Origin of the sequence: Synechococcus sp. M16.1, from assembly GCF_014279895.1 — a bacterium.
GTDB lineage: Bacteria > Cyanobacteriota > Cyanobacteriia > PCC-6307 > Cyanobiaceae > Parasynechococcus.
Window position 1 is genome coordinate 55244 of sequence record NZ_CP047954.1, and the last position, 56986, is coordinate 112229.

At 60.7% G+C, this 56986-nt stretch carries 50 protein-coding genes and 1 tRNA gene (2 of these 51 cut by a window edge); 21 read left to right on the forward strand and 30 right to left on the reverse strand.

The window, feature by feature from the left end; genetic code table 11:
• From SynM161_RS00305 to tig, 4 genes are all read right to left on the reverse strand, one after another.
• A protein-coding gene (locus SynM161_RS00305) for a lecithin retinol acyltransferase family protein (protein WP_186541628.1) crosses the window boundary here: on the reverse strand, window positions 1-355 show its 5' portion. 284 nt of this gene lie to the left of the window's left edge; 355 of the gene's 639 nt are visible here — the first part of the coding sequence; the start codon lies at window positions 353-355; its stop codon lies off the left edge, out of view.
• Window positions 356-359: 4 nt separating this feature from the next.
• Window positions 360-1709, reverse strand: coding sequence for an ATP-dependent protease ATP-binding subunit ClpX (clpX, locus tag SynM161_RS00310; protein WP_186541629.1), 1350 nt, complete (start codon window positions 1707-1709; stop codon window positions 360-362).
• A gap of 90 nt (window positions 1710-1799) precedes the next feature.
• Window positions 1800-2474 (reverse strand): ATP-dependent Clp endopeptidase proteolytic subunit ClpP, encoded by a 675-nt coding sequence (gene clpP / locus SynM161_RS00315; RefSeq protein WP_186541630.1) that lies wholly within the window; start codon window positions 2472-2474, stop codon window positions 1800-1802.
• Between the two features lie 43 nt (window positions 2475-2517).
• Window positions 2518-3927, reverse strand: a complete 1410-nt coding sequence (gene tig / locus SynM161_RS00320; RefSeq protein WP_186541631.1) for a trigger factor — start codon at window positions 3925-3927, stop codon at window positions 2518-2520.
• A gap of 157 nt (window positions 3928-4084) precedes the next feature.
• Between tig and SynM161_RS00325 the strand changes: the two genes are divergently transcribed.
• Genes SynM161_RS00325 through SynM161_RS00335 form a run of 3 tightly spaced genes read left to right on the forward strand, consistent with a single transcriptional unit; the run spans window position 4085 to window position 8107 of the window.
• Window positions 4085-5107, forward strand: a complete 1023-nt coding sequence (locus SynM161_RS00325) for an aspartate-semialdehyde dehydrogenase (RefSeq protein WP_186541632.1) — start codon at window positions 4085-4087, stop codon at window positions 5105-5107.
• Window positions 5107-6015: a 4-hydroxy-tetrahydrodipicolinate synthase gene (gene dapA / locus SynM161_RS00330; RefSeq protein WP_186541633.1), complete on the forward strand. Its 909-nt coding sequence runs from the start codon at window positions 5107-5109 to the stop codon at window positions 6013-6015. The genes SynM161_RS00325 and dapA overlap by 1 nt, the downstream gene beginning before the upstream one ends.
• Window positions 6016-6067: 52 nt before the next feature.
• Window positions 6068-8107: a ribonuclease J gene (locus SynM161_RS00335; protein ID WP_186541634.1), complete on the forward strand. Its 2040-nt coding sequence runs from the start codon at window positions 6068-6070 to the stop codon at window positions 8105-8107.
• Here SynM161_RS00335 and SynM161_RS00340 read toward each other — a convergent pair.
• The 3 genes from SynM161_RS00340 to holA all read right to left on the reverse strand — a co-directional run bounded on the left by SynM161_RS00340 (window position 8093) and on the right by holA (window position 11714).
• Window positions 8093-8704, reverse strand: a complete 612-nt coding sequence (locus tag SynM161_RS00340) for a hypothetical protein (RefSeq protein ID WP_186541635.1) — start codon at window positions 8702-8704, stop codon at window positions 8093-8095. The genes SynM161_RS00335 and SynM161_RS00340 overlap by 15 nt on opposite strands.
• Window positions 8705-8895: 191 nt before the next feature.
• On the reverse strand, window positions 8896-10701 hold the full coding sequence (locus tag SynM161_RS00345; protein ID WP_186541636.1) for an aspartate kinase: 1806 nt from the start codon (window positions 10699-10701) through the stop codon (window positions 8896-8898).
• A gap of 47 nt (window positions 10702-10748) precedes the next feature.
• On the reverse strand, window positions 10749-11714 hold the full coding sequence (gene holA / locus SynM161_RS00350; protein WP_186541637.1) for a DNA polymerase III subunit delta: 966 nt from the start codon (window positions 11712-11714) through the stop codon (window positions 10749-10751).
• Window positions 11715-11723: 9 nt separating this feature from the next.
• On the opposite strand from holA, the gene SynM161_RS00355 reads away from it, so the two are divergent.
• Window positions 11724-12371, forward strand: a complete 648-nt coding sequence (locus SynM161_RS00355) for a precorrin-8X methylmutase (RefSeq protein ID WP_186542309.1) — start codon at window positions 11724-11726, stop codon at window positions 12369-12371.
• Here the strand turns inward: SynM161_RS00355 and tilS are convergent.
• Window positions 12319-13323, reverse strand: a complete 1005-nt coding sequence (tilS, locus tag SynM161_RS00360) for a tRNA lysidine(34) synthetase TilS (RefSeq protein ID WP_255441819.1) — start codon at window positions 13321-13323, stop codon at window positions 12319-12321. The two genes, SynM161_RS00355 and tilS, sit on opposite strands and share 53 nt — an antisense overlap.
• A gap of 35 nt (window positions 13324-13358) precedes the next feature.
• Here tilS and SynM161_RS00365 point away from each other — a divergent pair, with 35 nt between their 5' ends.
• The 3 genes from SynM161_RS00365 to ribH all read left to right on the forward strand — a co-directional run bounded on the left by SynM161_RS00365 (window position 13359) and on the right by ribH (window position 14965).
• A complete protein-coding gene (locus SynM161_RS00365) occupies window positions 13359-14117 on the forward strand; it encodes a DUF561 domain-containing protein (RefSeq protein ID WP_186541638.1) in 759 nt (252 codons plus the stop codon).
• A gap of 113 nt (window positions 14118-14230) precedes the next feature.
• A complete protein-coding gene (gene psbZ / locus SynM161_RS00370) occupies window positions 14231-14419 on the forward strand; it encodes a photosystem II reaction center protein PsbZ (RefSeq protein ID WP_006850156.1) in 189 nt (62 codons plus the stop codon).
• A gap of 63 nt (window positions 14420-14482) precedes the next feature.
• Window positions 14483-14965, forward strand: a complete 483-nt coding sequence (gene ribH / locus SynM161_RS00375; RefSeq protein WP_115009674.1) for a 6,7-dimethyl-8-ribityllumazine synthase — start codon at window positions 14483-14485, stop codon at window positions 14963-14965.
• A gap of 4 nt (window positions 14966-14969) precedes the next feature.
• On the opposite strand, the gene mutS is transcribed toward ribH, so the two are convergent.
• Both mutS and SynM161_RS00385 read right to left on the reverse strand, forming a co-directional pair.
• Complete coding sequence (gene mutS, locus SynM161_RS00380; protein WP_186541639.1) at window positions 14970-17675, reverse strand: DNA mismatch repair protein MutS; 2706 nt, start codon at window positions 17673-17675, stop codon at window positions 14970-14972.
• Between the two features lie 52 nt (window positions 17676-17727).
• Window positions 17728-18183, reverse strand: coding sequence for a GNAT family N-acetyltransferase (locus tag SynM161_RS00385; protein WP_115009672.1), 456 nt, complete (start codon window positions 18181-18183; stop codon window positions 17728-17730).
• Window positions 18184-18254: 71 nt separating this feature from the next.
• On the opposite strand from SynM161_RS00385, the gene uvrB reads away from it, so the two are divergent.
• The 3 genes from uvrB to SynM161_RS00400 all read left to right on the forward strand — a co-directional run bounded on the left by uvrB (window position 18255) and on the right by SynM161_RS00400 (window position 22060).
• On the forward strand, window positions 18255-20294 hold the full coding sequence (uvrB, locus tag SynM161_RS00390; RefSeq protein ID WP_186541640.1) for an excinuclease ABC subunit UvrB: 2040 nt from the start codon (window positions 18255-18257) through the stop codon (window positions 20292-20294).
• 131 nt (window positions 20295-20425) lie between these two features.
• Window positions 20426-20497: transfer RNA gene (locus tag SynM161_RS00395), tRNA-Gly, on the forward strand.
• A 234-nt stretch (window positions 20498-20731) separates the two neighbouring features.
• Window positions 20732-22060 carry a sugar transferase gene (locus tag SynM161_RS00400; RefSeq protein ID WP_370593083.1) on the forward strand — a complete coding sequence of 443 codons (1329 nt, stop codon included), beginning with the start codon at window positions 20732-20734 and terminating at the stop codon, window positions 22058-22060.
• Here the strand turns inward: SynM161_RS00400 and SynM161_RS00405 are convergent.
• The 6 genes from SynM161_RS00405 to SynM161_RS00425 form a co-directional block, all read right to left on the reverse strand.
• Window positions 22029-22676 carry a hypothetical protein gene (locus tag SynM161_RS00405; RefSeq protein WP_186541642.1) on the reverse strand — a complete coding sequence of 216 codons (648 nt, stop codon included), beginning with the start codon at window positions 22674-22676 and terminating at the stop codon, window positions 22029-22031. The genes SynM161_RS00400 and SynM161_RS00405 overlap by 32 nt on opposite strands.
• 52 nt (window positions 22677-22728) lie before the next feature.
• The gene (locus SynM161_RS00410; RefSeq protein WP_186541643.1) at window positions 22729-23898 is read right to left on the reverse strand and encodes a calcium-binding protein; all 1170 of its coding nucleotides are present in this window, start codon (window positions 23896-23898) and stop codon (window positions 22729-22731) included.
• A 112-nt stretch (window positions 23899-24010) separates the two neighbouring features.
• A complete protein-coding gene (locus SynM161_RS00415; RefSeq protein WP_255441820.1) occupies window positions 24011-24952 on the reverse strand; it encodes an HlyD family secretion protein in 942 nt (313 codons plus the stop codon).
• A gap of 39 nt (window positions 24953-24991) precedes the next feature.
• On the reverse strand, window positions 24992-25246 hold the full coding sequence (locus SynM161_RS11960) for a hypothetical protein (protein WP_255441821.1): 255 nt from the start codon (window positions 25244-25246) through the stop codon (window positions 24992-24994).
• Window position 25247: 1 nt separating this feature from the next.
• On the reverse strand, window positions 25248-28202 hold the full coding sequence (locus tag SynM161_RS00420) for a peptidase domain-containing ABC transporter (RefSeq protein WP_186541644.1): 2955 nt from the start codon (window positions 28200-28202) through the stop codon (window positions 25248-25250).
• Window positions 28203-28222: 20 nt separating this feature from the next.
• Window positions 28223-28936: a peptidylprolyl isomerase gene (locus SynM161_RS00425; RefSeq protein WP_255441822.1), complete on the reverse strand. Its 714-nt coding sequence runs from the start codon at window positions 28934-28936 to the stop codon at window positions 28223-28225.
• A 79-nt stretch (window positions 28937-29015) separates the two neighbouring features.
• Between SynM161_RS00425 and secA the strand changes: the two genes are divergently transcribed.
• A complete protein-coding gene (secA, locus tag SynM161_RS00430; RefSeq protein WP_186542310.1) occupies window positions 29016-31838 on the forward strand; it encodes a preprotein translocase subunit SecA in 2823 nt (940 codons plus the stop codon).
• Between the two features lie 18 nt (window positions 31839-31856).
• Here secA and SynM161_RS00435 read toward each other — a convergent pair whose 3' ends face one another.
• From SynM161_RS00435 to SynM161_RS00450, 4 genes are all read right to left on the reverse strand, one after another.
• Complete coding sequence (locus SynM161_RS00435; RefSeq protein WP_186541646.1) at window positions 31857-33206, reverse strand: ABC transporter ATP-binding protein; 1350 nt, start codon at window positions 33204-33206, stop codon at window positions 31857-31859.
• A gap of 15 nt (window positions 33207-33221) precedes the next feature.
• Window positions 33222-34031: an ABC transporter permease gene (locus SynM161_RS00440; RefSeq protein WP_186541647.1), complete on the reverse strand. Its 810-nt coding sequence runs from the start codon at window positions 34029-34031 to the stop codon at window positions 33222-33224.
• Window positions 34032-34039: 8 nt separating this feature from the next.
• Window positions 34040-34921, reverse strand: coding sequence for a hypothetical protein (locus SynM161_RS00445; RefSeq protein ID WP_186541648.1), 882 nt, complete (start codon window positions 34919-34921; stop codon window positions 34040-34042).
• A 73-nt stretch (window positions 34922-34994) separates the two neighbouring features.
• Window positions 34995-36245: a glycosyltransferase gene (locus SynM161_RS00450; protein ID WP_186541649.1), complete on the reverse strand. Its 1251-nt coding sequence runs from the start codon at window positions 36243-36245 to the stop codon at window positions 34995-34997.
• A gap of 148 nt (window positions 36246-36393) precedes the next feature.
• Between SynM161_RS00450 and SynM161_RS00455 the strand changes: the two genes are divergently transcribed.
• From SynM161_RS00455 to SynM161_RS00465, 3 genes are read left to right on the forward strand one after another with little or no spacing between them, the layout of a single operon-like run.
• Window positions 36394-37656: a glycosyltransferase family 2 protein gene (locus SynM161_RS00455; RefSeq protein WP_255441823.1), complete on the forward strand. Its 1263-nt coding sequence runs from the start codon at window positions 36394-36396 to the stop codon at window positions 37654-37656.
• On the forward strand, window positions 37653-38585 hold the full coding sequence (locus tag SynM161_RS00460; RefSeq protein ID WP_186541650.1) for a glycosyltransferase family 2 protein: 933 nt from the start codon (window positions 37653-37655) through the stop codon (window positions 38583-38585). Before SynM161_RS00455 ends, SynM161_RS00460 begins: the two co-directional genes overlap by 4 nt.
• Window positions 38582-40489: a glycosyltransferase family 2 protein gene (locus SynM161_RS00465; protein WP_186541651.1), complete on the forward strand. Its 1908-nt coding sequence runs from the start codon at window positions 38582-38584 to the stop codon at window positions 40487-40489. The genes SynM161_RS00460 and SynM161_RS00465 overlap by 4 nt, the downstream gene beginning before the upstream one ends.
• On the opposite strand, the gene SynM161_RS00470 is transcribed toward SynM161_RS00465, so the two are convergent.
• The 7 genes from SynM161_RS00470 to SynM161_RS00500 are packed head-to-tail and all read right to left on the reverse strand — an operon-like array spanning window position 40486 to window position 48463.
• Window positions 40486-43113 carry a glycosyltransferase gene (locus SynM161_RS00470; RefSeq protein ID WP_186541652.1) on the reverse strand — a complete coding sequence of 876 codons (2628 nt, stop codon included), beginning with the start codon at window positions 43111-43113 and terminating at the stop codon, window positions 40486-40488. The genes SynM161_RS00465 and SynM161_RS00470 overlap by 4 nt on opposite strands.
• Window positions 43110-44222 (reverse strand): hypothetical protein, encoded by a 1113-nt coding sequence (locus SynM161_RS00475; protein WP_186541653.1) that lies wholly within the window; start codon window positions 44220-44222, stop codon window positions 43110-43112. The genes SynM161_RS00470 and SynM161_RS00475 overlap by 4 nt, the downstream gene beginning before the upstream one ends.
• Before the next feature lie 10 nt (window positions 44223-44232).
• Window positions 44233-44394, reverse strand: a complete 162-nt coding sequence (locus SynM161_RS00480; RefSeq protein ID WP_186541654.1) for a DUF5989 family protein — start codon at window positions 44392-44394, stop codon at window positions 44233-44235.
• Window positions 44395-44412: 18 nt separating this feature from the next.
• The gene (locus SynM161_RS00485; protein WP_222930178.1) at window positions 44413-44820 is read right to left on the reverse strand and encodes an SxtJ family membrane protein; all 408 of its coding nucleotides are present in this window, start codon (window positions 44818-44820) and stop codon (window positions 44413-44415) included.
• 5 nt (window positions 44821-44825) lie between these two features.
• Window positions 44826-46667 (reverse strand): carbamoyltransferase, encoded by a 1842-nt coding sequence (locus SynM161_RS00490; protein WP_186541655.1) that lies wholly within the window; start codon window positions 46665-46667, stop codon window positions 44826-44828.
• 43 nt (window positions 46668-46710) lie between these two features.
• Window positions 46711-47451, reverse strand: a complete 741-nt coding sequence (gene cysE / locus SynM161_RS00495; protein WP_186541656.1) for a serine O-acetyltransferase — start codon at window positions 47449-47451, stop codon at window positions 46711-46713.
• A 10-nt stretch (window positions 47452-47461) separates the two neighbouring features.
• Window positions 47462-48463, reverse strand: a complete 1002-nt coding sequence (locus SynM161_RS00500) for a GntR family transcriptional regulator (protein ID WP_038556721.1) — start codon at window positions 48461-48463, stop codon at window positions 47462-47464.
• An 85-nt stretch (window positions 48464-48548) separates the two neighbouring features.
• Between SynM161_RS00500 and SynM161_RS00505 the strand changes: the two genes are divergently transcribed.
• Entirely contained in the window at window positions 48549-49310 is a 762-nt protein-coding gene (locus tag SynM161_RS00505; protein ID WP_370593085.1) for a dienelactone hydrolase family protein, read from the forward strand.
• Here SynM161_RS00505 and infC read toward each other — a convergent pair.
• Both infC and miaA read right to left on the reverse strand, forming a co-directional pair.
• Complete coding sequence (infC, locus tag SynM161_RS00510; RefSeq protein WP_115081445.1) at window positions 49307-49960, reverse strand: translation initiation factor IF-3; 654 nt, start codon at window positions 49958-49960, stop codon at window positions 49307-49309. The genes SynM161_RS00505 and infC overlap by 4 nt on opposite strands.
• Before the next feature lie 57 nt (window positions 49961-50017).
• Entirely contained in the window at window positions 50018-50917 is a 900-nt protein-coding gene (miaA, locus tag SynM161_RS00515) for a tRNA (adenosine(37)-N6)-dimethylallyltransferase MiaA (protein WP_186541657.1), read from the reverse strand.
• Window positions 50918-51069: 152 nt separating this feature from the next.
• Here miaA and gyrB point away from each other — a divergent pair, with 152 nt between their 5' ends.
• The 5 genes from gyrB (at window position 51070) to SynM161_RS00540 (ending at window position 55395) form a co-directional block, all read left to right on the forward strand.
• Complete coding sequence (gyrB, locus tag SynM161_RS00520) at window positions 51070-53037, forward strand: DNA topoisomerase (ATP-hydrolyzing) subunit B (RefSeq protein ID WP_186541658.1); 1968 nt, start codon at window positions 51070-51072, stop codon at window positions 53035-53037.
• Window positions 53037-53372 carry an SH3 domain-containing protein gene (locus SynM161_RS00525; RefSeq protein WP_186541659.1) on the forward strand — a complete coding sequence of 112 codons (336 nt, stop codon included), beginning with the start codon at window positions 53037-53039 and terminating at the stop codon, window positions 53370-53372. The genes gyrB and SynM161_RS00525 overlap by 1 nt, the downstream gene beginning before the upstream one ends.
• Entirely contained in the window at window positions 53353-53736 is a 384-nt protein-coding gene (locus SynM161_RS00530; protein WP_186541660.1) for a CrcB family protein, read from the forward strand. Before SynM161_RS00525 ends, SynM161_RS00530 begins: the two co-directional genes overlap by 20 nt.
• Window positions 53729-54106 (forward strand): CrcB family protein, encoded by a 378-nt coding sequence (locus SynM161_RS00535; RefSeq protein ID WP_186541661.1) that lies wholly within the window; start codon window positions 53729-53731, stop codon window positions 54104-54106. The genes SynM161_RS00530 and SynM161_RS00535 overlap by 8 nt, the downstream gene beginning before the upstream one ends.
• Window positions 54107-54264: 158 nt before the next feature.
• Window positions 54265-55395 (forward strand): acyltransferase, encoded by a 1131-nt coding sequence (locus SynM161_RS00540; protein ID WP_186541662.1) that lies wholly within the window; start codon window positions 54265-54267, stop codon window positions 55393-55395.
• A gap of 54 nt (window positions 55396-55449) precedes the next feature.
• Here SynM161_RS00540 and SynM161_RS00545 read toward each other — a convergent pair whose 3' ends face one another.
• Complete coding sequence (locus tag SynM161_RS00545) at window positions 55450-55923, reverse strand: glutathione peroxidase (protein WP_186541663.1); 474 nt, start codon at window positions 55921-55923, stop codon at window positions 55450-55452.
• Between the two features lie 72 nt (window positions 55924-55995).
• On the opposite strand from SynM161_RS00545, the gene mgtE reads away from it, so the two are divergent.
• Window positions 55996-56986: the 5' portion of a magnesium transporter gene (gene mgtE / locus SynM161_RS00550; RefSeq protein ID WP_186541664.1), read on the forward strand. Its footprint extends 470 nt past the window's final position; 991 of the gene's 1461 nt are visible here — the first part of the coding sequence; it begins with the start codon at window positions 55996-55998; its stop codon lies beyond the right edge, outside the window.

The following is a 56986-nucleotide window of genomic DNA, read 5'->3' on the forward strand; positions in this document are numbered from 1 at the left end:
CCGAAGGCATCAGCCCGCTCCAGTGACGGGCGCGCTCCAGCACGGAGTCCACCTGGCCACTGCGATGACGTCCGGTTTTGCACCAGTTGGCGAAGTGCTCGCAGTTGTTGAACAGCAGGTTGTAGTCCTGTTCCCCCAGGCGCCCCATGGCCCGGCGCAGGGTCACACCAGGCGGAGACGCCTCGACGTAGTTGATCACCCGCAACGGTTCCCCTTGGCTGAAATCCTCCAAGGGAGTGCGCAGGATTTCACGCCCTTCCAGATAGTGGGCGACGGTTCCGTCCCCGAGGTCGATGCCGTGGTGGTTGAACAGGCCGTGCTGCCGCGGCACCTCCAGGTGGTCAGCGGCAGCCAAGACTTCAGGCGGTCTTTTGTTGTTCCGTGCCAGGCAGGGGCAGCACCTTGCCACCGGTGTGTTCTTCCACCATCGCCCGGGTGACGGTGAACTCCTTCACCGATGTCTGCGATGGCAGGTCGTACATCAGGTCCAGCATCAGCTCCTCAACGATGCCGCGCAGGGCGCGGGCACCGGTCTTGCGCCGGTGAGCCTCCTGGGCAATCGCCTCGATGGCGTCATCGGCGAACTGCAGTTGCACGTTGTCCATGCTCAGCAGGGTGCGGAACTGCTTCACCAGAGCATCACGGGGTTCGGTGAGGATCGATTGCAGGGCGCTTTCGTCCAGGGGCTCCAGCACGGCGCTCACCGGCATCCGGCCGATGAATTCGGGGATCAGGCCGTAGCGCACCAGATCATCCGGCTCCAGGTGCCGCAGCACTTGGGCGGCCTGAAGGTCGCGGTTGGCGCGGCTGCGTCCACGGCCCTCGCTGGGCATGAAGCCGATGGCATTGCGGCCCATGCGTTTCTGCACCACGTCGTCCAGGCCGACGAAGGCACCACCGCAGATGAACAGGATCTGGCTGGTGTCGATCTGGATGCAGTCCTGATAGGGGTGCTTGCGCCCGCCCTGGGGTGGCACGTTGGCCACCGTGCCCTCCAGCATTTTCAGCAGGGCCTGCTGGACACCTTCGCCCGAAACGTCCCTTGTGATCGACGGGTTCTCGCTCTTGCGGGCGATCTTGTCGATTTCATCGATGTAGATGATTCCCCGCTGGGCCTGGTCCACATCCATATCGGCCTTCTGCAGCAGCCGCAGCAGGATGTTTTCCACGTCCTCACCCACGTAGCCCGCTTCGGTGAGGGTGGTGGCATCGGCCACGGCGAAGGGCACGTCCAGCATTTCGGCCAGGGTCTGGGCCAACAGCGTCTTGCCGCAGCCGGTGGGTCCGATCAGCAGGATGTTGCTCTTGTGCAGCCGGGTTGCTGTTTCCTCGGTTTCACCCTGGCCATCCCCCTGCCAGGCCAGACGTTTGTAGTGGTTGTAGACCGCCACCGACATCACCTTCTTGGCCGCGTCCTGGCCGACCACCTGCTGATCCAGGAAGCTCTTGATGTCCTGCGGCCTTGGAATGGACGCCAGGGTCGGGGCCGGCTTGCTGCTCTTGCGGGCGGCTGGGGTGGCCTTTCGGCTCGGCTCGTGGCTGTGGCGTGGGTTGCCCTGCCCATCCACCAGCTCTTCATCCAGGATCTCGTTGCAGAGATCGATGCATTCGTCGCAGATGTAAACGCCAGGTCCTGCGATCAGCTTGCGCACCTGGTCCTGGGATTTCCCACAGAACGAACACTTCAGATGGGCGTCGAACTTGGCCATCGAACGCTGGGCACCACGCAGGAGAACAACTCAGGAATCAACCGATGGGGTCTCCCTGAACACACAGGATCGAGAACGGAAGGGCGTCTGTCAGCACTCCGTAATGATTCCTCCGTCCCCGGAACTGTCCACCACGCGATCGATCAGGCCGTATTCAACCGCTTCTGCCGGAGAAAGGAAGTAGTCGCGGTCGGTGTCTTCCGAGATCTTGTCGAGCGGCTGACCGGTGTGTTCTGCCATCAACCCGTTCAGGGTTTCCTTGAGATACAGGATTTCCTTCGCCTGGATCTCGATGTCCACCGCCTGCCCCTGGGCGCCACCGAGGGGTTGGTGAATCATGATCCGGGCATTTGGCAGGGCAAGACGCTTGCCTTTTGTGCCTCCGGAGAGCAGGAAGGCACCCATGCTGGCGGCGAGGCCGTAGCAGATGGTCACCACGTCAGGGGCGACCTGCTGCATGGTGTCGTAGATCGCCAGTCCAGCGGTGACCGACCCTCCCGGCGAGTTGATGTAGATCTGGATGTCCTTCTCTGGATCCTCGGCTTCGAGGAACAGCATCTGCGCCACCAGGGCGTCGGCGACGGCGTCATCCACGCCGGTGCCGAGGAAGATAATCCTCTCCCGCAGCAGGCGGGAGTAGATGTCGAAGGCGCGGTCGCCGCGACCGGACTGTTCCACAACCGTGGGCAGTGGCCCCGGTGCCGAGACGGGCATGGCGGCCCGCCAGCGGTTCTGGATGGGGTGGTGACTGCGGGCGTCGATCACGCGATCGGTATGCGGTGAAGTTGGGTCAATCTATGGGCGTTGCTCAGTCCTTGGCGTCCGCCTTGGACTTGCTTTTGGCCGCGGTCTTCTTGGCGGCGGGCTTTTTCTTGGCTGCAGCCTTGCTGTCATCCGCAGCCGGTGCCTTTTCGGTGAGGGTGCTGTTCTCCTCGAGCCAGCCCATCAGACGATCCTGCATCAGGTCATCCATCACGGCCTGACGCAGGCGCTCTGGATCGATCTTGGCGTCGGCGGAGAGCTCTTTCTTCACCTCCTTGACCTTGGCGTCCACGTCCTTGTCGTCGAGCTTGATGTCCTCCGCTTCAGCCAGGGCGGTGAGGGCAAAACTGCGGCGCAGACGCTCTTCAGCCTCGGGGCGGGAGTTCTGCATGAGGTTGCGCACCAGGTCGGGAGTGAACAGCGACTTCACATCCATGCCCTGCTGGGCGAACTGGGCTGCGGTTTGCTCCAGCAGGTTGCGGCTTTCCTGTTGGATCAGGGCTTCCGGCAGCTCCACCTCCAGCTGCTCCACCAGGGCGGCGACGAGGGCATCGCGGCGGTTGCTGGTCTGACGGCGTTCGGCGTCGTCCTTCAGCCGCTGCTCCAGGTCTTTGCGCAGGTCCGCCAGGGTTTCCTGTTCGCTGGCCTGCTTGGCGAATTCGTCATCCAGCTCGGGCAGTTCGCGGGTCTTGAGGTCCTTCAGTTCGATCTCGAAGGCGGCCTTGCGTCCGCGGGCGTCCTCCTTCGGGTAGTCGTCAGGGAACTGGCACTCCACGGTTTTGGTCTCGCCGACCTTCATGCCGATGACCCCTTCGATGAAGCCGGGGATCATCCGGCCGTTTTCCAGGTCCACATCCATCGAATCGGCACTGCCGCCCTCGATCTCGCTGCCGTCATCGCTGTAGGTGCCCTTGAAGCCGAGCACAGCGATGTCGCCGTTCTTGGCGGCACGGTCTTCCACCGGAACGACCGTGGCCATCTGCTTGCGGGAGTCCTCAAGCATCGCGTCGATCCGGGAGGCGTCGTAGGCGACGGTTTCAAATTCCGCCTTCAGGCCCTTGGTGGTTTTCAGCTTCGGCGTCGGTGCGACGTCAGCTTCCAGGGTGAAGGTGAGTTCTTTGCCGGGCTCAAAGCTCTCCAGTAGGCCGTCGAAACCACTGCTCAGATCAGGCTGACTAATCGGTTCCAGCGATTCCTGCTGGATGGCGTCACGCCAGGCGTTATCGATCAGCTTTTCCAGAGCCGTGGCTTTGATCCGCACGCCACCCAGCTGCTGCACCAGCACCGTGCGAGGCACCTTGCCCTTGCGGAAGCCCGGCAGGTTGATGCTGCGGCTCAGGTTGGTGATGGCGTCTTCGTAACTGGTCTTGCAGCGCTCCCCTGGAACGGTGACCGTCACCGCCAGACGGCTGCTGGGGCGGGCTTCGGTGGTCACCTTCAGGGCTGCAGCGCTCATGGGGGAAGGGAAAGGGCAGCCCAGCACTTTATGCAACCGGTGAATTCAGGCTGGATCGGTAAGCTGAGCGCGTCGCTCGATCGGCATCACGTTCTCTACGCAGTGATGTCGGATTTGAGAAACGACGGGTTTTCGTTCAGATCGTCCACTCCACCGCTTGTCCTCGACCCTCCCCAATCGCCCTCTCAACGTTGCAGTTCTCGGTGCCAGCGGTGCTGTTGGCCAGGAACTGCTGCTGCTGCTTGAAGAGCGCCATTTCCCCGTTGGTGAGCTAAAGCTGCTGGCGTCGGCTCGTTCGGCCGGCCAGACCCAAACCTGGAACGGCCGCACCCTCACGGTGGAAGAGGTTTCGGCCCAATCCTTCGAAGGGGTCGACTTGGTGCTGGCGTCAGCCGGTGGTTCTGTTTCCAAGCAGTGGCGCGAGGCGATCACCGCTGCCGGTGCGGTGATGGTGGATAACTCCAGTGCCTTCCGGATGGAGGAGGGTGTGCCGCTGGTGGTGCCCGAGGTCAATCCCGATGCGGCCTTCGCCCACAAGGGCGTGATCGCCAATCCGAACTGCACAACGATTCTGCTCACCCTGGCCTTGGCTCCTTTGGCGGCCGAGCGGGCGATGCGCCGGGTGGTGGTGAGCACCTATCAATCCGCCAGTGGTGCCGGTGCTCGGGCCATGGAAGAGCTGAAAAACCTGTCGCAGACGGTGCTCGATGGCGGCACTCCCAAAGGAGAGGTTCTGCCTTACTCCCTGGCGTTCAACCTCTTTCTGCACAACTCTCCCCTGCAGACCAACAGCTATTGCGAAGAGGAGATGAAGATGGTGAACGAGACCCGCAAAATCATGGGTCTGCCGGATCTGCGCTTCACCGCCACCTGCGTACGGGTGCCCGTGTTGCGGGCCCATTCCGAAGCGGTGAACGTCGAGTTCGAGTCTCCCTTCCCGGTTGATGAGGCACGTGAGCTGCTGGCGGCGGCCCCCGGTGTGGAGTTGATTGACGACCTGGCGGCGAACCGTTTCCCGATGCCCACGGATGTGACTGGTCGCGACCCGGTGGCGATCGGGCGGATCCGGCAGGACATCAGTGATGCCAATGCTCTGGAGCTCTGGCTGTGTGGGGACCAGATCCGCAAGGGAGCGGCGCTGAATGCTGTTCAGATCGCTGAACTATTGATTCAGAAGTGATGACCCAGGCCGCCACCCTCTCGCCAACGCCCTTCGGCCATGTGGTCACCGCGATGGTGACCCCCTTTGATGCCAGCGGTGCTGTGGATCTCAGCGTTGCCGCAAACCTGGCCCGGCATCTTGTGGACCAGGGATCCGATGGATTGCTGGTGTGCGGCACCACCGGTGAATCGCCGACCCTCAGCTGGGATGAGCAGTTGCAGCTGCTGCAAGCAGTGCGCGAGGCCGTGGGCGGTAACGTCAAGGTGTTGGCGGGCACGGGCAGCAACTGCACGGCCGAAGCAGTGGAGGCCACCAAGGAAGCGGCGGCGGCCGGCGCCGATGGCGCTCTCGTTGTGGTGCCCTACTACAACAAGCCTCCCCAGGAGGGTCTGGAGGCCCATTTCCGGGCCATCGCGGAAGCGGCACCTGAGCTGCCACTGATGCTGTACAACATCCCTGGCCGCACCGGCTGCAGCATCGCCCCGGCCACGGTGGCCCGGCTGATGGACTGCCCCAACGTGGTGAGTTTCAAGGCCGCCAGCGGCACCACGGAAGAGGTCACGGCCTTGCGGCTGGCCTGCGGTCCGCAGTTGGCGATCTACAGCGGTGACGACGGTCTCACTCTGCCGATGCTTGCTGTGGGTGCCGTGGGCGTGGTGAGTGTGGGCAGCCATGTGGCGGGCCCTGAGATCCGCGCCATGATCGAGGCCTATCTGAACGGCGATGGTGCCTCCGCACTCGCCCTGCACGACGCGTTGATTCCCCTGTTCAAGGCCCTGTTCGCCACCACCAATCCGATTCCCGTCAAGGCTGCCCTGGAACTCAATGGCTGGTCTGTCGGTGCGCCCCGTCCGCCCCTGTGCCCCCTCTCTGACGACATGAAACGTTCGCTCTCCACCGCCATGGCCGCCCTCCGTCAGACCTAGCCCGGTCCGGCTTATCGGCTCACGCAACCCGTTCTTTTACCCATCGTTTTCCATGGCCAACAACGCGCGATCCAGCAAGGGTCAGGAGCCCTGTCTTCGGGTGATTCCCCTGGGTGGTCTGCACGAGATCGGCAAGAACACCTGTGTGTTCGAGTACGGCGATGACCTGATGCTGGTGGATGCCGGTCTGGCCTTCCCCAGTGACGGCATGCACGGGGTGAATGTGGTGCTGCCCGACACCAGCTTCCTGCGCGAGAACCAGAAGCGGATCCGCGGCATGATCGTCACCCATGGTCATGAAGACCACATCGGTGGCATTGCCCACCACCTCAAGCACTTCAACATTCCGGTGATCTACGGGCCGCGGCTGGCCCTCTCGATGCTCACCGGCAAGATGGATGAGGCCGGTGTCCGCGACCGCACCACCCTGCAGACCGTCGGTCCGCGCGATGTGGTGAAGGTGGGTCAGCACTTCTCAGTGGAGTTCATCCGCAACACCCACTCGATGGCCGACAGCTTCTCGCTGGCCATCTCCACACCAGTGGGGACCGTGATCTTCACCGGTGACTTCAAGTTCGACCACACCCCGGTCGACGGCGAAAACTTCGACATGGCCCGCCTGGCTCACCACGGTGACAAGGGCGTCCTCTGTCTGTTCAGCGATTCCACCAACTCCGAGGTTCCTGGCTTCTGCCCGCCGGAGCGCTCAGTCTTCCCCAACCTGGATCGCCACATCGCCAATGCCGAAGGGCGAGTGATTGTCACCACCTTCGCCAGCTCGATTCATCGCGTGTCGATGATTCTGGAGCTGGCCCTGAAGAACGGCCGCAAGGTGGGGCTGCTGGGCCGCTCGATGCTCAACGTGATCGCCAAGGCGCGGGAACTGGGCTACATGCGCGCGCCGGATGAACTTTTTGTGCCGATCAAGCAGATCAACGATGTGCCCGATCGCGAAACCCTGCTGCTGATGACCGGTAGCCAAGGTGAGCCGCTGGCTGCCCTGAGCCGCATTTCCCGCGGTGAGCATCCCCAGGTGAAGGTGAAGACCACCGACACGATCATCTTCTCGGCCAGCCCGATCCCAGGAAACACGATTTCCGTGGTCAACACCATCGACAAGCTGATGATGCTGGGCGCCAAGGTCGTTTACGGGAAGGGCGAAGGCATCCATGTTTCCGGCCATGGCTTCCAGGAAGACCAGAAACTGATGCTGGCCCTCACCCGGCCCAAGTTCTTCGTGCCGGTGCACGGTGAGCACCGGATGCTGGTGCAGCACTCCCGCACCGGCCATGCGATGGGGGTTCCGGTCGACAACACTCTGATCATCGACAACGGTGATGTGGTGGAGCTCACCCCGGATTCGATCCGCAAAGGCAATGCCGTGAAGGCGGGCATCGAGCTACTGGATCAATCCCGCAACGGCATCGTTGATGCCCGGGTGCTGAAGGAACGCCAGCAGCTGGCGGAAGACGGCGTGGTGACAATCCTCTCTGCCATCAGCACCGATGGCGCCATGGTGGCTCCGCCGCGGGTGAATCTGCGGGGTGTGGTCACCACAGCTGATGCCCGCAAGATGTCGTTGTGGGTGGAGCGCGAAATCAAGTGGGTGCTTGAAAACCGCTGGAAGCAGCTCTGCCGTAACACCGGTGGTAAGGCACCGGAGGTGGACTGGATGGGTGTGCAGCGTGAAGTGGAGGTGGGCCTTGGCCGCCGGATGCGTCGTGAACTGCAGGTGGAGCCGCTGATCCTCTGTCTGGTGCAGCCGGCCCCTGGCGGCACACCGGTCTACAAGGGCCGTGCCGATGCTGAGCCCGATGACCGTCCGGCTCCCCGCGGTCGCGGTGGCCGTGGCGGTGGCTCTCCCTATGGCCGTCGCAACGGCGGTGGCGGTGGCACTCCCGCTCCAGTGCGGAACAACCAGGGCAACGGCCGGTCTGGCTCGGCAACCCCAGCCCCTGTGCGTGCTGCGTCGGCAACCGCAGTGGTGGAGAAAGTGGCTCCTCAACCGGTGGCTGAAAAGGCAGCCCCTGCTTCCCCGGAGCCGGAGATGCCTGCAGGCCGTACCCGTCGTCGTCGTTCAGCGGCCAGCTGATCGGACGAAGACCCCTTTGATCCTGTTAATCAGCCCCATCGGCTCTCCGGAGTCGGTGGGGTTTTTGATGTCGGGCTGGAGTTGAACGCGGAGCCATGAGTTCTCTAAGAGATCTTTGGCAGCAGGCTCCTGGGGTGTGGGGTCGACGGCGACGGGTAGCTCTTCTTCGCTGCGTGCTGGTTCCTGGTTCGCCATCTCCATCTCCACCTCGACGTTTGAACTGGCTTCCGGCGTGACCGTTGGCTCTGGTCTTGGGACCGGAGTGGGGGAGGGATCCGGAGTCGGCACGGCCCGGTGTTCCTCATCACTGGACAACCACGGCATTGCGGTGACCAGATCAGCCGTTGCAGGCCGGGCTTGATCGGCTTCCGTGCTCAGGAAGGGATCCCTGAGCAGGTCTGGGATGGCGCCGTTGGTTGCTGGCGTCGAACCTGCTCCGCTGGCGGTGTCTTCTGCTCGGCAGCGCTCCAGCCCCTGTTCCGCCAGGGCGGCGATGGTGGCGTCCACGTCACCCTGCAGCACCCGTTCGTAGGCGATGGCGGCTTGCTCCGGTTGCTGGAGCCCATGCAGTTGGATGTGACCCAGGAGCAACGACACCACCGCCCGCCAGCCCAAGATCAGGCCTGGGTCGTGCTCGTTCGATGGGCTTTGGAGTTGATCCCACAACGCTGAGGTGAGGGCCTATGGCCTCGGCGTACTCCCCGAGGCCATAGGCCCGTTCCGCGGCTTGGTAGTGCTGCTCGAAAACGGCGTTCACGCGTTGGGGGCAGTCCCCCCGTTGTAGACCGTTAGTCGGGGTCGTGCGGTGAAGCGGTGCCTTGGGCGGTGTGACGCTCCTCACCTCCCAGTCCGAATCCGGCGTGCACCACCTGGAGTGCCTGAACGCCAGCATCTTCGGCCACCACACAGCTGGTTCTGATTTCGCTGGTGGCGATCAGACCGATGTTGATGCCGGCGTCCGCCAGCGCACGGAACATCCGCCCCGCTGTGCCGGGCGTTGCCGGCATCCCCGCGCCCACAGCACTCACCCGGGCAATGGCCTCACCATCCTCCAGAGCGGCACCGGGCCACTGGGCCAGGAGGGGGGCCAGGGCCACATCGGCGCGGGCGCGGTCGTCCTTGCGCAGGATGAAGGTGATGTCGCGCGATCCGTCGTCGTGCTGACGCTCCGATTGAACGATTGCATCGAGGCTGATGCTGTTGTCCGCCAGGGCTGAACACAGCGCCGCTGCGGTGCCGGGTCGATCGGGCACGTGGCGAACACTGAGTTGCACCTGGTCGCGGTCGAGGGCGACGCCGCGCACTTCCGGCGCCCCGTTGCCGTTGTCGGTGGGATTGATGCGGATTTGCGAGTCCTCCAGGTCGAAGGCCTCCTGCACGGCTTGAACCGCCTTGCTGCCGGCGCCGGAATCAATCACGCAGCTCACCTTCACCTCACTGGTGGCGATCAGGCGGAGGTTGATGCCTTGCTGACACAGGCAGTTGAACAGGCCGGCGGCAATGCCAGGGCGCCCCATGATTCCGGCCCCGCTGATGCTCAGCTTCGTCAGCCCTGCTTCGGATGCCAGATCACCGCCCAGTTGATCCAGCACCTTCTGGCTTACAGCGCGGGCCAGCTCGAGATCCGCTTCGGCCACCGTGAAGGTGATGTCGTTGCTGCTGCCCTCATGGGTGGCCTGAATGATCAGGTCCACATTGATTCCCGCCTCGGAGAGGGTTTCAAACAGGCGTGCGGCAATCCCAGGCTGATCGGGAATGTCGGAAAGCGCGACCACGGCCTGTCCGTCCACTTCCTCCATCCCATCCACAGGACTGCCGAGCTCGAGGCCACTGCTGCTGATCGGACGGGCTGAACGGCTGGTGATCCGGGTGCCGGGGGCATCGCTCCAACTGGAGCGCACCACAAGGTTCACGCCGTAGTTACGGGCGATCTCAACGGCCCTGGGATGCAGCACGGAGGCCCCAAGGCTGGCGAGTTCCAGCATTTCGTCGCAGCTGATCGTCTCCATCAGCTGGGCATCGGACACCTTGCGCGGATCGGTGCTCAGAACACCCGGAACGTCGGTGTAGATCTCGCAGGCATCGGCACCCAGGGCCGCCGCCAGGGCGACAGCGGAGGTGTCGGAGCCCCCGCGCCCGAGGGTGGTGATTTCGTTGAGGCCATCGCTGCTGGTGCTGGTGCCCTGGAAACCGGCAACCACCACCACCTGGCCAGCCGCGAGGCGGTTGCGGATTCGGTCGGTGCGAATCCCGAGGATCCGGGCCCGGCCATGAGTCGATTCCGTGGCGATGCCCACCTGTGGACCGGTCATCGAGGTCGCACTGACCCCCTGGGCGTTCAAGGCCATCGCCAGCAAGGCGATCGACACCTGTTCGCCACTGGCCAGCAGCATGTCCATCTCCCGCTGGGTGGGGGCAGAGGTGATGGCGTTGGCCAGACCGGTCAATTCATCGGTGGTGTGGCCCATGGCGGAGACCACAACAACCACGTCGTGCCCCTCCTCCCGGCAACGTCCGATCCGATCAGCCACCGCCTTGATGCGTTCCACGCTGCCGACGGAGGTGCCCCCGAATTTCTGCACCAGGAGGGCCATGGACCGGGCTTCAGCAACGCTGGATTTTCTCACCTGGCGGGCAACGATCAGCCCAGCAGGCCGTCGCGGAAGGCGTCGCCCGGCTGAGCGCCGCGTTTCAGCCGGGCCTCCACCTCCAGTAGACGGCCCAGGAGTGAGAGAAAGCGCTTGGGCGGGCGGCCCTGCAGCTGCTTGCGCATCACGTAGATGCGTTTGGGGTTGCCGATCCCAGCGGCTTTGGCGATCACCGCCACATCCCGTTCCCCCTGCTGTTCCAGCAGGCTCACCCAGAGCCAGCCGCGGATCTGACCGGTGAGGGTGGCCACGATGCGCAGGGCTGGTTCCCCGGCTTCGATCAGGGCATCCCAGCGGGCGATCGCTTCGCCGGGGTTGCCCTCCAGCAGGGCATCGCCCACGGCCAGGGCGTTGGTGGAGCGTCCTCCCACCAGCTCCTGCACCCGTGCGGCGGAAATGCTGGTGTCCCGCAGGGAAAGCTTGCGCAGTTCCGATTCCAGTCGGGCGCTGTCGGTGCCGATGGCCTCCACCAGGGCATCGATGGCATCCGGCTCCACCTTCAGGCCCAGGGCCTCGGCCGTGCGTTGCACCAGCTGACGCTGGCCGTTGCCATCCCAGGCGGCCGGCAGCGGAAAGCTCTGTTCGTGATCGAGCCCGCTTTTGATGCGTTTCTGCAGGGCTTTGGTGGTGCGCAGGCGACCATCCGGTTTGGCCGGGTTCACCAGCACCAGGTGGCTGGTGTCGGGGATGAGCTCAACAGCGGCCTCAAACCGGTCAGCCAGCTCACTGGGGCAGCCATTGCAGAACGGACTGCGCTGCAGCAGCACCAGCCGTTCGCCCGTGGCGAAGGGAGGGGTACGGGCCTCCTCGAGGGCCTGTAGGGCCTGACCCGCATCGGACCCATCCAGGCGGCTGAGGTTGAGGCTGCTCCAGCTGGGGTCGACAAACTTGCCGATCAGGGCATCGATGGCCCGGTCCCGCGCAGCGGCGTCATCACCCCAGAGCAGATGGATCGGCATGGGTTGATGATGGCGTGGATGGCCCAAGACCACCCGATCTTCACCGAAAGCATCCGGCGGATCCGGGCGGCTCTGGGGGAGACGGGTCTGCCACCGCTGCAACAGCAGGTGCTGGAACGGCTGGTGCACAGCAGCGGCGATCTCTCGTTGGGAACACTGCTGCGGTTCAGCGAGGGAGCCTGTGAGCAGGGCTTGGCAGCGCTGAAGCAGGGTGCGCCGATCCTGACGGACACCGCGATGGCGGCGGCTGCGGTGGCCCCGATGGCCCAACGCACCCTTGGCAGTGCCGTGCACACGGTGCTGGAGTGGGCGCCTGAGGCAGCGCCGGCGGGTTCAACGCGCACTGCGGCGGGTATGGAGCAGGCTTGGCGCGCGCTCGCGCTGGTGTCACCGGCTCCGGTGGTGCTGATCGGCAGTGCGCCAACCGCCCTTGAGGTGTTGTTGCAGCAGGTGGCCGCTGGTGCTCCAGCCCCCAGCCTGGTGATCGGCATGCCGGTGGGTTTTGTGGGGGTGGCGGAAAGCAAGAAGCATCTGGCGGCCAGTGGCCTGGCCCAGATCCGTTTGGAGAGCAGCAGGGGTGGAGCGGGTCTGGTGGCCGCGGCGGTTAATGCTCTGCTGCGCGCTGCTGCAGCACCAGCTCCGCCCCTTTCCAGCTGAGGTGCCAGCCCCCGGCAAGATCGGCCGCACCGCCGGGGGCGCCGCTTTCAAGTCGCCGGCTGAGTTCGTCCAGTTGGCTGGACGGCAGGGCTGTCACCCCATGCTGTTGCAGCCACTGCGCCAGCAGCAGCCGGCGTGTGGCTGGGCTCAACGCCCCCAGGCCGCGGCGGTCCAGGCCGGTAGCGGTTTTCAGAAGCTCCAGCGCCATCCGGCTGAGTTCCGTCTGACTGTCCCGCACCTGGGACACCCGTTCGGCCAGATTGCTCATCCGCTGCGTGCTGCCGGGATGCAACGCCTCCAGCACCGGCAGCACCTCCTGGCGGATCCGGTTGCGCGCGAACTCCGGGGATTGGTTGCTGGGGTCCTCCCAGATCGGCAGGGCGAGGTCTTGGCAGATCTGGAGGGTGTCACGGCGCTGCAGGTGCAGCAGTGGCCGGCGCAGGAGGGGCCCTTCAGGGCTGAGGCGGCGGACGCTGGGCAGGGCCGCCAGGCAGGCCATGTCGCTGCCGCGGGCCAGCTGCAGCAGCATCGTTTCGGCCCGGTCGCTGGCGGTGTGGCCGGTCACCACATCGGCGCCGGCCTCGCGGGCCCGCTGTTCGAGCTGGGCGTAGCGCCACTGGCGGGCCGTGGCTTCGCTGGGCACCTGGCCTACCGCGGCCTGATCCACCTGCAGGGGGAGCTGCCGCTGCTGGCACCAGCTGCTCAGTTCCGCGGCGATTCGGCTGGAGCGGTCGTGCCAGCCGTGATCGCCGTGCCACAGGCTCAGGCTCCAGCCGTGCATGGGCGCCAGATCCTGCAGCAACGCCAGCAGGGCCATGGAGTCCTGTCCGCCGGACACCGCCAGCAGCAGAGCGCTGCCCTGGGGCAGCAGCTGCGGCTGCATCAGCAGGCGCCGGTGCAGGAGGTCATGCCAGGACGTCCAGCGCAAAAAGGAGAGGTGCGTTTCCCCCACGGTGTGAGAATCAGGGCATCGCTGTCCAGTCCCCCATGACCCGTCTTCAGCAGCTGCCCGTTTCTCTGCAGCGCAGCCTTGAGCAGCGCTCTGCGCTCAAGGTGATCGCTGGCCTGATGAATTTCGATGCCGCCAGTGTGGAACGGGTCGCCCGTGCCGCCGGGTGTGGCGGTGCTGATCTGATCGACGTGGCCTGCGACCCCGCCCTGGTGCGTCTGGCGATCGAAGCCTCCGGTGGCGTGCCCGTGTGCGTGTCGTCGGTGGAGCCTGAGCAGTTCCCCGCGGCGGTGGAAGCCGGTGCGCTGATGGTGGAGATCGGCAACTACGACGCCTTCTATCCCCAGGGTCGGATCTTTGATGCGGCTGAGGTGCTGGAGCTCACCCGCCGCACCCGCCAACTGCTGCCCAGCGTGGTGTTGAGCGTCACCGTGCCCCACGTGTTGCCGATGGATGAGCAGGAGCAGCTGGCCATCGATCTGGTGGCTGCCGGTGCCGACCTGATCCAAACCGAGGGCGGCACCAGTGCCAAGCCCTTCAGTCCTGGCCACCTCGGCCTGATTGAGAAGGCTGCCCCCACCCTGGCGGCGGCCCACAGCATCAGCCGCGCCGTCGATGTGCCCGTTCTCTGTGCCTCGGGTCTTTCGGCGGTGACGCTGCCGATGGCCATCGCTGCCGGTGCGGCCGGTGTGGGCGTCGGTTCTGCCGTGAATCGCCTGCAGGACGAGCTGGCGATGGTGGCGGTGGTGCGTGGTCTGCGTGATGCCCTCGGCAGCGCTGTTACGACCCGCGTCTGACCCTGAATCTGCGCTGAGCGGAGGCCTCTTCCCCTTCATGGTGTGAAGAGTGCTCCGCTCGCTCGCGGGAGCAACAGCTCTCGTGTGAAAATCGACTCCTGACTTCCAGCTCCATGCAGTTCATCAACACGCTGACCGTTCTGGCCCTGGTGGTGGCGTCCTTCGCTTTGATCGTTGCGGTGCCGGTGCTGTACGCCTCCAGCGAGGACAGCGGCCGCTCCAACCGTCTGATCCTGCTGGGCAGTGCTGTGTGGGTGGCGCTGGTGCTGCTGAACTGGGGTGTGAGCTTCTTTGTCGTCTGAGCTCAGCCTCAGGCAGAACCTGGCGGGTGCCACGATGGCTGAGATTCAGTCGGCACCTTCCCAATGGCCACGTTTGAAGGACGTTTCTCTGACGCAGCCGGGCTGCGCGTCGGCATCGTCGTGGCCCGTTTCAATGATCTGGTCACCGCCAAGCTGCTGAGCGGCTGTCTCGACTGCCTCAAGCGCCATGGCGTGGATGTGTCGGAGACCAGCTCCCAGCTGGACGTGGCCTGGGTGCCGGGGTCGTTCGAACTGCCGATCGTGGCCCAGCAGATGGCCCGCTCAGGTCAGTACCAGGTGCTGATCACCCTGGGGGCGGTGATCCGCGGCGACACGCCCCATTTCGATGTGGTGGTGGCGGAGGCCAGCAAAGGCGTTGCAGCGGTGGCGCGCGACACCTCCGTGCCGGTGATCTTCGGCGTGTTGACCACCGACACAATGCAGCAGGCGCTGGAGCGGGCGGGCATCAAGAGCAATCTCGGCTGGAGCTACGGCCTGGAAGCCCTCGAGATGGGCAGCCTGATGCGGGCCTTGCCATCGGCTTGATGCTTCAGGCCGCCAACTGATCCAGCACCTGACGGGCCCGTTGCACCACGGGCTTGGGAACGCCGGCCAGGCGTGCCGCTTCGATGCCGTAGCTGCGGCTGGCGCCGCCGGCCTGCACCTGATGGAGGAACACCAGATCCTCACCGGTTTCCTCCACCAGCACCTGGAAGTTGGCCACGTTGTCGCGCTCGGAGGCCAGATTGTTGAGCTCGTGATAGTGGGTGGCGAACACCGTGCGGCTGCCCAGGTCGCCGGCCAGGTGCTCGCTCACGGCCCAGGCGATCGAGAGGCCATCGAAGGTGGCGGTGCCCCGCCCGATCTCATCGAGCAGCACCAGGGAACGATCGCTGGCGTGGTGAAGGATGTTGGCGGTTTCGGCCATCTCCACCATGAAGGTGGACTGGCCGGCGGCCAGATCATCCACGGCACCCACCCGGGTGAAGATCCGATCGGCGATGCCGACCGTGGCGGATCGGGCCGGCACCCAGCTGCCAATCTGCGCCATCAGTTGGATCAGGCCGATCTGGCGTAGGTAGCAGCTCTTGCCACTGGCGTTGGGGCCCGTGAGCACCACCAGATCGGTGCCCTCACCCAGCTGCACATCATTGGGGGTGAAGGCAGTTTCCACCAGCCGCTGCTCCACCACCGGATGGCGGCTGGCCTCCAGCTGCAGCCCCCGACTGTCGGTGATGGTCGGGGCGCAGTAGCCGCCGCTGGCGGCCACATCGGCCAGGCCGGTGAGGGCATCGAGGGCAGCAACGGCGCGGGCCGCTTGGCGGATCGGGGCGGCCATGGCCCCCACCTGTTCCCGGAGCTGGCAGAACAGCTCATATTCCCGCTGGCAGGCCCGGGCCCGCAGTTGGAAGATGCGGCCCTCCCGCTCCTTGAGATCCGGGGTGATGAAGCGTTCCTCATTGGCCAGGGTCTGGCGCCGGATCCAGTGGTCCGGCACGGCGGTGGCCTTGGCTTTGCTCACCGCCAGGAAATAGCCGAAGGTGCGGTGGTGCTGCAGCTTCAGGGTGCTGATGCCACTGCGTTGGCGCTCCTGCTGCTCCTGGTGGCTGAGCCAAGCGTCCTGATCGTCCAGCTGGTTGCGCAGACCATCCAGCAGCGGGTCGACGCCGTCATGGATCAGCTCGCCCTCGGAGAGGGAGAGCGGTGGCGCCTCCACCAGCTCGTGGCGAATCGTCCGGGCCAGCTCCGCCAGGGCTGGATCGGGGCTGAGCAGCTGCTGCAGCCACTCCGGCCCTGTACTGATCGCAGAGTCCAGCCGAGCGGTGAGCTGCGGCAACCGTTCCAGGCCATCGGCGATGGCCACCAGATCGCGGGCACCGGCATGGCCCGCTCCGGCCCGGCCGGCCAGCCGCTCCAGGTCGCCCATCGGCCGCAGCAGCTGGCGGATCGCCAGCCGCAGGCTGCGGTCACCCACCAGGCGGCTCACCAGATCCTGGCGCTGCTGAATGGCCTGGCGGTCCATCAACGGTGCTTCCAGCCAGCGGCGCAGGCAACGGCCGCCCATGGCGGTGAGCGTGCGATCGATCGCCCAGAGCAACGACCCCTGCAACTGGTTGTCGCGCTGGGTGGCGGTGAGCTCCAGGTTGCGGCGGGTCTGGGCATCCAGCACCAGGGCATCGCCGCGGTGCACGATCGCCGGCACCTCCAGGGGGATGCGGCTGTCCTCCTCCAGGGGCTGGGTGTCCTGCAGGTAGCGCAGCAGGCCACCGAGGGCCTGCAGGGCCAGGGGGTGCTCCGGCAGGCCGAGGCCATCGAGGCTGCTGATGCCGTAGTGCTGCTGCAGGGTGCGCTCCGCTTCCACTGGGCTGAAGGGGGTGCTGGCCATCGGCGTGAGCCGCAACCGTTCTGGGCACCAGGCCGGCCGCTCAGCATCGAGGGCGGCGGCCCAGAGCAGTTCAGAGGCCTCCTGCTGGGCCAGCTGCTGGTGCAGGGCGCTGCTGTCGTCCCGTTGCATCACCTGCACCTCGCCGGTGCTCACATCGGCGCTGGCCAGGCCCCAGCGCAGCGGTTGCTTGCCCTGGGCCGGCTCCACCACCACCGCCGCCAGCCAGTTGTTGCGGCGGGCGCTGAGCATGCCCTCCTCCAACACGGTGCCTGGGGTCAGCACCCGGGTGATGTCCCGCTTGAGCAGGGCACCCTTGGTGGGGGTGGTTTCGAGTTGATCGCAAAGGGCCACGCTGTAGCCCTGCTTGATCAGTTCGGCGCAGTAGCGCTCAGCGGCGTGGTGGGGGATGCCCGCCATCGGCACCCGCCCGATCGCTTTGCCGCCTTCCTTGCCGGTGAGGGTGAGCTCCAGCACCCGGGAGAGTTCGATGGCGTCTTCGAAGAAGCACTCGAAGAAGTCGCCCAGGCGGTAGAGCAGCACCCGTTCTGGATGGGCCGCTTTGAGCTCCACGTAGTGGCGCAGCATCGGTGTGAGCTGCAGCGGGTCCAGCTGGCTGTGGTGGGCCCAGGCCGGTTCGTCGCTGCTGGGATCTGAATCGTTTGCAGCCGGGGCTTCGCGGCTGGTCTCGCTTGTCGTGGCCTGTCGCTGGCGGGGCCGGGCGGCGGCATCGGCGCCGAGTTCGTCGTCGCTGAGATCGTGGATGGCCGTCTCCGGTTCGCTGCTGGGTGCAGTCGGTGTAGCCGGCTCCGGCGCCCCGAACAGATTGCCCTGCAGGGCGTCGTCAGGGGACTGGGACGCGGACCGGGGCATCGGCTGATCTGACGGATCCGGATCGTACCGGGCCTGACCGGATTGAGATGCCTCAGCGGCGCAGCACCATCAGTTGCTGGGGATTCGCATCCTGGAAGCCGAGTTGCCGGTAGAAGCCGGCGCTCTTGGTGGTCATCAGATACACCCGTTCCACGCCCACCACCGGTGGGGTGTGCAGCAGTTCTTCGATCACCCGGCGGCCGAGGCCGTGGCCTTGCAGATCACCGGCCACCACGATGTCCCAGAGCACGGCCCGGCTGAAGCCATCGGAGGTGGCCCGGCCGAAGCCCACCAGCCGCTTGCCGCGCCAGAGGCTCACCACGGCATCGCTACCGGCCAGTAGGCGCCGCAGCTGAGCAAAGCTTCGGCCACGGGCCCAGAAGGCGTGGCGATCGAACAGCCGTTGCAGTTTGAGCAGCGCCCGGCTGGGGCGCAGATCCGGCCCGAGGCCCAGCCAACGCAGGCCGGGGGCACCGGGGGCATGGTGAACCAGCCGGATCGGGGTCACGGGTGGGGGAGCCGCAGCACTTCATCTTGCTCCCCGGCGATAATTGACGGCCGCCGTCTGGCCCCGCACCCATGCCCGCCTACGACCTCACGGCTCCGTATTCGCCGAAGGGCGACCAGCCGACGGCGATCAAGCAGCTGGTGAAGGGCGTCAACAGCGGTGAGCGCTATCAGACGCTGCTGGGGGCCACGGGCACGGGCAAGACGTTCACGATGGCCAACGTGATCGCCCAGACCGGCCGGCCGGCTCTGGTGCTGGCCCACAACAAAACCCTGGCGGCCCAGCTCTGCAATGAGCTGCGGGAGTTCTTCCCGGAGAACGCCGTTGAGTACTTCATCTCCTATTACGACTACTACCAACCGGAGGCCTACGTACCGGTCAGCGACACCTACATCGCCAAGACGGCGTCGATCAACGAGGAGATCGACATGCTGCGCCACTCGGCGACCCGTTCCTTGTTTGAACGGCGCGACGTGATCGTGGTGGCCTCGATCAGCTGCATCTACGGCCTGGGCATTCCCAGTGAATACCTCAAGGCGGCGGTGAAGTTCGAGGTGGGCGAGACCCTCAACATCCGCAGCCAGCTGCGGGAGCTGGTGAACAACCAATACAGCCGCAACGACACCGAAATCGCCCGCGGCCGTTTCCGGATGAAGGGGGATGTGCTGGAGATCGGCCCGGCCTACGAAGACCGGTTGGTGCGGGTTGAGCTGTTCGGCGACGAGGTGGAGGCGATCCGCTACGTCGACCCCACCACCGGCGAGATCCTCCAGAGCATGGACGCGGTGAACATCTATCCGGCCAAGCACTTTGTGACCCCCAAAGACCGGCTGGATTCGGCCATCAGCGCCATCCGCTCAGAGCTGCGGGAGCGGCTGGATGTGCTCAATGGCGAAGGCAAGTTGCTGGAGGCTCAGCGGCTGGAGCAGCGCACCAAGTACGACCTGGAGATGCTGGGTCAGGTGGGCTACTGCAACGGGGTGGAGAACTATGCCCGCCATCTGGCCGGCCGCGAGGAGGGCACCCCGCCGGAGTGCCTGATCGATTACTTCCCGGATGACTGGCTGCTGATCGTGGACGAGAGCCACGTCACCTGCTCACAGCTGCAGGCGATGTACAACGGCGACCAGGCCCGCAAGAAAGTGCTTATCGAGCACGGCTTCCGCCTGCCCAGTGCGGCGGACAACCGGCCCTTGAAGGGGGCCGAGTTCTGGGAGAAGGCACGCCAAACCGTTTTTGTTTCAGCCACCCCGGGGGACTGGGAGATGGAGGTGAGTGGCGGTGAAGTGGCCGAACAGGTGATTCGCCCCACCGGCGTGCTCGATCCGGTGGTGGAGGTGCGGCCCACTACGGGTCAGGTGGATGATCTGCTCGGAGAGATCCGCGATCGGGCGGCCAAGAACCAGCGGGTGCTGGTCACCACCCTCACCAAGCGCATGGCGGAAGACCTCACCGATTACCTGGCGGAGAACGAGGTGCGGGTGCGCTACCTGCACTCGGAGATCCACTCGATCGAGCGGATCGAGATTATCCAGGATTTGCGCCTTGGGGAATACGACGTGCTGGTGGGGGTGAACCTGCTGCGGGAAGGTCTGGACCTGCCGGAGGTGAGCCTGGTGGCGATCCTCGATGCGGATAAAGAAGGCTTCCTGCGGGCCGAGCGCTCCTTGATCCAGACCATCGGCCGGGCCGCACGTCATGTGGAGGGGGTGGCGCTGCTCTATGCCGACAACATGACCGACTCGATGGCCAAGGCCATCTCCGAAACCGAGCGGCGCCGGGCGATCCAGCAGACCTACAACGAGAAGAACGGCGTGGTGCCGACAGCGGCGGGCAAGAAGGCCAGCAATTCGATCCTTAGCTTCCTGGAGCTGAGCCGCAAGCTCAAGCAGGACGGGCCCGATGCTGATCTGGTGGAGGTGGTGGGCAAGGCCGCCAAGGCTTTGGAGAACGATCCTGATGCCGGGCTGGCGCTGGAGGCGCTGCCGGAGTTGATCGATCAGCTGGAGGCCAAGATGAAGGAGGCGGCCAAGAAGCTCGATTTCGAAGAAGCGGCCAACCTGCGCGACCGGGTCAAACAACTGCGCCAGAAGATGGCGGGGTCGCATTGAGTCGGTTGGGTTGTTTTCATCCCTTGAACCAGCTCCTCACAAGAGCTTCCAGTGTTGTGGTGGATTGACCGTGGGACCCTCTGTAGTGCATGCTGTTGTGGTCGCAAGGGACGTTTCCCAAGTGACGATTTGCGGATGTAGCTCAGTGGTAGAGCATCTCCTTGCCAAGGAGAGGGTCGAGAGTTCGAATCTCTTCATCCGCTTGTAAAAAACAATGAGATTTCAGCCACCGGGTTGTAAATCTCTATCCCCAAGGTTGGTGGTCTGGTTTCGTCCACCATCGTCATATCTGTGCGCTTAGGGCTAATAGAGGCAACAATGCAAGGAAGGTTTGACCAGGTTCTTTTGCGACCAATTCAGTTCTGAGTGTGATTTGTGATGGAATATCGCTGTGATGATCTACTCCATTGATGTGGTTTAAAGATCCCAGAAGCCTGATGTTTGTGGCTGCGGGTCTTGATTTAGCGGGTCAGGTGATCCTGCTCGTTCTTCTCGCTGCCTCGACGAACTGGCTTTCTGTACCCAAGGCGATCCAAACGTTGGCATGGCCTTGGGGTTGGACTGTCTTTTGTTTGTTGCTTTATCCCTCCCTGGGCTGGCTGTTTGGCAGCTACACGGTCTTGCGTTGGCGTCGTATCCCGCAGCTACAGCTGTTGCAACGTGTCTTGCTGACGTGCGTGGCCACGCTTGTTGTTGTGGCAATTGCTCGCTGGGTGATTAATCCGGCCGAAAGCATTTGGCTGCTGCATCGCCGGGTTCAGCTGCTCTGGTTGAGCGGTGTGTTCATCTGGTCGTTGTCGGTGCGAATCGCGCTGCGAAGAGGTTTGGTTCTTCCGGATCCGCCTCAGTTGTTGTTGGTGGCCGATCACCAAGAAGCGCAGGTGATTCAGCAGGCTTGGCGCCGTGTTCCGCAACTGCAGAATTTGCAGTTGCTTGATTTTGGTCTGCTTCAAGAGCACGTATTGGCGACGAATGAGCGCTGTTTGATCACGTTGGGCTCTCAATGGCGGGAGCGAACTCAGCACCTTGGGCTGAGAGAGCAGTTGGATGCATTGGATCCACGCCAGATTCAGGTGATTTCACCAGCGGGCTTATTTGAGCGCCAGCAGGAGCGGTTGCCACCTGTTCTTGTGGGTGAGGGTTGGATGACCTATGACGAAATGCCCTGGGCAGAACCGTTCAGCTTCCAGACGCAGCTCAAGCGTGCCTCTGATGTGGTTCTCGCCTCAGGTTTGCTTCTGATCACCTCACCGCTTCTGGTGTTGGCAATGGCTTGGATTTGGCTGGATGACCCAGGCCCGGTGTTTTATCAGCAAAAACGCTCGGGTTGGATGGGTGATCCGTTCACGGTGTTGAAACTGCGCACGATGCGCGTGCAGCCGGCCCATGCTGCTGCGAGCTGGACGCAAGAGGGCGACCAGCGCATCACGCGCGCAGGCAAGGTCTTGCGTCGGCTCAGGATTGATGAACTGCCGCAGCTGCTTAATGTATTGACAGGAGATATGAGCCTGATCGGGCCACGGCCAGAGCGTCCGGAGTTGGAAGACGCGTTGGAGCGCAACATTCCCCATTACCGCATGCGTCACTGGATGCGACCAGGCCTAAGTGGCTGGGCGCAGGTATGCGCTCCCTATGCCAGCAGTATCGAGGATTCTGATCTCAAGTTGTCTTACGACTTATTTTATCTCAAGCGATTCAGTATTTGGCTGGATCTTGTAATCCTATTCCGTACGATTAAGACCATTTTGAAGGCTTCAGGGCGTTGATCTTAGCTTTAAAGCGCTGAACAGGATTGATTGCTTTGAGGTCGCCATACACTTTCTTCTCCCATGCGCTCCATGCCGGGTTGTTGTTATGTATTCGTTGTAGATCGCGTGCACCAAAAAACTTTTCGATGCTTCTTGCATAAGTATTGGAATTACGTTTTGGAAATCTCAGTTTGGGTGTGCCTTCTGGGAGCAGCGGCCAGACCTGCTGATTGCTGTCAACCTCAAGATTCTCGAGGCGTATAACGCGATCGCATTCAGTGGCTTTGAAATAGTGAATCCAGTAATCGGCCGCAACCCAGGTGCCGCCAAGTCGAAGTGAATAAAACAATCCACTTTTGACTGGCTCGAATGGGAGTTTTAAGCCCATTTTTTTGGTTTTGTGGTGCCAATCACTGAGAAGCCAATTGGTTAATCGGCGGCTCGTTATTATCTTCTCCTTATTGTTTACTATTTCGTTTGAGCCGGCACGCGATTCGGCCGAGTCGTGTTTGCTGTCTTCTTCGTCAGGATCAATCTGAAGTCCTTTGATGTTGAGGCTGCGGAAAAGACTGGCTGTGCTCGTTCCGCCTGTTTTCGGCAAGTGAAGCCAGATGAAAGTAGAGCCTTGAATCATAAAAAAACCCCTCCCAAAGGGAGGGGTGATGGGTGGTTGATTAGCTACTTAATCAACCGAAGAAGGCGGAAGCGCTGGCTGCATTGTCGAAAACAACCAGATCCAAGGCGACGGCAGAGACATCGAATTGGGCATTAGCTGTAGCACCGGCGACCCCCATCGACAACAGAACGTCGTCTCCAGTAGAGCTCAGAACGAACGTTTGCAGCGTGCTGTTGTAGGTGCCGCGAACGAAGTAGGCCTGGTTGTTGGCCATTGTGCCAGCAGTGAGGTCGGCAACCATGCTCTTAGCAGTGCCCAGGGACGTGGTCGTCAGAGTGTCGCCGGTGTCGAATCCGACAACGAGCTCTGCAGTCAGACCCGTCATGGTTCCGCTCTGAGCGAGGATTTGAGCGTCAGTCAGGTCGGAACCTCCGGTGGCACCATCGCCTGCAGCGAGGGTGATCTTGTCAGCACCCTCGCCAAGGCTGATGTAGTCAACACCAGCGTTAGCGTCGATTACGTCAGCGCCGCCACCACCGAAGATGGATTCAGCACCTGTAGAGCCGGTGATGGTGTCAGCACCCTTGTCACCGTAGAACTGGACGTTGCCAACAATGTTGGAAGCAGTGGTGACAGTGGAAACGTTAATAGTGTCTCCCTCAGAACCACCGCGAATGGTTGCGTCCTCAATCAGAGTGTCGCCAGTGGTGGAGAAGGTGTCTGCACCCTTCTGACCATTGAAGAAGAACGTCTTGCTGGTTCCGTCGTCGCCGATCTGAGCGCCAACGCTCAAAGTATCAGCATCCGCGCCACCCACAATTGAAGTGGTGATGGTTGCGTGGGCGGCGGTGAGATTGAAAATGTCCGCGCCTTTGCCGCCGGCGTAACGGTTAGCGCCAGAGGTGGCTGTGGTGGCTGTGGTGAGGAGGAAAGTGTCAACACCGTCTTGGCCGCCAACGGTGATGCCGTCGTCACCAGCGTCGTTGGTGAATGTGTCGGTACCAGCACCCAGGTTGATTGTGCCGCTGGTGAGAGCAGCGCCGCCAGTGTCAACGCTGTCGTTGCCAGCACCCATTCCGATGGTGGCGGAAGTTGTCGCGCCGCCGAAGGTGAGGGTGTCGTTGCCTTCGTAGGAATTGACTGTTACAGCTCTAACTGCTGCAGCAACTGCCCCGGTGTCATTGCCAGAGGTTCCTACAAGAGTAGAAGATGTTGAAAGAGTAGACGTTGTGTAAGCCAAGGCCTTTGCAAAGAAAAAGGGCTACGGCGTGATTTTATGGTCCAATCCCTTGCAGCGCAAGTAGTTTGGACAGTTGGGCTAGTGGATTGTTATCGCCTGCTGACGCGGCTTTTCAAAGCTGACGCAATGAGTCAACTTTATTCTGGAATGTCCCAAGCAGGAGCTGTAGGTAGCTGACCTTTCGCAGTTTGATGTTGGAGTTCAGGCTCATTCCTACCTGCAGCGGGAGCATTTGCCCGCCCTTCAGCATCAACCGCTGGCTATTAAGTTTGATCGTTGCTGGATACCGATAGTCTGGACGGTTGTCTTGTTGGCTTGGGGGAAGTGCATCGGAGCCGATGCTTTTTACTTCTCCTTCTAATACGCCAAAATCAGTAGCTGGAAAGGAATCAATGCTGAGATCTGCAGGCATACCCACTTTTACGAAGCCGATCTGACTACTTGGAATCTCAACCTTTGCTTGGAGAGTGTCATAAGGAACAATTTTCATGACCGTTTCGGTGCTCTGCGCTGCATAACCTTTGCCGCGGGGTTGTAGATCGAAAACAACTCCGTCTACGGGTGAGCGTAAAACCTGGTAGCGGAGATTAACGGATGCTTCGGTTATTTTTGTGTTTAACTCTTCGAGTGCAGCTTTAAGCTGTTGCATTTGTTGTTGTTGATATGCCTCTTGGCGTAAGCGATCCACCCTGACTTGGCTTAGTTTGCCAGCTGTCTCGGTCACAATGTTCATTTGTTTTAAATACTGAAGTTCTGCCGCTGCACCTTGTTCCTCTAGGAACTTGTATCGATCAAGGATTACTTTTTGAAGGTCTAGGTTCTGCATTAGCATCTTCTCTTCCTCTTGGTTGAGGAGAAGATATTGCTTTAATTCCTTCTCCTTCAGGGCTAACTGTTGAGTTTTAAGGCGTTGGCTCTCTTGCAAAGAGTTGAATCGCTGCTGTGTCGTCTCGGCATCCAGCCGCATCACAACCTGACCCGCTTTCACCTCTTCCCCATCTTGCACCAAAATTTCTGAAGCAATGCCACCCACATGCATCTGAATCGCTTGCACAGAGCCCAGTGGTTCCAGTTTCCCTGTCACTGTGACCACTTAATCTGTTTTGGCAATGGCCAACCAGCTCACGGCAAAGGTGGCAGTTCCCATCAGGCTCCAGATGGTGCCTTTGACCCATTTGGATGACTGTTGAATGACTTCGCCCTCATCCTCTCGTTCTTGAAAAAATCGTTCCAAAGCGTCTTGGCTGGATTTAATCAAGTCCCGGAGATTGAAACGATCCCAAGGTTTGTTCGATGAATGCCTCGCTTCAAAGCTCGGTTCAGTTGAAGAGGTCTGGTTTGTGCTCACGTCAACCTGCCTCCTGCTGGCGATACAGAGCGTAGTAGCGCCCTTGCTTGGCCATCAATTCGTCGTGGCTTCCTATTTCCACGATGGCGCCTTGATGCATCATCACGATCATGTCGGCATTGCGCACGGTTGAAAGTCGATGGGTCACAAAAAACACCGTGCAACCTTTGAGTGATTCCCGCAGGTTCTGGCAGACGCGTCGCTCTGTGTCGTAATCCAGAGCGCTTGTGGCTTCATCCATCACCAATAATTTGGGATTGGCAAGAATGGTGCGAGCAATCGCTAGGCGTTGTCGCTGACCACCAGAGAGGTTGGTGCCACGTTCACCCAGTTCGGTGCTGTAACCCGAAGGCAATTCCATGATGAAGTCGTGGGCGCAGGCAACAGCTGCTGCTTTTGCAATTTCCTCTCCGCTTGCATTCGGATCGGTCAAGGCCACGTTTTCGCTCACGCTTCCCGAAAACAACAAAGGCTCCTGAGGAACTATTCCGATTTGGCGACGAAGTGAATACAGCTCGACCTTGTCGATGTCGTAACCATCGATCAGGATACGACCGTTTTCTGGTGAGTAGAGGCGAGGCAGCAGTTTCATCAGTGTGCTTTTGCCACTTCCGCTCTGACCAACCACCCCAACAAAAGTTCCAGGGGGAATGAAGAGATTGATGTTTTTAAGCACCTGCGGTTTGTCGGCACCAAAACGGAATTGCAGGTCTTCAAAGGTCACTGACCCGCAGATGGGTGGAAGATGGATCTTGCCTTGATCCAGTTCCGTTGATTCTTCTGGGGTATCGACGATGTCGGCGAGGCGCTCAAAGCTCACTCGCAATTCCTGGATGCGCTGCCAGATCGTCGACAGCCGCAACAACGGTTGGGTCACATAACCACTGATGATCCGGAAGGCAATCAACTGACCGAGGGTGAGCTCACCGTTGAGCACCAGGCTGGCGCCCACCCAGAGGACCATCAGCTGTGAAAGTTTTTGAAAAACCTGACCGGTTTGGTTCAAAGCTGTGCCGGTTACAGTTTTTTCAAAAGTTCGGTTGATGTATTTGGCGTAACGTTCTTGCCATTTCCAACGGCTCACAATTTCTACGTTCTGCGCTTTCACCGTTTGAATGCCGGTGAGCACTTCGATCAGGTGGGATTGAGTGCTTGCGTTTTCTTCAGCAGCTTGGCGGAACTGCCGTCTGAACAGCGGTGCCCCAACCAGGGTGATGGCCACCTGAATTGGCACAACGATTAGTGCGATCAAGGTGAGCACCCAGCTGTAAAGGGCCATCACCAAGATGTAGATCACCGAAAACGCAGCATCGATGATGGTGGTGAGAGCTTCACCGGTGAGGAAATTGCGGATCTTTTCCAGCTCGGCAATGCGTGTGCCCAGTTCACCCACAGGCCTGCGGTCGAAGTAACCGACTGGCAGACGCAACAGGTGGTCTATGACCTCTGCGCCAAGGCGCATGTCAATTCTGTTGGTGGTATCTGCAAACAGGAAGGTCCTCAAGCTTCCTAATATGCCCTCAAAAACGGTGACCGCCACGAGGGCGATTCCCAACACTTGCAATGTGTCGAGGCTCCGCTGGGAAATCACCTTGTCGATGATCACTTGAATTAGCAGTGGGTTGGCTAGCGTGAACAGCTGCACCACAAACGATGAGCCCAGCACCATCAGCAAGGTGGAGCGGTATCGCTGGATAGCTGGCAGGAACCAGCCGAAATTGAATTTGTCGTTGGGGGTGGCACTGGTGCGATCCACCAAGATCACCTCAAAGCCATCCGGAGCCTGTTTGGCGATTACCTCCGGGGCAAGCTCAAGCCAACCCAGACGGGGGTGCGCAACCAGCAGGCCATTGGAATCACTGCGTACCGCAACACCGAAGCTATCGCCCCATGCGATCAGGCAGGGCACATTCATCCGCGTGCACAGACTTGCCGGCACCCTGGCGCCGGAGGCATGGAGTCCCATCCCGGCAGCAAGTTGGCCAAGCATGGGCAGATTGGGTTGCTTGCCCCGCCGCAGTGCATCGCGGATGGTTTTCTCCAGCGCATCCCGACGGAAGGGCAGTCCCATCACCTCGGCAAGCATGCGGAAGCAAGCCAAACTCTCCTGAAGCGCACCGTTTCCGGTGATCAGCGTCAATGTTGTTCGTGGATCTTTGCCAGTCAGGTTGAGGCTGGAACGGCTCGTTAGTTGGCTGATGCCATTGGCTTCTATTGCCGGTTCGTCCTGCTCTTTGCTTTGGGTTTGGCTGGTTTCGGAGGTATTTTTCCCGGCCCGGATTTGATCCACAACGGCGCGCGGCAGACTTAGAAGTCTTAAAGCGAAGGTTCCTTCGCTTCGCGGCAAACCATCAGCTGTTTCAAGCTCAGAATTGAGTGCGGCGCTGCTGTTGGCACTGGCCACAAAGGCCTGCTGTGTCTCATTGAGCGATTGGACGGCATCGGCTGTTGCTTCCAGGGCTTGGGCCGTGGGCATCACCTTGCTCAGCACATCCAGAAGACCAAATGGGGCCCGTTCGCTCTGGTTGAGCAAAGTGTTGATCAGGCTGGCTACCTCTGCTGGGAAGACGGTGCTATCGCACCAAGTACGGAAGCTGGTCTCACTGTTGTAGAGATCAGCGATCAGCGTGTCAGGCAAGGCCCATGCCTCAACGGCCGTGGCAGCACTCACCTCTTCACAGCCCTCGGCGCGGAGTAGAGAGGGCAGGCCCACGAGATTGCCAGGGCCGAGCACAGCCAGGGTGTTGAGCTGACCATTGTGGTTTCCAAGCAACCGAGCCTTGCCGCTAAGGAGCAACAGAATCCGGTTTGGAATGATCGAATGATCGCTAAGTGCATGGCCGATGCTGAAGCGAACCAGGCTGCCCTCGGTTTTGATCCGCTCTAACCCCGCCTCTGAACAGGTCTTAAACGCCGGGATGCTGGCGATGGCATCGAGTTGGGCGAAAACTGTCATGCAGGTGAGATTCCGCCAACTCAGGAGAGTCGCCGGATCTTACAGAGAACCCCCTCTCGAATCCACTCCTGAAAAAGTTCCTGGGCCATACGTTGTGCAGTGCCCTCATCAAAGCGAGCTGCCTCGTAGCGCTCCAGCCGGGCCACAAGCCACCAGTCTTCGATTCGGAAGGGTTCCAGCAGTTGGCCAGGCTGGCTGGTGCGCAGCCGTTCGCTCAGGGCCGGATGGGCATGGTTCAGGGGCACGGGTCCCACGATGCCTTTCGTTTTCGCTTCCCGGCCCTGGCTGTGTTCAGCAGCTAGGTCGGCGAAGTTTGCTTCCCGGCCGGCGATTCGCAGATACAACTCCCGTGCCAGGAAGCCGTCGCGCACGCGCAATAGGCTGTACACCACACTGTCGAGCTGCTCTTTTTTGGCTAAGAAGCGTGCTTCAGCTTTGTGCTGGAACTGTGCCCAGCTGTGCTGCTGCACCCTCGCCGGCAGCTCTAGCTGCCAATGCAGGGCCTCCGCGTCCAGGCCGCGGGCCTGCAGGTGGCTCGCCAGCTGCTCGTCGTTCTCGATCTTGTGATTGCTGAGGTAGCCGTTCCAGAGCTGGTCACACTGTTCTTCACTCAACGCCACGCCCCCGACCGCCTCAGCCACTACCTCGGCCTTGATCAGAGCTGACAGCAGATTGTGATGGCGCAGCAGTGCCAGCGCCTCGGGGGCCAGGTCTTCAATAGATAACTCGGGCATGCGGCTTGACATCCGCTCCTCAATCTATGGCTCACTTTTGCTCGGTAGTCTGGTCGAAGTGCGCAACGCCAGAATCTCCATGCTCAAGCTCCTGCTGGGTGATCCCAATGCCCGCAAGCTGAAGCGCTACCAGCCGATTGTTTCCGACATCAATCTGCTGGAAGAGGAGATCGTTCCCCTGAGTGACGATCAGCTGCGCGCAAGGACCAAGAGGTTTCAGGAGCAGCTGGCTTGCGCAGGCTCTCTTGATAATCAGCGCCCGATCCTGAATGAGATTTTGCCCGAGGCCTTTGCTGTGGTTCGCGAGGCGGCCAAGCGGGTGCTGGGCATGCGTCATTTCGATGTGCAGCTGATCGGCGGCATGGTGCTGCACGAGGGCCAGATCGCTGAGATGAAAACCGGCGAGGGCAAAACCCTGGTCGCTACCCTGCCGAGCTACCTCAACGCTCTCACCGGCCGCGGGGTTCATGTGGTGACGGTGAACGACTATCTCGCACGCCGAGATGCCGAGTGGATGGGCCAGGTGCACCGTTTCCTCGGCCTAACCGTGGGCTTGATTCAGCAGGACATGCGCCCGGAGGAGCGCCGGCGCAATTACAACTGCGATATCACCTACGCCACCAACTCAGAGCTGGGCTTCGACTATTTGCGGGACAACATGGCCGCAGACATCAGTGAGGTGGTGCAGCGCGAGTTCCAATACTGCGTGATCGACGAGGTGGATTCGATCCTGATCGACGAAGCCCGAACCCCCCTGATCATTTCCGGTCAGGTGGAACGGCCCCAGGAGAAATACCAGCAGGCGGCAGAAGTGGCCAATGCCCTGGCCCGCGCTGCCGAGCTGGGCAAAGACGGCATTGATCCGGAAGGTGATTACGAGGTGGATGAAAAGCAGCGCAGCTGCACCCTCACCGATGAGGGCTTCGCCAAGGCCGAGCAGATGCTGGGGGTGGGGGATCTGTTCAACCCCCAGGATCCTTGGGCCCACTACATCACCAACGCCCTCAAGGCCAAGGAGCTGTTCGTCAAGGATGTGAATTACATCGTCCGCGATGGTGAGGCGGTGATCGTGGATGAGTTCACCGGCCGGGTGATGCCGGGCCGCCGATGGAGTGACGGCCAGCACCAGGCAATTGAGGCCAAAGAGGCATTACCGATCCAAGCGGAAACGCAGACCCTCGCTTCGATCACCTATCAGAACTTCTTTCTGCTGTATCCCCGTCTGGCTGGCATGACCGGTACGGCCAAAACGGAAGAGGTGGAATTCGAGAAGACCTACAAACTCGAAACCACGATCGTTCCCACCAACCGGGTGCGGGCCCGCCAGGACTGGGCCGATCAGGTGTACAAAACCGAAGCTGCCAAGTGGCGGGCTGTGGCCAACGAAACCGCTGAGATTCACAAGAACGGTCGGCCGGTGCTGGTGGGTACTACCTCCGTGGAGAAGAGCGAGCTGTTGAGTTCGCTGTTGGCGGAGCAGGAGATTCCCCACAACCTGCTCAATGCCAAGCCGGAAAACGTGGAGCGGGAATCCGAGATCGTGGCCCAGGCGGGTCGCGCTGGTGCCGTGACCATTGCCACCAACATGGCGGGCCGAGGTACCGACATCATCCTTGGTGGCAACAGCGATTACATGGCCCGCTTGAAGTTGCGGGAGGTGCTGCTGGGCCGTTTGGTGAAGCCTGAGGACGACCACAAGCCGCCGGTGCCCTTGCAGCGCAGTGCTGCGGGTGGATTTGCTGATGCTGCTGCGCCTTCTCTACCCCGCAGCGGTGAGAGCCTCTACCCCTGCTCCCTCACCGACGACACTGATCAGGCTCTCGGCCAGTTGGCTCGTGATCTGGTCAAGGCCTGGGGCGACCGTGCCCTCACGGTGATTGAGTTGGAGGAACGCATCGCCACCGCCGCTGAAAAAGCTCCCACCGAAGACCCCCAGATTCAGGCGTTGCGCGAAGCGATCGCCCGGGTGAAAGTGGAATATGACGCTGTGGTGAAGCAGGAGGAAGCCCGCGTGCGCGAGGCCGGTGGTTTGCATGTGATCGGCACCGAACGGCATGAGTCCCGCCGGGTGGACAACCAGTTGCGGGGCCGGGCTGGCCGCCAGGGCGACCCGGGCTCCACCCGCTTTTTCCTTTCTTTGGGCGACAACCTGCTGCGCATCTTCGGGGGTGATCGTGTTGCCGGCTTGATGAATGCCTTCCGCGTGGAGGAAGACATGCCGATCGAATCCGGCATGCTCACCCGTTCGCTGGAGGGGGCCCAGAAGAAGGTGGAGACCTATTACTACGACATCCGCAAGCAGGTGTTCGAGTACGACGAGGTGATGAACAACCAGCGCAGGGCCGTGTATTCCGAACGCCGGCGGGTGTTGGATGGTCGCGCCCTTAAGAAACAGGTGATCGGCTACGGCGAACGCACCATGGGCGAGATCGTGGAGGCTTATGTGAATCCTGATCTGCCGCCTGAGGAATGGGATCTGGGCCAGCTGGTGGGCAAGGTGAAGGAGTTCATCTACCTGCTGGAGGATCTCACCCCTGATCAGGTGCAGGGCCTCGGCATGGATGAACTCAAGGCCTTCCTGCAGGAGCAACTGCGCAACGCCTACGACCTCAAGGAGGGCCAGATCGAACAGCAGCGTCCGGGGCTGATGCGGGAGGCCGAGCGTTTCTTCATCCTTCAGCAGATCGATACCCTCTGGAGGGAACACCTGCAGGCGATGGATGCCCTGCGCGAATCGGTGGGCCTGCGCGGTTACGGCCAGAAGGATCCGCTGATCGAATACAAGAACGAGGGCTACGACATGTTCCTCGAGATGATGACCAACATGCGCCGCAACGTGATCTATTCGATGTTCATGTTCCAGCCTGCTCAGTCACAGCCGGTCACGAACACAGTCTCCTGAGCGGAGATTTTTTGTTTGTTAGTTGTCAGTTTCCTTTAATCCAGTCAGCTCAGGGGTTGTGCTTGTTAAATCCACAATCCCGAAACCGTAGTTTGTTGTCCTAGGGAGAAGAACTCTCAGCAAATACCCATCCACGAGTCGGTGGAGATAAATTTTTTCAGGACAATTCCATGCACCGGCATTGAGAAAGTAGAGCCCAGCCTGCAGCCGGCCATCGAAGTGGAAACGACAGCCGAAGCTCTTGCCGGAACGGATGGGCGGTAGGCACTGACCAAGCTCGGGGAAGCGTTGGCCGGTAATCACCTGGCCTGATTTGTCGGTGAGGCTGCAGGCCAGTTCAAGATTGCTGATGTCTTCATCGGCATGATATTTCAGCTCAACGCAGAACCCTTCGCCTTGGTGCAGCATGTTGCAGCGTTCACCGTGGGTGTCGAGGATCTGGATCGACTCAATTCGGAGCCCTCTGCTGGGATAGGCAAGTGTGCTTTCAGGTTTCAAGGTTGGGTCGTAGCCACTGCAATTTGCCGCAGGCGATGTTGCTTCCAGATTTCTTGGTTTTCTCGCGAGGTGAGGTGATTCTGATTCCAGCTTCTGGAACAGGCTCTGGGCCTGGTCGCGCCAGCCCTCCGGGCTGCTGTTGATCAGTCGTTGATAGATGGTGGTGATGCTTTTGGGTCGGCCAAGAAATTCCAGCTGGCCTCTGTGTAGCAGCATGGCCTGATCGCAGTGCTGCAGGATCTGGCCGCAGTTGTGCGTCACCAACAGGATGGAGGTGCCATTGGCCTTGAGCGTCTCCAGGTGCTTAAAGCACTTGCGTTGGAAGAATTCATCGCCGACGGCCAGCGCTTCATCCACCACCAGCACATCCGGCTGAATGTTGGCTTGCACAGCAAAGGCCAGCCGCAGCGCCATGCCACTGGAGTAAGTCTTCACCGGTTGGTGAACGAAGTCACCAATGTCGGCAAAGGTAAGGATGGCGTCCAGGTTGGCGTCCGTCTCCTCCTGGCTCAGACCCAGCAGCGCCGCATTGAGATAGATGTTCTCGAGGCCGGTGAACTCCGGGTTGAACCCGCTGCCCAATTCAAGCAGTGCCGCCACCCGCCCTTCGATCGCCACGCTGCCGCTGGTGGGAGTGAGCGTGCCGCAGAGCAGTTGCAGCAGCGTGCTCTTGCCGGAGCCGTTGCGGCCCACCACACCCATAGTTTGCCCCGCTTTCAAGGCGAAGCTCACATCCCTCAGGGCCCAGAACGGTTCATAGAAGTTGCGCTTTCCGCGCCACAAACCCTGAGCGAGGCGAGCGCGCGGTGAAGGAAACACGCGATAGCACTTGCTGAGCTGCTGGGCTTGGATTGTGATCGGGTCAGCCATGGTTCAGATCTCCGTTCACATCACATCGGCAAAGCCGCGGCGTGCTTCCTGGAAGAGCCGGAAGCACAGTTCACACAGCACAACGCTGAGAGGCAAACCCAGGCAGAGATACAACGGAGACGGCCCTTGCCCACTCACCAGCACGGCCCGTGTTTCCTCGATCACCAGCACCAGCGGATTCAACCCCAGCACGGGTTGCCAGCGTTCGGGTAGGGCCGAAACCGGATAAAAAATCGCACTTAAGAACATCAACACACTCAAACCCACATTCACCAGCTGCGGCAGGTCACGCAGGTAGACGCCCAGCGCTGAAAGCAACCAGCACAGCCCGAGGCATCCGAGCAGCAGGGGCAGCCACACCACCGGCAGCCAAAGCGCAGTGAGCGGAATGGATCCTTGCGCGATCAGCTCGAACAGCCCTAACACCACCAAACTGGTGCAGGCATGAAACGCAGCCGCTCCCACGGCCACGGCACTAAGCAGCTCGAGCGGGAAGATCACCTTGGTGACGTAGCTCGGTTGGCTCAACACCAGGGTGGGTGCTTTGCCGATGCATTCCGCGAACAGGCTGTAAACGATCAAGCCCGCGAACAGGTTGATGGCAAAGCCAATCGGCCCCGCCTCCTGCAGGTCGGGCCAGCGTGCTTTGAACACCGTGGAGAACACGAAGGTGTATACCGCAAGCATCAGCAGCGGGTTGAGCAGGGTCCAGCCCCAGCCCAGCAACGATCCCCGGTAGCGGGAGGCGACTTCGCGTTCGGTGAGCCGCCAGAGGATGGTGGGATTGCGGGTGAGGGCGCCGAAAGCCTTGAGTGATCGCTGCATGGGAACTCTCATCCGGCCTTGTGGGGAAAGCTGTTCAGATAGCTGCGGAAGGAGGGATGGCCATGCTCCACCTGCAGGAATCGCCAATGCTCCAGGCTGGGCTTCATCACCGGATAGCGATGCAGCACAGTGAGGGTGGCGGCGGTTTCCAGCGGTCCTACGAACCCTTCACGCGGCAGGGGTTGCTGACTGAGCTCTTCGGCTTGTTGGGCACTCACCACGAAACATCCGGAATGGGGGTTGTCAGTGAGATCGAAGTGCACGGGTTCTTTTCCTCCGTACAGCCCTTGAGCGGCATTGGCTTGCGGCTGCATGAAGCGGCCAATGAACTGGGGAGCAAGGGGGCCATCGACGAGCAATTGATGAATTCCCGCCTGATGCACGGGTTCATAGCGGTGGGGCATCAATGAAAAACGATGCTCGGTTTTCTCAAGAAACCAGCGTTGCTTGTCGAAGAAGGCAGGGTCGTGGATCACCAGATCGTCTTCCAGATACATCAGCAGGTCGGCTCCGGCACGGTTGGCGATCAGGTGATCACGGCAGGCCAGGGGCAGCTCCCGGGGATTGTCGGGTTGCAGCTGAACCACCTCGATCCGCGGGCCGAAGAGGTCCAACACCTGAGTCAGCTGGTGTTCGCCATCCGTGCACACACTGATCTGCAGCTCGAGTGGCGGCAGATTGGCTGGAGCATGGTCGATCCGCTTCTCATGGATATTGAGAACAGTGATCTCCGCTTGGCGTTGCAGCCCGAGCAGACTGTGCAAGCAACGGTTCAGGGCTAAGGAACGCTGAAACTGACCTCCTGCTCTCAGTGAGCCGTAGCCATGGGGATTGGCGGATGGGTCAGATGCGTCCCGGGTGTAGTGGGGAATGCAGACGTGAACGCGCATGACTCGTTGGGAGTGCAGATCTAGGCGTTCTCGCCGAGAAGCGTAGAAGCGTACCCCTGTTTTTCCTCTCGGCTCACAAGCCAATGGCTTTGGATGCCACCAGATCGATCAGGTTCAGCTGGCGCGGCAGACAGCGTTCGAGGCTGTAGTGCTCCGTAGCGTCCCGATGGGCCTGCTGGCCCAGTTTTTGAGCCAGTGGGCGGTCTTCGAGCAGTCTGCTTACTTGCTCGGCGATGGCTTGAGGGTTGAAGAAATCCACCAACAGGCCGTTGTGTTCGTGCTGCAGCACTTCCATCACGGGTGCGGTCGCTGAACCCACAACGGCACAACCGATGCTCATCGCCTCCAGCAAGCTCCAGCTGAGCACGAAGGGGTAGGTGAGATACACGTGCGCTTTGCTGAGCTGCAGCAGGGTCAGAAAGCGGTCGTAATCGATGCGCCCCACGAAATGCACCCGCGAAGGGTCGTATTGGCCGTCGATTTCTGCCAGAAAAAGATCACACCACTCGCCATCGTCACAGGCTTTGCCGTAGCTGATCCCTTCCCTTTCGCCCACAATCACGATCCTGGCCTCGGGTTGAAGCTCCTGGATCCGCGGAATGGCGCGGATGAAGGAGTGGCAACCGCGATAGGGCTCGATATGGCGATTTACAAAGGTGATGAGTTGGTCAGCATTCGTCAGAGTCAGCTCTTCGTCGATCGCAAAGGCGAGTTTTTTGGGGTGTTTGGCTGGTCTGGCCCGGTTGGAGATCCCATCGTGAATCACAGAAAAGCGATGGTGAAAACGTTCCGGATAAGAGCTTTTCTGGAAGGCTGTTGGACTGATGTTCCAGGTGGCGTGATCAAGATTCAGCAGGGTATTCGCGTTCTTGAAATGAATCCGGCCTGAGTTCAGCCAATCATTGTCATCAGGTTGGAGTTCGCGATCAAAGGCGCAATCAAATCCATTTACGTTGTAGCAAAACTCCTGATACATCAATATGGGTGCATCAGGCCAGATGAACGGTAAAAAGAGAAGCTCGCCCCAGCCGGGATGGCCGCAGATGATGTCTGGCGTGAAGCCTTTTTGTTTCAGTTGTTGGCAGAGTTCTGCGCAGGCTTCGGCCCGGATCGCCTTCGTTTCGGCATCGACAACCAGAGGATGGGTGTCGTTGCCATTTCCTCTTTTGGGTTGATAAATGCAATGGTGATAACCCTTCGTTTTGGGGATGCTGCTTTCACGCATTCCTACGGAAACTATCGTGTTGCCAGGTTGCTTGAGCAGTTGCTGGCAGATATGAACGTATTGACCTGGAAAGGCTTGGTGAACAAACAGAATATTCATGCGTTGGCGTTGAAGCGGCAGGGCTTGGTCCGTGTCTTGCTCGGGTGAAGATCGAGCTCAGCAGACGTGAGCCGAGCTGGACGAGCCTTGTCAAACACGGGTCATTCTTATAGGAGGATCGCTACTCAGGCACAAGCTCGGGAGCTGGATGAAGACGCGCTCGTCACTGCTTTGGATCAGCCTGAGCCTTGACGTTGTGGGGTTGGTGCTCGCAGCTCTCCTGGCGACGCAGTTCCTGCATCACAGCCCCGCGCTGGTGCTTAGTGCCGATGGCATGGCCTTCGGGTTGGGGTTTGTGCTGTTGGCCTGGTTTTTTGGGGGTTACTCCTTCTTGCGCTGGCCCTGGATGCCATTCCGGCATCTGGTACAGCGCTGGTTGCTGGTGGTGGGCAGTGCCCTGCTCCTTGCGGTCCTGGCGGGTTGGCTGCTCAATGTCCCCGTCACGGCGGTTTGGTTTCACCGCAGCACGCTGCTGATCCTGGGCCTGGCGCTTGGTTGCTGGGGGGTGTTGATGCGCTGCTGGCTGCATCCGTTGGCCCGGCGTCAAGCCGCCTTGGCCTCGGCGCGATCCCCGGTGGCACAACAGATGTCCAGGGCTGACCTGTCCGTGCCCCAAGCGTCGGCCACGGCTCAGCGCCAACTGCTGCTGCTGTTGGTGGCGTATCACCCGTCCCCTCTGGAGGTGGAGCAACTGCAGGATTGCCTGGCAAAGCTGCCGCCTGAGGTGGGCTATGCCGTGGTGGTGAACGACCATCAGCCGGGGGAACCGGTGAATCAGCTCGCGGCCGCAGCCGACCTGTTCCTCGCCAATCCCGACAACCCTGGCTACGGCCGTGCAGTGAACCGGTTGGTGGTGAGCCTGGGGCCGTTGCCCCCCTACATCGGGGTGCTGAACACCGATCTTTCCTGGGAGCCCGGCAGCTTTGAGCAGTTGCTGGCCTGGCTGCAACGGCATCCGCAGGTGAGCCTGGCGGTGCCGCAGATCCTCGATGAGCAGGGCACCCCTCAGAAGCTTTGCAAACACCACCCCACAGTGCTGGGACTGTTCAGCCGACGCTTCCTGCCCAATGGGCTCAAGCCCGGTTGGCTGAAGCGCTATGACCGCTGGTATGTGATGGCGGATCAGAACTACGAGGAGGTGTTTGAAGCGCCCTACCTGAGCGGTTGTTGCATGCTGATCCGCAGCGAGGCGTTCCGCCGCGCCGGTGGTTTCGATGAGCGCTACTTCCTCTACTTAGAAGACGCCGACCTCACCCGCAGCCTGGCCCGTGATGGCCGTTGCGTGCACCTGCCGGTTGCATCTGTCGTTCATGGCTGGGGCCGGGGCAACTACCGCAACCTTGGGCTGATGGCCGTGAACCTCACCAGTGCTTGGCACTACTTCCGCAAGTGGGGCTGGGCGCTCTGGTGATTGAGGTTGTTCTCCCCACATTTAACGGTGCTGCTTATCTCGCAGAGCAGGTGGCTTCAATTCACCAGCAGACGCTCCGGCCCCAACGCTTGCTGGTGCGTGATGACGGCTCTTCCGATGGCACGCAGGCCCTACTGGCGGAGCTCCAGCAGAACTACGGAGCCTGGTTTCATCTGCTTCCTTCTGAGAACAACCTTGGTTGCAGCGCCAATGTGAACCGGCTCCTCGAGGCGACAGAAGCGCCTTATGTGGCCTTGGCGGATCAAGACGACGTATGGCTACCTCACAAATTGGAGGCTTCCTTTGCCTTGTTGCAGCAAGTGGAGCGGCGCCATGGAATTGAACAGCCGCTGTTGGTTCACAGTGACCTCACGTTGATCGACGTTGATGGGCACGCACTCGGATGCACTTATCTGCAGCGTCAGCGATTGGATCCGCTGCGGACGTCCCCCGAGCATCTGCTGTTCACCAATGTGGTGACGGGGTGCACTGTGCTCCTCAACCGCGCACTCCTGAACCAGGCTTTGCCGATTCCAGCTGAAGCGTTGATGCACGACTGGTGGTTGGCTCTGGTGGCCAGTCATCTGGGTCAAATCACATTCCTCTCAGACCCAACAGTTCTTTACCGCCAGCATGGCGCCAATGTGCTGGGTGCTCAGGGCCTGGGGCTCAGCTACTGGGTGCAACGAGCCAAAAAGTTGTTGGCTGATCCTTCAGCCGGCGGCCACACGCGAGCAGCCATACGACAGGCGGACTACTTTGAACAGCGCTATGGCCAGCGGCTGTCTGCCTTGCCGGCTCTCTTGCAGCTGCCACGCAGACGCCGATGGTTGGCGTTGTTGAAGCTTTCTGATCAGCAACGCCCGAGCAAGCACGGGCCGTTGCGAACGCTGGGGTTATACGGTCTGCTGGCTTGGTTGCCCCGATGAAGGTCCGTTCCCTGCTCCGCCGCTTGCGCACTTCCGCTCAGGTGCTGCGTAGGGAACCAGGGGCTGTTCTGCGTTTGCCGCGGTTTGTTTGGCGCACCTTAAAGGAAGGGCCACGGGCCAGCCTGGATCGTTTGCGCCGCCTCAGCGATCCGCTGCGTTTTTCGGTGGATTACGAGGCTTGGCTCTCCGAATTTGGCACCACGGATTTGGAGAAGGAGGCCATGCAGGCCTGGGCCGAGGCTTTGGCCGAACCTGCTCAGATCGCTGTGCTGATGCCAGTCTTCAACCCCAAGCCCGAGTGGTTGCAGGCGGCGATCGCCTCGGTTCAAGCGCAGCTTTACCCCCATTGGCAGCTCTGCATCGCCGACGACTGCTCCACAGATCCCCGCATCCGCCCGCTGCTGGAAGCGGCCATGGCAGCTGATTCCCGCATCCAGGTGGTGTTCCGGGAGCGAAATGGGCACATCTGCGCCAGTTCCAACAGCGCTTTGGAGCTGGTGCAAGCGCCCTGGCTCGCCTTGCTGGATCACGATGATCTTCTGCCCGATGATGCCTTGATTTGGGTAGCGCAGGCCATCAAGGCCCATCCGGAGGCGCGGCTGTTTTATTCCGATGAAGACAAGATCAGTCCGGATGAGAAGCGGTTTGACCCCTACTTCAAGGGGGACTGGAATCCCCTGCTGATGCAGGCCCAGAACACCTTTTCCCATCTCGGCATCTACAGCACCGCACTGGTGCGGTCTGTGGGTGGCTTTCGTGAGGGGTTTGAGGGCTCACAAGACCACGACTTGGTGTTGCGTTGCAGTGAGCGTTTGCGCCGTGATCAGATCGTGCACATTCCGCGGGTGCTCTACCACTGGCGTGTGCATCCCGAAAGCACGGCAGGGGGTGCTCAGGCCAAGCCGTACACGGTGAAAGCCGCGGAGCGTGCCATCACTGAACATCTTCAGCGTCAGCAGCTGCCCTTGCAGGCCGTGGGCTGGAGTCCGCTTGGATTCAGAGTTGAGCTAGCGCTGCCGGAGACCGCCCCGCGGGTCAGCGTGATCATTCCCACGCGCAATGGTCTGGAGGTTCTCGAGCCTTGTCTTAACAGCTTGCTTCGCATCACCCGCTACCCCGATCTTGAAGTGCTGGTGGTGGACAACGGCTCCGATGATCCAGCCACGCTGCGCTTCCTGGCAGGGCTGGAGCAGCAGGGCAAGATCCGCGTGCTGCGTGACCCCAGCCCGTTCAACTTCTCAGCGCTCAACAACAAAGCCGTGGAGCAAGCCACGGGCGCGTTGATCTGTCTGCTCAACAACGACATTGAGGTGGTTGAGCCTGACTGGCTCGAAGCCCTGGTGGTTCAGGCGTTGAGACCCGGCGTGGGTGCGGTGGGTGCACGTCTGCTCTACCCCGATCGCACTCTGCAACACGCGGGTGTGTTGCTTGGTGTGGGAGGTGTCGCCAACCATGCTCACCTCGGCTGGCCTGGCGAGCATCCGGGCTATTTCTCCAGAGCGCAGTTGAACCAAGAGATGGCGGCTGTGACTGGCGCTTGCCTTGTGGTGCGCAGGGAGCACTACTTGAAAGTGGGCGGTCTCGATGCCATGCATCTCAAGGTGGCGTTCAACGATGTCGACTTCTGCTTGAAGCTTCGCGAGATCGGTCTCTACAACGTTTATGTCGGTGCCGCCAAGCTCATCCATCACGAGTCGGTGAGTCGTGGCCAGGATTTGAGCCCTGAGAAAGCTGCTCGCTTTGTATCAGAAGTGACTTGGATGCAGCAGCGCTGGGGTGAACAACTGCAGGCCGATCCGGCTTACAACCCCAATCTGAGTTTGGATCATCCTGATTTCCAACTTTCCTGGCCGCCGCGCTTGCAGCGCTTTCCTCTGCCGGGGCAAGAAACTCAGAAAACCTAATTTTTCGCTGCCGGCCAGATTGCCTGGTCATGGCATTGCGGCAAATCGAGCCAAGGATGCCGGGACTGCAACAGGCGACTCAGGCGACGTTCTTGTTTTGTGGTGCTCTCCGCACGCATGGAGCGGTCGTGGCTGGTGTAAGTGGCCAGCACCTGGGGGCAGAGCAGTCCGTGCCAACCGTGGTCGATCAACGAGCACCAGAAGTCGAAGTCCTCCCAGCCACCGGGGATATGTGTGTAGCCGTCGACGGACTTCCATGCTTCACGCCTGATCAGGGCCATGGCATCGATGTAATTGCCCCCTCGGAAGAGCTGTTGCTGCCATGGTGCGTCACTCACCAGCACCCGCGAATCACTACTCCCCGCCTCAGGCTGTACACGCACCAGGCTGTGAATCACTGCGCAGTTTGTGTCGCTTTGCTGGGCGAGTTGATTGCAATGCTCCAGCGCCAGGGGATCCAGCTGATTGTCAGCATCCAGCACAAAGCACCAGGGGCTTGTGGCTTCTCGGAAAGCCGTGTTGCGCGCAGAGGCCAGGCCGCCGTTGGTTGCGTGCTGCAGCAGGAGGCAGCGACCCATGAACTGATGATGCTCTTGCATCCATAACCGCACCACCTGGGCGCTGTTATCACTCGAGGCGTCGTCCACAACGATGAGCTCGATGGAGGACGCGCATGTTTGTGTCAGCACACTGTTGAGAGCGTCCAGAATTCGGGTTTCGTAGTTATGGAGGCTGATGCACACGCTCAGTCCATTGGCCCTTTGAGCGCTTCCCTGGTCGAACAGCACCCTGATTTCCGGCTCAGGAGTGTGGCAAGGCTCTGGAGGGGGGCAGCCGTGGCGGTACCACTGCAGTTCGTCCAGCAATTCATCAGCGCCGATGGGCTGGTTAACAATCAGGACGGGCGTCTTCTTCTTGGGGTTCTGGAGCAGCGCTTGCCATCCCGGCAACCGCTCTTTTCCCTGATGCCCCTGCACATCCACAAGTCCCACTTCAAGCTCCAGGCACCCTTGAAGCCACTGAGCGATCAGACGCGCTGTTTGTGAATCCTCAATGGGGAGAGCATGGAACCCTGGAATTCCGAGCAGGGGGCGTTGCAGGTTGCGGGTCAGTGCAGGTCCGGCATCTCCAAGGCAAAGGGTTGTGCCGATAGCGGCGAGATCTTGCGGGGCAGGCAGTCCTAGTTTTGAAGCACAGTCCTTCCACGTCTCACTGGTGGGGAGGAGGTAGTTGTTCGGCGTTGCTTGAGGCTTCAGCCAGGAGGCGTTGATCCCAAACTGCCGCAGCAGCCTGACACGATCATGATCGGGATCCCAAACACGCTCCAGCAGGGCTAGCTGCTGGAGCGTGGGGACTTCTCCTGGGCCGGGACAAACGTCCTTCAGGTTGATTGCGATCGGGCTAGCCCCGTGGCAGCCCAGGGGCACGATTTCGAGTGCTGCGTTGACCTTGCTCTCAAGCGGGCAGTGCTGGATCCAGGCGTGGGAGGCCCACTGATTCGGGCCTCCCCCACGCACTTGGATTTTGATCTTGTCGTCGCCTGGATTCCAGGGTTCAGCCACTGGAACAGGGCCGGCAAGAGTGGCGAATTTCTCCAGCTCAAAGTTGCGGAATCCCTGCTCCTCCCAGAACTGCAGTTGGTGCTCCGCAGCGGGACCCTGACTGCCGCACATCACCTCTGCGAGGTACCCCCATGGATGGTCTGCAACCCGATTGCACGGTGGTCGGCCAATCCATGTTTTCAGTTTGCGTTTGAAGCGGCTGCGTCGGCGTGGCAAGGGTGCCTGAGCCGGCAGCTCAGGTTGCTGCTGCATCCATCGTTCGAGTCGTTGACGCGCGGCTGGTTGTCGCTCCACTGGCTGCATGGCCAGTTGCTGCAGCTGGTGATGCATCTTTTGAATTGGGCTGGCCAGGGGTGTGGTCAGCGGCCCCTCGTGGCTGCGGCGGTGCTGGGGTTTCACGCAGTCCAGCGCTTGGCGCCGTAGCTCTTCGGAGGCTTCTGGCGCCAAGTTGTACAGCTGCTGTAGTGCCGTACCAGGGTTGAACCAGTGGCTGTAGCTCACCACCTGCAGCGGCAGCTCTGCGCCATCGCGAAGCACCTGGGCGTTGTGGTGCCACCACAGGCGCTGGGCCCGCCATCCATCCATCCCGGTCACGGCTTGATCCCGTCGCACCAGAGACACCATCACTTCAGCAGGATCGCGGACGGCCAGCAGCAGTTGCAGAGGGATCTTCAGCGTCAGGCAGGCTTGCTTCCAAAGCGGCAGCAGTAGGCTGCTGCGGGGATCCTTGATCGCCCAGGGACCCTGCTGCCGCTCGGCTTCCACCTGCAACAGCGCGATCAGATCCCTTAGAGCCATCTGTCCAGGCTTGCTGGTCAGCCAGTTCTTGGGCAGGGGTTCCATCCCCCGCGGTGAGGGCCACCAGCGCTCGAGATCAATCAGCAGCTGCTCCTGCAGGGCGGTGATGTCGGCGCGTTCGAAATAGCCCTCTGGATTGTGGGTGTCACCGGCAATCAACGGACCCGGCATGGCGATGCCGCAGGCCGGCAACAGTGATCCCAGCAGCGAGGTGCCGCTGCGATGCATGCCAACAATCAGGGTGAGCGGTGGTCGCTGGCTCATGGGGTCGTCAGCTGTTCGGCAATAGCTGCGGCCCAGTGGGTGGTGCTGAGCGGGCCGGGATGGTTGTCAAACGGTTCGAGGTTGTCGTTGATCCAGAGGTTGCTCTTCCCCCTGAGATCCAAGACGGCCACGCCGCGTTGGCGATAGTGGGCGATCACAACGCTGTCGTCGCTGCCGCGCAACCACAGCACCATGGGAGTGGCGTCCAGTGCCTCCACTTCTTGCAGGAGGGCATTGACCAAGGCGATCGTGACTTTGCGCTGGTGCGTCCCGTCGGGATCCGGGCCTGAATGGTCTTGGAAGAGGCGAATCTGGGAAATTTTCAGCTCCCCGTTGAGAAGCTCAGCACGCGGATGGGTGTAAGCCTGGGCGAGCTCAGGTTGGCGTTGAAGCTGTTGTTGGAAGCTTCCGCAGCGTGGGTTGAAGGTTTTGAGGCGCGAGGGGGCCGCCACATTGCGTTTGAGGTAGTAGTCGGCATGGCCAAGCAGCACATGGCCGCCCCTGAGTTGTTCGCGCACCACTGGCGGAATCAGGCTTTGTGTGCTGTTGGCGTCGCGCAGGGTCAGCCACTGATGCACGGTGCCGAACCCGCCCCCGGCGTAATTGGAAACGGGGCGGTTGGGCAACAAACCTTGCAGTTGCCAAGCCAAGGAGGCGTTGTCGGAGAGTCCCGCCCCAAAAATGAAGCTATCGCCCAACAGCAAGACAGCGGGTTCGGAAAGGTTGTTTGCTGTTGCTGGGCGGCTGAGTCGTTCGCCTTGGGGCCCTGTGGTGATCGACCATTGATAGCTGTTGACTGTGCCCTGAATACCTTGGCGCTCGATGGGGTTTGGCAGTTGAATCGTGGCGGTGTGTCTGCTGTTGGGCTGATACCAGTACCCCAAGGTGGGATGGGGTCTGTAGGGCGTGTTGGGAGACCAGCTGGTTTGTCGGCTACAGCTTTGGGATGAATCAAGCGTTGTGGACGGAATCGAGCGCTTCAAGCGCCGTGCCAGTCGGACCACGGCCAGCGGTTCCCCATCCCGTTGGGCCACGAGAGCCGCCATTACCTCTGCCAAGGCAAGCAAGCCGGCTAACACCAGCAGGTTGGTGACCAGCAGTTTGCGCATTAGGGCTGAGTTAAAACAAGCTGTAAATGAATGGGGCCACGACGGTGCCCTGCGTGAACACGAGCAGTGCACCCATCAGCACCAACGTGATGATCAAGGGCGCGAGCCAATATTTCTGACGTGCCTTCATGAATGCCCACAGATCAGAGAGCAGATCGAGTAGGTCACGCATGGGTCAGGGCGACCGTGTTTAAAAGGGTCGTTCGAGGTTAACTGTCTTGTCGGTGCAGCTTTCGCGGTAGCTGTCGAATGCGGGCTTAAAGGATCGCCGCAGGGGGTCGTGCCCCAGCAGGCGCATGGTGATGGCGATTGGCTGCAACACCACCAGATAGATCAAGCCCAAAATCAGATGACTGTTGATCCAACCCAGGCCGTGGCCCAGCAGCATCCACAATTTGTAGGGCTGCTGCAACCGTTTGGGCACGATCAATCCCATGGCGACAAACAGGCTGCCGAGGAGGATGGGCCAGGTGGGTGACACTGTTTGATGCAGCCAGGGCCAGATCAGGCTGAACATCAAGGGCAGCAACAGTCCAAGCGTGAGCCCGAAATGGCGCAACTGCTGCTTCGTGGCTGGGGGAATGGTGGGAAGCGACATCACGATCAATCCAGTTCGAAATTTTGCATCCAGGTTTTGTCAGATTGCGATGCTTTGGGTTGCTCTTCTTTCAGAAGAATCTGGTTTTCCAACACCAACACATCCATTTCAGTGCGCATGAAACAGCGATAAGCGTCCTCTGGAGTGCAGACGATTGGTTCGCCCCGCACATTGAAACTGGTGTTCACAAGTGTGGGGCAACCTGTGCGTGCGTGAAAGGCAGATAGCAAGCCATGAAATCTTGGATTTGTTTCGGCATGAACGGTTTGTACGCGTGCTGAATAGTCCACGTGAGTTACCGCAGGGAGTGATGAGCGCGGCACATTCAGTTTGTCGATGCCGAACAGCTGATCTTGCTCTTGGGTCATTGGGGTACACAGTTCTTTTTTGACCGGTGCGACGATCAACATGTATGGGCTGCTTTGGTCAAGTTCGAACTGGTTTTGCACATGATCAGCCAACACCGCTGGTGCAAAAGGCCTGAAGCTTTCGCGGTATTTGATTTTTAAATTCATCACGCTTTGCATGTCCTGATTGCGTGGATCCCCCAGGATTGACCGGGCTCCTAGCGATCGAGGCCCAAATTCCATGCGCCCGTTGAACCAGCCAACCACCTTCCCTTCATCGAGAAGTGTCGCAACTGAGTTGAACAGTTGTTCATCATTTTGTGATTGGAATGGGATGTTTTGGCTTTCTAGGTAACTGCAGATGTCTTGATTGCTAAATGCTGGCCCCAAGTAAGTGCCGTGCATGGCATCTCTTGAGTTGGGTGTGCGTGTTTGATTGAAGTGCTGGTGCCAGGTCACCAACGCGGCGCCAAGGGCTGATCCAGCGTCGCCGCTGGCTGGCTGGATCCAAATGTTGTCGAAGGGGCCCTCGCGTAGCAGTCTGCCGTTGGCCACGCAATTCAAGGCAACGCCGCCAGCCAAGCACAAATTTTTGGCACCAGTTTCTTCGTGAAGGCTGCGAGCCAGGGCGAGCACGATGTCTTCGGTGACGACCTGAATGGAGGCGGCCAGATCCATATGGAATGGCTTGAGATCGCTCTCAGGGTCGCGCGGCGGTTGACCGAACAACGCGTGGAAGCGTTGGCTGGTCATTCGAAAACCACGATGGAATTTAAAAAATTTAAGATTGAGCCTAAAGGTTCCGTCGTTCTTGATATCGATCAAATTATTTTTGATTGTTTCGACATATTTGGGTTCGCCGTAGGGGGCTAAGCCCATTAATTTGTATTCCCCAGAATTCACCTTGAAGCCGCAATAAAAGGTGAACGCTGAATAAAGCAGGCCGAGGGAGTGGGGGAAGGAGAGTTCCCAAATCGGCTTTATCTCATTGCCTGTGCCCATCCAAGCTGAGGTGGTTGCCCATTCCCCAACGCCGTCCATGCAGAGCACCGCTGAGGATGCAAAGGGGCTTGGGAAAAAGGCGGCAGCGGCGTGGGAGAGATGGTGTTCCGAGAACAGCAGTTGGGGAATCGCTTGGCCATCCCCCGCCATGGTCTGCAACTTTTGCTGAATGGTGCGCTTCAGAAAAAGCTTTTCCTTCAGCCAGGTTTGCATCGCGGCCACGAAGGATCGCCCTCCTCTTGGAGATGCACCGATATAGGTCTCCAGCAGGCGCTCAAAGGTGAGTAGCGGCTTCTCGTAGTACGTGACGGCATCCAGGTCGCTGATGCTCAGGCCGGCCTGATCGAGACAGAAGCGGATCGCCTGCTCTGGGAAGCGTGGATCATGCTTGCGACGACTGAAACGTTCTTCTTGTGCTGCGCTGATGATGTTTCCGTCGACCAGCACTGCCGCAGCGCTGTCGTGGTAGTAAGCAGAAATTCCCAGGATTGCCGTCATGACAAACGATTCAGGACTTTTGCTTGTCGCGGAACGTTAACCCTCATGAGTCTCCGAGGAATTCCAGGATTTCTCGATCTTTAAGGTTCTGCGCCTCACCGCGACACACCTCGCGCAGCGCCCGGCCATCTGCCACCTCCCGCAGGCAGCGCTGCAGGTTCCCCACGGTGCTTTCAAGTTCATCAATCCGCTCCATCAGGTTGCGGATCACGTTGGCTTCGGCGTCCGGCAGGGCCGAGTGGGCCAGTGGGTTGATTCGCACGCCACTCTGGTGGATCACCCGGCCGGGGATGCCCACAACGGTGCAGTCGCTTTCCACATCGCGCACCACCACGGAGCCAGCGCCGATGCGGGTGTTGGTGCCGATCGTGATCGCTCCCAGCACCTTGGCCCCTGCGCCCACCACCACATTTTCGGCGAGGGTGGGGTGGCGCTTCCCATGTTCCTTGCCTGTGCCTCCCAGGGTTACCCCTTGGTAGAGCAGGCAACGGTTGCCGATTTCGGCGGTTTCGCCGATCACCACCCCCATGCCGTGGTCGATGAACACGCTGTGGCCGATCCTGGCGCCGGGGTGAATTTCAATGCCGGTGAGGGCACGGCCGACCTGGCTGAGGCAACGGGCCGCCAGCTTCAGCGGCAGGTGGCAGCTCCAAAGCCGATGACTGATGCGGTGCAGGCTGATCGCCTGGAAGCCGGGATAGCAGCACACGATTTCCAGCCAACCGCGAGCAGCAGGATCACGCTCGCGGATGATCGCGAGGTCGGCACGGATGTGATCAAACATCGCAGGGGTGTCAGCTGGCGGCCGCCGGGATCTGCAGGCCGATCTCCTTGCGGAGTAGATCGATCGTATCGGTGCTCAGGTAGCTCTCGGCGCAATGCACCTGGGGCATGCGCATCAGTTGGGAGCGGTTCTGGCGCAGGCTCTGTTCCACCAAGGGCAGGCTCGGTCGATCACAGAGCACGTGGCTCGAGGCCCGCAGCAGGGCCAGCAGGCGGCTGCCCACATCCGGGGTGGCGGTCATCAGCAGCAATTCGTTGCCCCGCATCGAGTGGAGGATCACCTCAGCGGCCCGCAGGATGCCGGGGCTGATGCTCACCAGGCCCACACAGCTGCCGGGGCGCAGTTCCTTCAGCATGGCCAGCTCTTGGCGGAAGTCGTTGAGGTCAACAGCCACCGCCCGAACGCTGTGCTTTTTTGCCAGCTCTTCCACAGGCTGAAGGAAATAGCGGCTGGTCACCACGGTTCCGTTGCTGGAGTTTTCCAGCACGCTCTCCAGCTCCTCCATTGGCACCACTTCGACCGGCACATCCAGGCAGGGTTCCAGTTCCTCGGCGATCAGCATTGAGGCACCGATGTCTTCTCTGGGGGTGCTGACCAGTACGCGGGCGCCACAGCGAAGGCGCCAATCGATCTCCCGGGTTAGCAGTTCCCGGGTCTGCTGAAGGGTGCAGCCGGCATTGAGCAGGCCATCCACACATTTGCGCACTTCCCGGTCGAGATCGGTGACGCCTCGATTGCGTATGTGCGGCGGCGTCTTGATTTCCCGGGGCTTTTGCTGGTCGCGCACGTAGATGCCAGAGCCGGCCATGGCTTCCACCACGCCATCGGTTTCCAGTTGGCGGTATACCTTGCTGATCGTGTTGCGGTGCAATCCCGTTTGCATTGCCAGCTGCCGGGTGCTGGGCAAGCGATGCCCCGGCGGGTAGTGCCGCGCTGCGATGGCGAAGCAGATCTGGTTGTAAAGCTGCGTCGACGCCGGAATGTCGCTTTCCTGTTGGATATGGAATCGCACGCCGGTGGGACAGGTCGGAATGCGGCCACCATACGGAGCGAATTGCCTGGTGACAATTGGGGGTGTGTCCTGTGGGCCTGTGACAATGTCCAGCTTCCCTTCGCCTGGCTGGGTTGAACTTGCCAATGGCGTTGTGCCACTGCGCTGCTGGTGGGCGCTACCGCAGGTCATTATTAACGATATCGAGTCTAAATCGTTAATAAGTCGTGTCTATGTCGTGCTGCCTGAGGTGTTTGGGCTGAATGCCTGGGTGCGTAGCGTGGCGGATCGCTTGGCCGCCCAGGGATATCCAGCCCTGGCAGTGTCGTTGTTCTCCCGTACGGCTCCAGATCTGGAGTTGGCTTACGAGGCCTCCGATCTGGCTGAAGGACGCCGCCATAAGGACGCCACCACCAGCGAGCAGATCGTTGCTGATGTCGCCGCCGCAGTCAGCTGGTTCAGGGCTCGTTACCCGCAGGCCGCCATCCATGTGGTGGGCTTCTGTTTCGGCGGGCATGCCGCTTTTCTTGCGGCCACGCTGCCCGGGGTTGAGCACGCTTTTGATTTTTACGGTGCCGGTGTGAGCCGAATGCGGCCTGGTGGTGGTGAGCCCTCTTTGGCTCTGCTGCCTGAGATCAAGGCGCGGCTCACCTGTGTCTTCGGTATGGCTGATCCGTTGATTCCTCAAGAGGATCGCGAAGCCATAGGGGCCGCCCTAAGCAAGGTCGATACCGCCGGCCATCGCTTGCGCGTTGTGGAGTATGCCGGTGCCGATCACGGCTTCATGTGCGAAGCTCGCAGCGCTTTCCATCCCCAGGCCTCAGCCCAGGGATGGCGCTTGCTGCTGGCTGGCGACCCTGTGGCTTAGCCCTGGGGGCTGGCCACCTTGGCGGCGGTGGGCTTTGGCGGTGCGGGGATGGTGCGCACGGCCTTGTTGGCGGCCTGCTCCTTCTCCTCTTTCTTCACCAGCGGCGTTTTGCGCGGGGTGAGGAACATGATCATGTTGCGGCCCTCCCGCTTGGGCGCCTGCTGGATTTCGGCCTTCTCCTCAAGATCCTTGGCCATCCGCCGCAGCAGCGTTTCCGCCAGCGCCGTGTGCTGAATTTCGCGGCCGCGGAAGATCACGGTGCATTTCACCTTGTCGCCCGCCTTGAGGAAGCGCTGGGCCTGACCGATCCGCACGTCGTAGTCGTGCTGATCGATCTTGTAGCGCATCTTGACCTCTTTGACTTCGGTCTGGTGCGACTTCTTTTTGGCCTCTTTGGCTTTCTTTTCCTGCTCGAACTTGAACTTGCCGTAGTCCATGATCCGGCAGACCGGTGGGTCAGCCTTCTCGCTCACCAGCACCAGATCCAGTTCCCGGTCGCGGGCCACATCGAGGGCTTCTTCGCGGCTGATCACGCCCAGCTGAGCGCCGTCTGAGTCGACCACCCGCAACTGGGGGTAGTTGATCCGGTCGTTGATGTTGGGCAGCTCCCGAACCGGGGCACGACGGTCAAAACGGGGACGTGGGGGCATTCAGGCGGTGACGGGGACAGGTGCAGACAACTTCGCTGAATACAACGTCTGCATCCTTCACCTTAGATGTTGCTCGATCAACGTCATTGCATCCGTCAGCGTTGCCTGGTCGGCTAGCCAGTGGGGGTTGTGCTGACGCCGGAACCAGGTGCGTTGGCGTTTGGCGAACTGGCGGGTGCGTTGGCTGGTGATTCGCACCGCATCTGCAGTGCTCAGGCTGCCGCCGATCACCTGCAGCGCTTCGCCGTAGCCGATGGTCTGCAGCAGCGGCAGATCAGCGCCGTAGCGCTCGCTCAGGCGTCGGGTCTCCTCCACCAGCCCATCGCAGTACAGCTGCTCGGTGCGTTGCTGGATGCGCTGGCGCAGGTTGGCGGGGTTGAGGCCCAGTTCCAGCACCCGCCAGGGCGGAGGCGTTGCTGTGGCCTGGCGGCTTATCGGTTGCCCGGAGGCGTAGAGCACCTCCAGGGCGCGCTGGGTGCGCACCGCATCGGCGGGGGCGATTTTGGCGGCGGCCCTTGGGTCGGCGGCCTGCAGCAGGGGGTGGCAGATGGCCTGGCCCAGGGCCGTCAGCTGCTGACGCAGCTGCGGCTGGGGTGCCACGGCCGGAGGCTGAAGCCCGCTGGTGAGGGCCTTGAGATACAGGCCGCTGCCGCCCACCAGCAAGGCCACGCCCCGCTGCTCCAGAGCGGCGTCGATGCAAGGGGTTGCGATCGCCTGAAACTCCTGGAGGGTGATCGGCTGATCGGGCCTGCGCAGGTCCAGCAGATGGTGCAGCACTCGCGCCTGTTGCTCCGCGGTCGGCTTGGCGGTTCCGATGTCCATCTCCCGATAGAGCTGGCGGGAATCCACGTTGATCACCGGCAGATCAAGCCTTTCGGCGATGTCCAGCGCCAGGGCGGTTTTGCCGCTGGCGGTGGGCCCGAGCAGGGTGATCACCAGGGGGTGGGAGCTGTTCAAAAGGGTGAGGGGGTGCAGCCCGGCGTGGAATGGGCGCTGAGAGGCCTCTGCAAGCCTCTATAGACAGCCGGTGGTAGATTGACATTGTCAGGTCGAGGTTTAGAGCCGTTGCGCCCGCCCATGACCCGGTTTCCTGGCTTGAGACTTTCTGAATGAGCGACGCTTCCAAGGTCCAGAACGCCTACGGCGCCGAGCAAATTCAGGTGCTGGAGGGGCTTGAGCCCGTACGCAAGCGTCCGGGCATGTACATCGGCTCCACCGGACCGCGGGGCCTGCACCATCTGGTGTACGAAGTTGTTGATAACTCGGTTGATGAAGCCCTGGCGGGCCATTGCGACCGCATTGTTGTGGTGCTGGGGGAAGACGGTTCCGCCTCGGTGAGCGACAACGGCCGCGGCATTCCCACCGATGTGCACCCGCGCACCGGCAAGAGCGCCCTGGAGACGGTGCTCACCGTGCTGCACGCCGGCGGCAAGTTCGGTGCCGGGGGATACAAGGTGTCTGGCGGTCTCCACGGCGTTGGCGTCTCGGTGGTGAACGCCCTGAGCGAATGGGTGCAGGTGACGGTGCGCCGTCAGGGCCAGGTGCATCGCCAGCGTTTTGAGCGCGGCGCGGCGATTGGCTCCCTGGCTTCAGAGTCCCAGCCCGCAGCGGAATCCGGTGAGACAGGCACCACCGTCTGCTTCAAACCTGACCTTGAAATCTTTACCGGCGGCATCGTCTTCGACTACGCCACCCTCTCGGCCCGTTTGAGGGAGCTGGCCTACCTCAACGGCGGCGTGCGGATCGTGTTCCGCGATGAGCGGGAGGCGGCCCGGGATGAGGAAGGGAATCCCCATGAAGAGACCTACTTCTACGAGGGCGGCATCAAGGAATACGTCGCCTACATGAACAAGGAGAAGGACGCCCTTCATCCGGACATCATTTACGTGAATTCCGAGAAGGACGGCGTTCAGGTGGAGGCAGCCCTGCAGTGGTGCTCCGATGCCTACTCCGACAGCATCCTTGGGTTTGCCAACAACATCCGCACCGTGGATGGCGGCACCCACATCGAAGGCCTGAAGACGGTGCTCACCCGCACCCTCAACGCCTTCGCCAAGAAGCTGGGCAAACGCAAGGAATCCGATTCCAACTTGGCGGGGGAGAACATCCGAGAAGGCCTGACAGCGGTGCTGTCGGTAAAAGTGCCGGAACCGGAATTTGAGGGTCAAACCAAGACCAAGCTCGGCAACACCGAAGTGCGCGGCATTGTCGACAACCTGGTGGGTGAAGCCCTCAGCCAGTTCCTTGAGTTCAATCCCTCCGTGATCAGCCTGATCCTGGAGAAGGCGATCCAGGCCTTCAATGCGGCTGAAGCCGCCCGCCGAGCCCGCGAATTGGTGCGGCGCAAGAGTGTTCTGGAGAGCTCAACCCTGCCCGGAAAACTGGCTGACTGCAGCTCCCGCGACCCCGGCGAATCCGAGATTTACATCGTGGAGGGCGACTCTGCTGGTGGCTCCGCCAAGCAGGGCCGCGACCGTCGCTTCCAGGCGATCCTGCCGCTGCGGGGCAAGATCCTCAACATCGAAAAGACCGACGACGCCAAGATCTACAAGAACACGGAGATTCAGGCACTGATCACCGCCCTTGGCCTGGGGATCAAGGGGGAGGACTTCGACGTGAAGAACCTCCGCTACCACCGGGTCGTGATCATGACCGATGCCGACGTGGACGGCGCCCACATCCGCACCCTGCTGCTCACCTTCTTCTATCGCTACCAGAAGGAGCTGGTGGAGGGCGGTTACATCTACATCGCCTGCCCGCCGCTCTACAAAGTTGAGCGCGGCAAGAACCACACCTATTGCTACAACGAGGGCGATCTGCAGAAGACCCTCGAAGGCTTCGGCGAGAAGGCTAATTACACGATCCAGCGCTTCAAGGGCCTTGGCGAAATGATGCCCAAACAGCTCTGGGAAACCACCATGGATCCCACCACTCGCACGATGAAGCGGGTGGAGATCGAAGATGCCCTCGAGGCCGATCGCATCTTCACGATCCTGATGGGTGACAAGGTGGCGCCCCGCCGGGAATTCATCGAAACCCACAGCGCCGAGCTGGACATGGCAGCCCTCGACATTTGATGACGGCTGATCGAACAGGGACTGTTTCTACAAGCAGTGTCCTTCGGTGGAGTTGGCTGCTGGGGGTGGCGTTAATGGCTCCGGCTGCCTTGCCGGCCGGTGGTGCTGACCGGCGTCAACCCCAACCTCGTCGTCGCGCTATCTCCGGGCCGTTGCACACCAATTCTGATCAACCTCTGCGCCTCAGCCCGTTGGCGGTAGCCCCACGGGTGAGCACCCTTAAGGCGGGATCCTCCCTGCGCCTGCTGCGGCGTTGGTCTTCAGCCGATGGCCAAGACTGGCTCCACGTGCAAACCCTCTCTGGAGATCAACGCCGTGGCTGGCTCCGCGCCTGAAGCTCTTTTGGTTGGGCTCGGGGCCATCCCCGGTGCCTGGCTGCGTTTGAAAGTAGTGAACCACTTTCAGCCGATGGTGCCGAAGAAGCACTGGGGGACCTTCTTGGTGAATGTGGTGGCTTGTTTCGCCCTTGGGCTGGTGCTGGCCCTCAGTGAAACCTGTGCCTCCAGCAGCGGTATTGCTTTGCTGATGGGTGTGGGCTTTTTCGGCAGCCTCAGCACGTTTTCCACCTTCGCTGTGGAGCTGCTGAACGAGCTCCGGGCCGGCCAGACGCTCATTGCTGTGGTGCTTGCGCTGGCCTCGATCGGGGTGGGCTTGCTGGCCTCTGCTTTGGGTTACGGACTGGGGGAGATCCATGCCTGAAATCCAACCAAGCCTGCAACTGGAACTGCAGGAGCTGCTGCTTGTTGGCGTGGGTGCTGTGCCCGGAGCCTTGCTGCGCTGGCAGCTGGCTCTGCATCTGGGGGATCAGAACCTGCTGGTGAATGTTCTGGGGGCTGCCCTCTTGGGCTTGTTGGCCGGGCTCCCGGCGGCCCCACGGCGACAGGTGCTGCTGGGAATTGGCTTTTGCGGCTCGCTCACCACCTTCAGCAGCTGGATGCTGGCGGCTACGAAGCACCTGAGTTCCGGTGATTGGGCCGCCGCTTTGGGTTTGATCGGGCTGACCCTTGGGCTGGGGGTGGGAGCGGCTGCACTGGGTTTTCAGCTCGGTCGGCGTGTTACACAAATCTGACCAAGCGGCAACATGTCAGTTATGAGAAGAACTCCGAGGTTTTGCTTTCCTGGTGTGCCAATAGGAATTTGTTGGCGATCTGTGAATCGATGCAGTCTTCTGTGTTGTGTGTTCAACAGTTTTGCTGTGTTGAGCCTCGAAAATAAATTAGGTGTGTTTTGAAGCAGTCTGCGTCTCGCTCTGTCTTTTATGAGGGCATCGATCTGCTTCGCGGTGGGGCAGTTTTTCTTGTTCTTTGGTCTCATGCCGGGATCGTTCTCCCTCATTCATTGCATGGAGCACTCGCTGCCCCATGGTTTCGCCCGGGCTTCTGGGGTGTTACGACTTTTTTTGCGATTAGTGGCTTTTTGGTGGTTGGGCAGTTAATTGATATTGCGACAGATAAGCGTGGTGAGTTGCTCAGGGCTTTTGTCCTTCGCCGTTGGTTCCGTACTGTTCCGACGTATTGGATTGTTCTTCTTTTATTGTTAGTTGCTGGCTCCATTGGTTGGCTGGGATGGAAAACTTGGTTGGCAAATATCTTTTTTCTGCAAGGCTCGATCTTTGTTCATGAGCCTAATTTACTATCTGTTTCGTGGAGCTTGGTCATTGAAGAATGGAGTTATCTTGTGTTTGCATTTGCTGTTTTTATCTTAATCTTTTTGAAGAGACGCCTTGCTCTCGGTAATGCTCAGGTGATGGCTATTGTGGGCGGGTTGTTGATCGCTTCGATTGTTTGTGCTTCGTTTGCACGTTATATTTTTATTGAAAATGGAGGCAGCGTTCGATCTCTGAAGCAGGATCTTTTTCTTCAGTCCGATGCTCTGGCATATGGAGGTTTATTGGCCTTGTTTATGCGAACGCGACCAAGAGATTTTGAGGTTTTGGCCTTGCGTCCAATCGCATTTTCGCGAATTTTTGCGTTAATGGCTGTTATCTCTGTGGCATCAATATCTGGCAACAGCTTGTTTCGATCCGTTTTAGAGCCTGTTCCAATTGGGCTTTCAGAATGGCTGTCATTTGGGTTCTACCCAATGGCTGGGCTATTAGCTTGTGCATTAATTGTAGGCTTTTGGGGCTTTGAATATTCGAGTTTGCCTAAAAGTTTATCTCAAATGATTAGAATTTTAAGTAAAATAAGTTACTCGGTTTATTTGCTTCACGTTCCGATCGCGCACATGGTTGCTGGATTTGAGCTGCCCTACTTACTTAAATTTGTGATGTATCTATTCGGCTCAATTCTTGTTGGATATACGAGTTGGATTCTGCTTGAAAAGCCCTTTATGCGGCTTCGTCGGCGCTTGGTTTGATGCTTATAAAGGTCAGCCAGGGGTTCTTGAGGGACCCCCGGCTTTTTGCTCGTCCTATGCCGCCAGCGCCGCCTCAATCGCCGACTTGAGATCTTCAGGGGTGACGCCGCTCTTGAAGCGGGAGATCACGATGCCGTCCTTGCCCACCAGGAACTTCTCGAAGTTCCACTCCACATCACCGGCGGGATCCATCTGGTTGAGCGTGGTGTAGGGCTCGGTGGTGCTTCCCTTGGCATGCACCTTGTCGAACAGTTCGAAGTCGGCGCCGTAGGTGGTGGAGCAGAAGCTCTTGATCTCATCCAGGGTGCCGGGTTCCTGGGCGCCGAAGTCGTTGCAGGGGAAACCCAGCACCGCCAGCCCCTTGGCGGCGTAAGCCTCGTTCAGGGCCTGCAGACCGGCGTACTGCTTGGTGAAGCCACAGCGGCTGGCCACGTTCACGATCAGCAGCACCTTGCCGGCGTAGTCGCCCAGGGATTTGCTGCTGCCGTCAGGGGTGGTGACGGAGACGGAGCTGACGCTGATCGCCATGGTGAAACAAGGATGGAGCGCAGAGGTTAACCGGCTGTAACGGCCATACACTGGGCTCCCGGCCGGAGGAGCATGACGGAGGCATCGGGGCTGAGCAGTGCTGGCGTGAGCGTGGAACCCGACTTGCTGGCCGAAGCGGTCTCACAGGAGCTCGCCGCGATGCTGCAGGCGGGCAATTACGACGCCGTGAAACTGCTGCTGGAACCGGTGCAGCCGGTGGACATCGCCGAGGCGATCGGCAGTCTTCCGGCCAACCTGCAGGCGATTGCCTTTCGCCTGCTCAGCAAGGACGAAGCCATCAGTGTTTACGAGTACCTCGACACCGCCACCCAGCAAAGCCTGCTGAGCCTGCTGCGCTCTGGCGAGATGCGGGAGGTGATGGAGGAGATGTCGCCGGATGATCGCGCCCGATTGTTTGAGGAGTTGCCGGCCAAGGTGGTGCGGCAGCTGCTCAGCGAGCTCAGTCCGGATGAACGGAAGGTGACGGCTGAGTTGCTGGGTTACCGCTCCGAAACGGCCGGTCGCTTGATGACGACCGAATACATCGCCTTCAAGGAAAACCAGACCGCCGCAGTGGCGCTGGAGATCGTGCGGCGGCGTGCTCGCGACACCGAGACGATTTATTCCCTCTATGTGACGGACGCCGAGCGACGCCTTACAGGGATCTTGTCGCTGCGGGATCTGGTCACAGCAGATCCCCAGGCCCGCATCGGTGATGTGATGACCGAGGAGGTGCTCAGCGTCAGCACTGACACCGACCAGGAAAAGGTGGCGCGCACGATTCAGCGTTACGACTTCCTCGCCGTTCCAGTGGTGGATCTGGAACAGCGTCTCGTGGGCATCGTCACGGTGGACGACGTGATCGACGTGATCGAGCAGGAGGCCACCCGTGATCTCTACGCCGCCGGCGCGGTGCAGGCCGGCGATGACGACGACTACTTCAGCAGCAATCTGTTCACCGTTGCCCGGCGCCGCGTGGTGTGGCTGGCGGTGCTGGTGCTGGCCAGCTTTTTCACCTCGGAGGTGATCGCCGCCAATGAAGACGTGCTGCAGCAGGTGGTGT

Excerpts from the sequence above, each read along its gene's own strand:
- infC (WP_115081445.1), bottom strand. The coding sequence starts at position 49,960 with ATGCCCCCACGTCCCCGTTTTGACCGTCGTGCCCCGGTTCGGGAGCTG.
- SynM161_RS00365 (WP_186541638.1), top strand. The coding sequence starts at position 13,359 with ATGACCCGTCTTCAGCAGCTGCCCGTTTCTCTGCAGCGCAGCCTTGAG.
- SynM161_RS00355 (WP_186542309.1), top strand. The coding sequence starts at position 11,724 with ATGGCGTGGATGGCCCAAGACCACCCGATCTTCACCGAAAGCATCCGG.
- uvrB (WP_186541640.1), top strand. The coding sequence starts at position 18,255 with ATGCCCGCCTACGACCTCACGGCTCCGTATTCGCCGAAGGGCGACCAG.
- gyrB (WP_186541658.1), top strand. The coding sequence starts at position 51,070 with ATGAGCGACGCTTCCAAGGTCCAGAACGCCTACGGCGCCGAGCAAATT.
- SynM161_RS00400 (WP_370593083.1), top strand. The coding sequence starts at position 20,732 with ATGTTTGTGGCTGCGGGTCTTGATTTAGCGGGTCAGGTGATCCTGCTC.
- SynM161_RS00425 (WP_255441822.1), bottom strand. The coding sequence starts at position 28,936 with ATGCCCGAGTTATCTATTGAAGACCTGGCCCCCGAGGCGCTGGCACTG.
- SynM161_RS00480 (WP_186541654.1), bottom strand. The coding sequence starts at position 44,394 with ATGCGTGACCTACTCGATCTGCTCTCTGATCTGTGGGCATTCATGAAG.
- SynM161_RS00525 (WP_186541659.1), top strand. The coding sequence starts at position 53,037 with ATGACGGCTGATCGAACAGGGACTGTTTCTACAAGCAGTGTCCTTCGG.
- SynM161_RS00445 (WP_186541648.1), bottom strand. The coding sequence starts at position 34,921 with ATGCGCGTTCACGTCTGCATTCCCCACTACACCCGGGACGCATCTGAC.
- tig (WP_186541631.1), bottom strand. The coding sequence starts at position 3,927 with ATGAGCGCTGCAGCCCTGAAGGTGACCACCGAAGCCCGCCCCAGCAGC.
- SynM161_RS00475 (WP_186541653.1), bottom strand. The coding sequence starts at position 44,222 with ATGCGCAAACTGCTGGTCACCAACCTGCTGGTGTTAGCCGGCTTGCTT.
- SynM161_RS00435 (WP_186541646.1), bottom strand. The coding sequence starts at position 33,206 with ATGGCTGACCCGATCACAATCCAAGCCCAGCAGCTCAGCAAGTGCTAT.
- holA (WP_186541637.1), bottom strand. The coding sequence starts at position 11,714 with ATGCCGATCCATCTGCTCTGGGGTGATGACGCCGCTGCGCGGGACCGG.
- psbZ (WP_006850156.1), top strand. The coding sequence starts at position 14,231 with ATGCAGTTCATCAACACGCTGACCGTTCTGGCCCTGGTGGTGGCGTCC.
- SynM161_RS00345 (WP_186541636.1), bottom strand. The coding sequence starts at position 10,701 with ATGGCCCTCCTGGTGCAGAAATTCGGGGGCACCTCCGTCGGCAGCGTG.
- SynM161_RS00485 (WP_222930178.1), bottom strand. The coding sequence starts at position 44,820 with ATGTCGCTTCCCACCATTCCCCCAGCCACGAAGCAGCAGTTGCGCCAT.
- SynM161_RS00455 (WP_255441823.1), top strand. The coding sequence starts at position 36,394 with ATGAAGACGCGCTCGTCACTGCTTTGGATCAGCCTGAGCCTTGACGTT.
- SynM161_RS00440 (WP_186541647.1), bottom strand. The coding sequence starts at position 34,031 with ATGCAGCGATCACTCAAGGCTTTCGGCGCCCTCACCCGCAATCCCACC.
- SynM161_RS00450 (WP_186541649.1), bottom strand. The coding sequence starts at position 36,245 with ATGAATATTCTGTTTGTTCACCAAGCCTTTCCAGGTCAATACGTTCAT.
- dapA (WP_186541633.1), top strand. The coding sequence starts at position 5,107 with ATGACCCAGGCCGCCACCCTCTCGCCAACGCCCTTCGGCCATGTGGTC.
- SynM161_RS00335 (WP_186541634.1), top strand. The coding sequence starts at position 6,068 with ATGGCCAACAACGCGCGATCCAGCAAGGGTCAGGAGCCCTGTCTTCGG.
- SynM161_RS00545 (WP_186541663.1), bottom strand. The coding sequence starts at position 55,923 with ATGGCGATCAGCGTCAGCTCCGTCTCCGTCACCACCCCTGACGGCAGC.
- clpX (WP_186541629.1), bottom strand. The coding sequence starts at position 1,709 with ATGGCCAAGTTCGACGCCCATCTGAAGTGTTCGTTCTGTGGGAAATCC.
- SynM161_RS00505 (WP_370593085.1), top strand. The coding sequence starts at position 48,549 with ATGTCCAGCTTCCCTTCGCCTGGCTGGGTTGAACTTGCCAATGGCGTT.
- secA (WP_186542310.1), top strand. The coding sequence starts at position 29,016 with ATGCTCAAGCTCCTGCTGGGTGATCCCAATGCCCGCAAGCTGAAGCGC.
- mutS (WP_186541639.1), bottom strand. The coding sequence starts at position 17,675 with ATGCCCCGGTCCGCGTCCCAGTCCCCTGACGACGCCCTGCAGGGCAAT.
- SynM161_RS00535 (WP_186541661.1), top strand. The coding sequence starts at position 53,729 with ATGCCTGAAATCCAACCAAGCCTGCAACTGGAACTGCAGGAGCTGCTG.
- cysE (WP_186541656.1), bottom strand. The coding sequence starts at position 47,451 with ATGTTTGATCACATCCGTGCCGACCTCGCGATCATCCGCGAGCGTGAT.
- SynM161_RS00405 (WP_186541642.1), bottom strand. The coding sequence starts at position 22,676 with ATGATTCAAGGCTCTACTTTCATCTGGCTTCACTTGCCGAAAACAGGC.
- SynM161_RS00490 (WP_186541655.1), bottom strand. The coding sequence starts at position 46,667 with ATGACGGCAATCCTGGGAATTTCTGCTTACTACCACGACAGCGCTGCG.
- SynM161_RS00465 (WP_186541651.1), top strand. The coding sequence starts at position 38,582 with ATGAAGGTCCGTTCCCTGCTCCGCCGCTTGCGCACTTCCGCTCAGGTG.
- SynM161_RS00470 (WP_186541652.1), bottom strand. The coding sequence starts at position 43,113 with ATGAGCCAGCGACCACCGCTCACCCTGATTGTTGGCATGCATCGCAGC.
- SynM161_RS00420 (WP_186541644.1), bottom strand. The coding sequence starts at position 28,202 with ATGACAGTTTTCGCCCAACTCGATGCCATCGCCAGCATCCCGGCGTTT.
- ribH (WP_115009674.1), top strand. The coding sequence starts at position 14,483 with ATGGCCACGTTTGAAGGACGTTTCTCTGACGCAGCCGGGCTGCGCGTC.